The following is a 52,388-nucleotide window of genomic DNA, read 5'->3' as shown; positions in this document are numbered from 1 at the left end:
TCACCAACGACGTCGGCCTCCTCGCCGAGGAATACGACCCCAGAACAGGACGCCAACTCGGCAACTTCCCCCAAGCATTCACCCACATCCACCTGATCCGCACCGCTCTGGCTCTCAGCCGCTGAGCGCGGCGCGGTGGCCCAGACTCCTGGCGCAGGCGCGGAATCCGAGCGATCGGTAAAGCCGGGCGGGCACGGGGTGGGCGTCGTCGCCGCGCGGGCTCACCACCGCCCGCCGCGCACCCGCCCGCCGCGCCGCGTGCAGCGCGGCCAGGCAGACGGCCCGCGCGAGCCCGCGCCGGCGGTGACCCGGCACGGTGCCCGCCGGTTCGATCCGGGCGGCCCGGTTGGCCTCGTCCAGCCAGACCAGGCAGAACGCCGCGGCGCTCCCGTCCGGCGCCTCGGCGACCCAGTCGAGGTCCGGCCGGTACGGCCAGGCCCGGCGCACCGCCTGGTAGCTCTCCACGGTCACCCGGGACGGGTGGAAGGCCGCCCGGTGCGCCGCGACCCGGGCGGCGACGTCACCGTCGCCCACCGCACGCAGGCGGTATCCGGCGGGCGGGATCGGCTCGGGCAGGCCGTGATCCAGGTCCATGACCATGTGCAGGAAGAAGGGCCCCTCGTCCGTACGCCGATAGCCGTGCCGGCCGAGCGCGGGGAACAGGTGCGTCTCCGCGCTGGAGACCGTGACCGTACGGGCCGGGTCCGGCACCCGCGCGGCGAACCAGTCCAGGACCTCGTCGGCCAGGAGGGCGTGCGCGGGATCGGCCAGCAGGCTCAGGTGCCCGGCATCGGCCCATCCCCAGGCCGCGGTCCCGCAGTCCACGTCCCAGAGCATGGCCGCCCACTCGTGTTCCCCGCCCGGGTGCTGGAAGCGTTCCCACGCCAGGTCGCCGACGTGCCAGGTCGCCCCGGGCGTCCACAGCCGCTCGGCGAGATCCTGCATCTCCCGCAGATCCTCCGCTCCGGCGTACGGCCTGCGGTCGAAGGGCACGGTCGTCATGCCGGCCAGTCTCACCCGGCGGGCGTGCCCCCCGCACGCGGTTTTCCGCGCGAGGTCACCCCTCGCAGCCGCAGCTGCGGCGCGGCACCAGACGCGCGGCGGGGGCGGCGGACTCGGGCGCGCCGTCGAGGAGCAGCGCGACCGCCCGCTCGGCCATGGCGTCCAGCGGTTGCTCGGTGACGCTGAGCGTGGGGGCGGTGTAGGCGCTGTCGGGAGTCCCGTCGCAGCTCATGAGGGCGAGCCCGCCCGGAACGGGCAGCCCGGCGGCCGACGCGCCCGCGAGGACGCCCATGGCCTGTTCGTCGGTCGCCGCGACCATGGCGTGCGGCATCGCCCCCTCGGCGATCAGCCGCACGGTCAGCCGCGCCGCCGCCTCCCGTGAATACTCGCAGCGCAGCAGCAGGGGTTCGAGATCGCCGGCGGAGACGGCGCGGTGCCAGGCGTCCCGGCGCTCGGCGACCGGGCCGGCGTCGTGCGGCCCGGCCAGGAAGGCGATGCGCCGGTGCCCGTGGCCCCGCAGGTGCTCGACGGCCGCGCGGACCGCGGCGTCGTTGTCGGCGGACACGAGCGGCACGCGGCCCGGCCCCGGCCGGTGGTGGACGTAGACCGACGGCACGCCCGCCGCCACCGCCAGGGCCGCGACGTCGGCGCCGCCGTCGGCGGAGACCACGACCAGGCCGTCGACCTGCGCCGCGAGGAACCGCTCGGCCAAAAGCCGCTGCCGATCGGGGAGGTAGCCCGCGTTGCCCGTCATCATCAGCGTGTCCCGCCGCTCCAGCGCACGCTCGACGCTGCGCGCGAGGGCGGCGAAGTAGGGGTTGGACGCGTCGGCCAGGACCAGGCCGACGACCCCGGTGGTGCCGGCCCGCAGCGCCCGGGCGATGCGGTTGGGGCGGTAGCCCAGCTCGGCGGCCGCGGCGAGGACCCGCTCCCTCGTGGCCGGGGCCACCGGGCGCGGGCCGTTGTTCATCACGTAGCTGACCACCGCCGTGGACGTGCCGGACCGGCGGGCCACGTCCGCGAGCGTGACGGCCATGGGGGCTCCTTTCCTCCGTACGGCTTGCATCTTCTCATCTAAACGATTAGAACTGCCACGCGAACCCGTTCGCACCCTGTCGGCTCCCCCGCCTCGTCCCCATGCCCGTCCCGTCACTCCCCCGCGAAGAAGGTCCCCGCATGCCTCCGATCCCCCTCCTGATCGACACCGACACCGGGTCCGACGACGCCGTGGCCCTGCTGCTGGCGGCCGCCAGCGGCCTGGGCGACGTGCGGGCCGTCACCACCGTGGCCGGCAACGTCCCGCTGCCGACGGCCACGCGCAACGCGCTGATCTCCCTGGAGGTCGCGGGAGCGACCGGCGTCCCCGTCCACGAAGGGTGCGACCGCCCGTTGCTGAGACCCCTGTCCACCGCGCAGCACGTGCACGGGCAGGACGGCATGGGCGACCTCGGCCTGCCCGGCCCGCGGCGCGGTCCCGAGCCGGGGCACGCGGCCGACGTCCTGATGTCCTACGCCCGGCGGTTCCCCGGCGAGCTGACCCTGGTCACCCTGGGCCCGCTGACCAACCTCGCCGCCGCCCTCCTGCGGGAGCCCGGCCTGCTCGGCCGCTTCCGGCACGTGTACTGCATGGCGGGCGCGGCGGACGCCCACGGCAACGTCACCGCCACCGCCGAGTTCAACGTGTGGGCGGATCCCGAGGCGGCCGGCGTGGTGCTGCGGGCGGCGCGCCCGGAGACGGTCACCTGGGTCGGCTGGGACGTCTCCCGCACGTACGCCGTCATGACGCCGGAGGACCAGCGGCGTCTCGAAGGGCTCGGCACTCCCCTCGCCGCCTTCGCCCATCGGATCAACCGGACGGTCGCCGAATGGGCGAGCGAGGTCACCGGCCTGGCCGGGTACGACCTGCCCGACCCGGTCGCGATGGCCGTGGCGCTGCGGCCCGGCCTGATCGTCGGACAGGAGCGGGCCCACGTGACGGTCGCCCTCGGCGACGAGACGCGGGGTCAGACGATCGTCGACCGCCGCCGGGCGGCCCGTGAGCCCAATCTGACCATGGTGCGCCACGTCGACGAGGCCGGTTTCAAGGACCTGCTGTTCACCACGTGCGCCGGAACGGGCCGGGCCGCATGACGATCACATCGTCCGCCCGGCGGCCGGAGGGGCGCGTCGAGCTGCACTGCCATCTCGACGGCTCGGTCCGCCCCGCGACCGTCGCGGAGCTCGCGAGAGCTCAGGGCATCACGCTGACGCGGCCCGCGCACACGCTCGTGACCGCGCCCGCCCGGTGCGGCAGCCTGGCCCGGTTCCTCACCTTCCTCGACCTTCCGCTGCGCGTCCTCCAGACGCCGGACGCCCTGCGACGCGCGGCGCACGAGCTCGTCGAGGACTGGCACGCGGACGGCGTGCTGTACGGGGAGGCGCGTTTCGCCCCGCAACTGCACGGCCGCCGGGGCCTGACCCTGGACGAGGCGGTGGAGGCGGTCGCCGCCGGGCTGGCCTCCGGCGCGGCGGCCACGGGGGTGCGCACCGGGCTGGTGCTGTGCTGCCTGCGGCATCAGACGCCGGACGAGAGCCTCGCCGTCGCGGAGACCGCGGTGCGCCACCGCGACAAGGTGGCCGGGCTCGACCTGGCGGGCGACGAACGCCTGCATCCGGGCGCGCCGCACCTGCCCGCCTTCGCCGTCGCGCACGCGGCGGGGCTGCCCTGCACCGTCCACGCGGGCGAGGCGGCCGGACCGGAGAGCGTCTGGGAGGCGATCGACGTCCTCGGCGCGCGCCGCATCGGCCACGGCGTGCGGTCCGCCGCCGACCGCGCCCTGCTCGACCGGCTCAGGCGCGAGCGGATCGCGCTGGAGATGTGCCCCACCAGCAACGTCCAGACCGCCGCGGTCGCCCGGCCGGCCGACCACCCGGCCCACGCGCTCCTGGCGGCGGGCCTGAGCGTCACCATCAGCACCGACACGCGCACCACCTCGGCCACGACGCTCCGCCGGGAGTTCGAAGGGCTGCGGGAGACGTTCGGATGGACGGCCGCCGAGGAGGCGGCCTGTCAGGCGCACGCGGCCGCCGCCGCCTTCGCCCGGCCCGCGGCCCCGCCGGACACCCGGCAGGGCACGGGAAGGGCCTGACCGCGGCCCCGGGTGCGGGCTACCCCTGGCCGGCGATGCGGGCGAGCAGCCGGGCGAACTCGGGCGGCGGGGCGACGACCAGCCGGGTCTGCCCGTCGTGGCTGATGAGGTCGGCCTGGATGCGCGTCAGCTTGCCCCGGCGCCACCAGTACACGTGCGGGCTGAGCCCGTCGGCCCGGCCGGCGTGCTCACGGTGCGCGAAGATGCGCAGGCGCTCGATCGCGCGGACCACCCCGATGCCGGCCACCGGATGCACCGCGATCATGCCCCGGTGCGGCAGCACGGCGAGCATCCCGTCCTCGGGCACCTCCATGTACGCCGTCAGGCGGCGCAGGTGGGCCGCCGCGCTGGGCGCGGTCAGCAGTGACACCTCGGTCCCGGCGAGGTCGAGCCGCGACACGGTGGGCCGCTCGTCGGTCAGGGCGTTGCCGATGGCCACGTCGAGCGCCTCGGCCGGCGGGATCGGCCAGCAGAAGGCCTCCTCCGGGCGTACGGGCCGGGCGCCGATGGTCAGCACCTCGATGAGGTCGGCGCTGAGGTGACGGCCGATGATCCGGGAGGGGTCGGGGAAGGCGGGGTCGTCGGCGGCGTGGACCCGGGTGCGCAGCAGCGGCCTGATCGGCGTGAGGTTGCAGGCGTCGAACGGCTCGCCGGACACGGCGTGGGCCAGGTGCTCGGAGACCAGCATCGGCCAGTCCTCGCGGGCACGCCGACCGGCCTCCCGGCGCAGGCCGACGAGGTTCACCACCCGCTCACGCTCGGCCGAGGTCAGCGTCAGCGACGTTCCGTCGGCCGCGAACACGCAGGTGTGGCCCATGGTCTCGGCGACCAGGGCCAGCAGCGAGTCGAGATCGACGTCCTCGACGGCTCTCGGGGCGGGATGGTCCGGCCGCGTCCGGCTGAGCAGTCGCCGCAAGAGTCCCAACGCACCATCCCTTCGCCACCGCCCGGATGCCTCCGGGGCGGGTCTCAGGTTGCCGCGTCCGAGTCGCGGAACATGCCCAGGAGAGAACACGATTCGGCAACAATAGCCACATTCGTCTCCAACCACACACTCAACTGTGGTGTGCCATGGCCCACAGGCAGCCCCGCCAGCACCGGCACACCCAGCGGGGCCAGGCGTTCGGCCAGCATGGGCAGCGGATCGCCGCACTCCACCCACGATCCCAGCACGATGCCCGCCGCGCCGTCGAGACAGCCCGCCTGCAGCAGTTGCGTCACCATGCGGTCGATCCGGTACGGCTCCTCCGTGACGTCCTCCAGCAGCACGACACGGCCCCGCGCGCGCAGCGCGTACGGCGTGCCGCACAGGGCGGCGAGCAGTGCGAGGTTACCGCCGGTGAGCGGGCCCTCGGCCCGGCCGGGCACGATCACCCGGTCACCCCTGATCGGCGCGGGAGTGCCGCCCTCGAACAGCGCCTCCCGCAGGTGGGCGAAGGTGACCGGCTCGGGCCCCTCCGCGCCGCCGATCGCCGCCGTCGCGGGCATCGGCCCGAACAGCGTCGCCAGGCCGAGCCGGTCGGCGAAGGCCCGGTGCAGCGCGGTGATGTCGCTCGACCCGAGCAGGATCTTCGGCCCGGCCGCCGCCATGGCGTCCCAGTCGAGCAGCCCGAGCAGCCGGGTGGTGCCGTAGCCGCCTCTGGCGCAGACGACCGCCGCCACCCCGGGATCGCACCAGGCGTCCCGCAGGTCGGCCGCCCGTGCCGCGTCGGACCCGGCGAGGTAGCCCTCCCGCGCGAGGATCGACGCCCCGTGCACGACCCGCAGCCCGAGCCCGGTCAGGACCTCGGTGCCGCGCTCCAGCCGTACGGGATCCACCGGGCCGGCCGGCGCGACCAGCGCGACCGTGTCACCGGGCCGCAGCCGCCGGGGCAGGCCCGGGACCGTTACCGAGGCGTCACCGCCCGCCCCGCCCGGGAAGCGCTCGCTCACCCTTCAAAGGGTGTCAGACTTAGCGGTATCTATGCGACCTCCGACGCACATCCTCGTGGTCAACGGTGTCAAGGTCCGCCGTCCGGTGTTCGTTGTCGCGGCGCCGCACTCCGGCGCGGACCTGCTGGGCCGTGCGCTCAAGCGCTCGCCCGGCTTCCACGTCACGATGGGCAGGGGCCCGGTGGCCCGGGTCGTCTACGCCTTCGCCAGGAGACCGTCGATCGCCCGCAGCGGCGGCGCGCCGCAGGTGCTGCGCGACGTGCTGGCGGAGGCCTGGCAGGTGGTCCCGGCGGCGTGCGCGGAGTGCACGTCCGCCTGCCGGGAGGCGGGCGGCATCGTCGGCGCGGGGCCGTGCGTAGGGCCGGGCACGCTGTCCCGGTTCGGCGACGCCAGCCCCGATCTGCTCTACAGCGCGCCGGTGCTGCTGCGGGCGTTCCCCGACGCCCGGTTCGTCCAGATCATCCGGGACGGCCGTGACGTCGTCGCCGACATGCTGGCCGACCCCGCCTGCATGACCTGGGTCAAGCCCCACATGCTGAGCGAGGACGCCGAGTTTCCCAACCCGTTCCTCGGCGTGCGCTCGGCCGAGCACCGCGAGCGCTGGGCCGGGATGCCGCCCGCGGGCAAGTGCGCCCTGCGCTGGCGCGGCGCCGTACGGCTCAGCGCGGCCCTGCGCCGCGAACTGCCCGCCGAGCACCTGCTCACCCTGCGGTACGAGGACGTGGTGGCCTCCCCGGGAGAGGCCATCGACGCGGTGTCGTCCTTCCTCGAGGCCAAGGTCTCCACGATCGCGTTGTACGGCACGCGCATCCCCAGGCCGGGGAGCTGGCGCCGGCGGCTGTCGGCCGAGGACGCCGAACTGGTGGAGAAGGTGGCCAGGGATGAGCTCACCCGCCTCGGCTACCGCTGAGGGCCGGCTCAGGACCCGCCCGGCTCCGAACCGGTGAACTGGGTGCGGTACAGCTCGGCGTAGGCGCCGCCCCGCTCCAGCAGCTCCTCGTGCCGCCCGCGTTCGGCGACCCGGCCGTCCTCGACCACCAGGATCGTGTCGGCCTCGCGGATGGTCGACAGCCGGTGGGCGATCACCAGCGACGTCCTGCCCCGCAGGGCGGTCTTCAGCGCCTGCTGCACCGCGGCCTCGGACTCGGAGTCCAGGTGCGCGGTGGCCTCGTCGAGCACCACCACGCGCGGCGCCTTCAGCAGGAGCCGGGCCAGCGCGATGCGCTGCTTCTCCCCTCCCGACAACCGGTAGCCGCGGTCGCCGACGACCGTCTCCAGCTCCTCGGGCAGGTTCTTCACCAGGTCGGCGATCTGGGCCGCGCGCAGCGCCTCCCAGACCTCCTCGTCGGTCGCCTCGGGACGGGCGTAGCGGAGGTTGTTGCCGATCGTGTCGTGGAACAGGTGGGCGTCCTGCATGACGACGCCGACCGTGTCCCTGATGCCGTCGAGGGTGGCGTCGCGGACGTCCACCCCGTTGATGCGGACGGTCCCCTCGTCCACGTCGTACAACCGGGACACGAGCTGGGTGATGGTCGTCTTGCCCGCGCCCGAATGGCCGACGAGCGCCACCAGCTCGCCCGGATGCGCGGTGAAGGACACGCCCTTGAGCACCTCCTGCGAGGGCCCGGTGTCCGGGCGGGCCACCGACTCCAGCGACGCCAGCGACACGTCGGAGGCGGCCGGGTAACGGAAGCGGACGTCGTCGAACTCGATCGTGACCGGCCCCTCGGGAATCGGCCGGGCGTCCGGCTTCTCCGCCACCATGGGCTTGAGGTCGAGCACCTCGAAGACCCGGTCGAAGCTCACCAGCGCGGTCATCACGTCCACGTGCACGTTCGACAGGCTGGTCAGCGGGCCGTACAGGCGCATGAGCAGGGACGACTGGGCGACCAGGGTGCCGAGCGCGAAGGCCCCGGAGATCGCGAGCACGCCGCCGAGGCCGTAGACCAGCGCGGTCGCCAGCGCGGCGACCAGGCCGAGCGCGATGCGGAACACCGCGCCGTACATGGCGACGATCACACCGACGTCGCGGACCCGGCCCGCGCGCTCCGCGAAGTGGGACGCCTCGTCGTCCGGCCTGCCGTACAGCTTGGCGACCATGGCCCCGGCCACGTTGAACCGCTCGGTCATCACCGAGCTCATCTCGGCGTCGAGCTGCATCTGCTCGCGGGTCAGCGCGGACATCCGGCGGCCGACCCACTTGGCCGGGAAGATGAAAATCGGCAGCAGGACCAGCGCGACCAGCGTGACCTGCCACGACAGCACGAGCATGGTGCCGAGCACCATGACCAGGCTGATGACGTTGGACACCACCGACGACAGCGTGCTGGTGAGAGCCCGCTGCGCCCCGATGACGTCGGTGTTCAGCCGGGAGACCAGCGCGCCGGTCTGGGCGCGCATGAAGAACGCGACCGGCATGCGCTGCACGTGGTCGAAGACCTCGGTGCGCAGGTTGTAGATCAGGCCCTCGCCGATGCGGGCGGAGTACCACCGCTGGAGCAGGCCGAGCCCGGCGTCCAGCACCGCGAGCGCCCCGATCGCCACGGCGAGCCACACCACCACGTCGACCCGCTTGGGGGTGATCCCGTAGTCGATGATCGCCTTCATCAGCAGCGGGTTGGCGACCACGATGACCGCGTCGACCACGACCAGCGCCAGGAAACCGGCGATCTGCCTGCGGAACGGCCCGGCGTAGCCGGCGATGCGCCGGACGGTCCCCGGCGCGAGCCGCTCCTTCGTCACGGAGCTGTCACGCCGTAAGGACCGCATCACCTGGAAGCCGTAGCCCCCGTTCATCATCGACATATGCCGTACATCCTCCCAGCCGTGCAGCGGTGGGAGGCCTCCCCCGATTCCCCCGTCAGCTCGAAGCGAACAGCGTCCGTGAATCCCACCCGGACGCCGCTCCGTCCCTTCACGCGAACACTGCCCGTGGACGCGAGGCGGACACCGCCCGTCGGTCCGGAATGGACGTCGCCCATCGGCCCGGAACGGACATCGCCCCTCAGTTCGGGGCGGAGGCGCCCCCGACGAGCGCACGGATGCGCGCGACCTGCTCGGCCCGCTCGGCGGCGGCCTGCTCCTCCAGCGTGCGGCCCGGCGCGGCCTGCAGCAGCCTCTTGGTGGCGGCCGCGGCGGCGCGGTCGGTGGACAGCAGCGCGGCGGCCAGGTCGTCCACGGCCTGGGCCAGCTCGGACACGGGCACCGCGATCTCGGCCAGGCCGAGCCGTACGGCCTCGGCGGCCCCCACGGTACGCGCGGTCAGGCACATCTCCACGGCCCGGGGAACGCCCACGATGTCGGTCAGGGGCTTGGTCCCGGTCAGGTCGGGAACCAGCCCCAGCGCGGGCTCTTTCATGCAGAACTTCACGTCGTCCGCGACGACTCGCAGGTCACACGCGAGCGCGAGCTGGAAGCCCGCCCCGATCGCGTGGCCCTGTACGGCCGCGATCGACACGATCTCCGGCCTGCGCAGCCACAGGAAGCCCTTCTGTGCCTCCGCGATCCGCTGCTCGAACTCGGTGTCGCCGAGCGCGGCGGCGCTCGCGAACGACCCCTGTCCGGGCACTCCCTCCGGCGTGAACATGCGCAGGTCGATCCCGGCTGAGAAGGACGGCCCCTCGCCTCTGACCACGACCACTCTCACCTGCTCCGGAAGGGTCTCCCCGATCCGGGCCAGGGCCGACCAGGTGGCGAACGTCTGCGCGTTGCGCTTGTCCGGCCGGTCCAAAGTGACGGTCGCGATCTCGCCGTCCACCTCGAAACGCAGTCCGACCTCGGCCGGCACGGCCGCCGAGATCATCGACACATCGGAGCCGCCGCCCGTCCCGGGGACGTGCTCCGGATTCCCCCCCATTGCCGCTTCCGCCATGCCCTGCTCCTGCGTCCTGTGCGGAGTGACGTCGCCTCGCACGGCCGGTCCGGTGCGGCGCACCGTCCGTGCCGGCGTCCGCCCTCCTGTTCATCTCGCGGTCGCGCCCGAGCTTACCGAACATCGTTCTGGCGAGTTGGACGCGACCGCTCCTCCTGCAGGAACGAGCGGCTGCGGTCGCGCGTCTTGAGGTGGATCTTTAGCGCTTGGACTTGCCCCGGGTCGCGCCGCCGCGCCCGCGCAGAGTCACCCCGGACTCGCTCAGGATGCGGTGGATGAACCCGTACGACCGGCCGGTGGAAGCAGCCAGCGCGCGGATGCTCTCACCCGCGGAATAGCGCTTCTTGAGATCGGCGGCCAGTTTTTCCCGGTCGGCCCCGGTCACCCGGGTGCCCTTCTTCAGAGTCTCGGCCACGAGTACCTCCTGTAGTGCCAGACTTCCGCAGCGTTACTTCAGCCCATGATCAGTCATTTCGACGGGATCGGCTACCTACTCCGCGGGAAAAGATCCCTACCCGCTCAAATTAAGATCAGGCAAGCGCCACAAGATCGGAAAATTCGTCGCTCCATGCGTCCTCGACTCCGTCTGGCAACAGAATCACCCTATCCGGCTTCAGCGCCTCGACGGCGCCCTCGTCGTGCGTGACCAGCACAATCGCGCCCGTGTAGGAGCCGAGGGCGGCCAGCACCTGATCACGGGAGGCCGGATCGAGGTTGTTGGTGGGCTCGTCGAGCAGCAGCACGTTGGCGCTCGACAGCACCAGCGTCGCGAGGGCGAGACGGGTCTTCTCGCCGCCGGACAGGACCCCCGCGGGCTTGTCCACGTCGTCGCCGGTGAACAGGAACGACCCCAGCACCTTGCGCAGGTCGACGTCGGCCAGGTCGGGTCCGGCCGACCGCATGTTCTCCAGGACCGTGCGCCCGGGATCGAGCGTCTCATGCTCCTGCGCGTAGTAGCCGATCTTGAGCCCGTGGCCGGGCGTGACCTCGCCGGTGTCGGGCTTCTCGATGCCGCCGAGCAGGCGGAGCAGGGTGGTCTTGCCCGCGCCGTTCAGGCCGAGGATGACGATCCGCGAGCCCCGGTCGACCGCCGCGTCTACGTCGGTGAACACCTCCAGCGAGCCGTACGACTTGGACAGGCCGCGGGCCGTCAGCGGGGTCTTCCCGCAGGGCGCCGGGTCGGGGAAGCGGAGCTTGGCGACGCGGTCGGAGCGGCGCTCGCCCTCGACGCCCGACAGCAGCCGCCGGGCGCGCCGCTCCATGTCCTGGGCCGCCTTGGCCTTGGTGGCCTTCGCCCGCATGCGGTCGGCCTGGGACAGCAGGGCGGACGCCTGCCGCTCGGCGTTGGCCCGCTCGCGCTTGCGCCGCTTCTCGTCGGTCTCCCGCTGGGCGAGGTAGGCCTTCCAGCCGACGTTGTAGGTGTCGATCACACAGCGGTTGGCGTCGAGGTGGAGCACACGGTTTACCGTCGCCTCAAGAAGGTTTACGTCGTGGCTGATGATCACCAAGCCGCCCTGGTGCGACCGCAAAAAATCACGAAGCCAGCCGATCGAGTCCGCATCGAGGTGGTTTGTGGGCTCGTCGAGCAGGAGAGTCTCCGCTCCGGAGAAAAGAATGCGGGCCAGTTCCACCCGCCGCCGCTGACCGCCGGACAGGGTCTGCAGCGGCTGGCCGAGTACGCGGTCGGGCAGCCCGAGGCTGGAGGCGATGGAGGCCGCCTCCGACTCCGCCGCGTAGCCGCCGAGGACGTGCAGTCGGTCTTCCAGGCGGCCGTACGCGCGCACCGCCCGGTCGCGTGCGCGCGGGTCGTCGGCGGCCATGCCGGCCTCGGCCTCGCGCAGTTCGCGGAGCACCTCGTCGAGGCCGCGGGCCGACAGGATGCGGTCACGCGCCAGCACGCTCAGGTCGCCGGTGCGGGGGTCCTGCGGCAGGTAGCCGACGCTGCCGGAGATCGTGACCGTGCCCGCGGCGGGCAGGCCCTCTCCCGCCAGGACCTTGGTGAGAGTGGTCTTGCCGGCCCCGTTGCGGCCCACGAGACCGATCTTGTCGCCCGGGTTCACCCGGAACGAGGCGCCCTCGATGAGCAGGCGTGAGCCCGCGCGAAGTTCGATGTCGGTAGCGATGATCATGATGAAGGGGACACTCCCGTAGGTGATGAGGTCAGGATCGGCAGCCGGGAGCGATCAATCGGGAGTGCGCATGGGCTCAAGTGTAATGCCGCCGTCCCCACGGCCGCCTGCGGCGAAACCCGCCTCCCGGCGGGCGCCGCACGCCCCGCCCGCCCGCCGCCCGCGCACCGCCGCCACGGGCACCGCGGGCCACCCCGTCCCGCCGCCGGTCAGGGGTCGACCAGGCGGATCCGTACGGCGCGGAACTGCTCCGGCGTGGTCTCCAGGACCGCCGGCCGGGGGTCGGGAACGGTGAGGAAGGGCCCGGTCTCCAGGGCGAACAGCGGCGCGAGGCGCCGGTCCCGCCTGATCTCGCCGATCGAGCGCCGGTCCCCGCCGAGCACGACGGCCTCCAGCTCCCCGAGCCGCGGCACGAGCACCCGGACGGCCACGTCGGCGGCGGCCCGCAGCGCCTCGGCCGACTGCTTGTCCCTGCGCCGGGCGAAGCGCTGCTGCGACCACCCGCCCGCCGCGCTGCGCCCGTAGACCTGGCGGGAGCCGGCCTTCCCGGCGACGAGGCGGGCCCCGGTGAAGACACCGGCGGCGTACCCGCCGAGCCGGGCCAGCAGCACGCCGACGGTCCGCTCACGGCACACGTGGGCCACCAGCGCCGCCGCGGGCGGGGGAAGACGGAGCCCGTCCTCGTGTCCTTCGCCGGCCGGACCGTCGGGGCGGGGCCGCAGCGGCGGGAACGGCACATGGCACTCCGCGACCGCGCCGTCCGCGGCGTCGAGACGGACCACGTCCGCCAGCACCACGGCCTCGACCGGGCCGTGCCGCTCGGCGAAGCGCGCGATCCACCCCGCGAGCCGCTCGGGGGCGACCGTGGTCCACCTGCCGCCGCCGGCGGCGGGCCGTGCCGTCATGGCCGATCAGCCTACTCGTGCGGTTGTCTGCCGGATCCCCTCCAACTAACGGGGAAATATAGGTGAATTTCCTCCTGCGAACGTCAACGTCCGGGGCCGGGAGTCCCACAATTCAATCGTGTCGCTCCCCTCACCATCGGCGGCGCCGTCCGCCGCGACCCCGCAGCACGTCCCGGCGCCCGGCCCGGCCCCGGCGACCCCGTTCCCCGCGGACACCGCCCCGGACCACGACCCGGCGAGCATCGTGCGGAGGTACACCCCCGCGGCCTCCCCCCTGCCGCACGACCAGCGCGCGTACGCGCCCGGGTTCACCGCCGGGCGTCCCGCCGCCCCGCTCTTCCTCCCGGTGGTCGACCTCGACACCGGCGGCGCGGTGGCCGTCGAGGTGATCGCCGAGGGCGCCTCCCCCGCGGCCCCGGGTGTGGCGGCCACGGTGAACGGGGTGCTGGCCGCCGCCCGCGAGGAGGCCCTGCTGCCGCTGGTCCTGCCGATCCCGGCCGCCGCCGTGGCCGGGGGGTCGGCCGGCCTCGCGCCGCTGCACGAGGCCATGCGGATGTGCGGCCGGCGCCCGCGCGAGGTCATCCTCGCCATCGAGGGCGATCCGGTGCCCGCGGAGCGCACGGCCCTGCTGTCCGGGATCGACGGCCTGCGCGCGGTGGGCTACCTCATCGCGTTCGCCGGGCTCGGCACCGCGGCGCTGCCGCTCGACCTGCTCGCCGACGCCTCGCCGTACGTGGTCGCGCTGTCCGCCGACCTGGTGGCGCGGGGGCCCCGCGACCCCCGGCGCGGAGCGCTCGCGGAGTCGCTGGTCCGCCTGGCGCGCGGCGTCGGCGCGCACGTGCTCGCCCCGGGCGTACGGGACGAGACGCAGCTGGCGGCGGTACGCGGCTGGGGCATCAGGCTCGCCCAGGGCCCTCTGCTCGCGCCGGCCGACTGGCGGCCCTCCCACGGGTACAACCGCGTCCACGTGCCGCTGCCGGTGCCGGAGGCCGCCGCGCCCACGGCCGCGCTGGGTCCCCGGGTGCAGGAGCTCCTGCTTCCCGCGGTGACGTTGCCGGCCGAGTCGACCGCCGAGGAGGTGGTCGCCGTGCTGAGCGCCGAGCCCTCGATCACGAGCGTGATCCTCGTGGACGAGTACCAGCGGCCCCAGGGCAGCATCGACCGCAGCCGGTTCCTGCTGTTCATGGCCGGGGCGTACGGCCACGCGCTGCACGCGAAGAAGCCGGCCGGCCGCCTGGCGGACACCGCGAAGGTCGTGGCGAAGACGACCCCGGTGATCGCGGCCATGCAGGTGGCGGGGCGGGACAACGCCCGCGTGTACGACGACCTCGTGGTGGTCGACGAGGTCGGCAGGTGCATGGGCGTGGTCCGGGTCGGCGACCTGCTGCGGCACGCCGCCGACCTGCGGCCCGCCCGCTGACGCGCGGACCCGGCGGGGGCGTCAGAGCCAGCCCTGGGCCTGGGCCTTCCGCACGGCCTCGATGCGGTTGCGCGCCCCGGTCTTGTGGATCGCCGCAGACAGGTAGTTGCGCACCGTGCCCTCCGACAGGTGCAGCCGTGCGGCGACGTCGCCGATCGTCGAGCCGTCCGCCGCGGCGGACAGCACGTCGCGCTCACGCGGTGACAGCGGGTTCGGCCCGGCGCTGAGCGCGGCGGCGGCCAGCCCGGGGTCGATCACGCGCTCGCCCCGCAGCACCCGCCTGATCGCGGCGGCCAGCTCGCTCGCGGGGCTGTCCTTCACCAGGAAGGCCACCGCCCCCGCCTCCATCGCGCGGCGCAGATAGCCGGGCCTGCCGAAGGTCGTGAGGATCACCACCTTGCATCCGGGGACCCGGCGGCGCAGCTCCTCCGCGGCGGCGATGCCGTCCCTGACGGGCATCTCGATGTCGAGCAGCGCGATGTCCGGCCGGGTCGCCTCGGCGACGGTGATCACCTCGTCCCCGTTCGCCGCCTCTCCGACCACCTCGATGTCGGGCTCCAGGCCGAGCAGGGAGGCGAGCGCTCCCCGCACCATGCTCTGGTCCTCCGCCAGCACGACCCTGATCACTCGGCCAACCTATCCGCGATCATCTCCGCCGTCCGGTCCGGGGACGGCGGAACCTCGACCCGCACCCGGAACCCCCGCTTGCCGGTCTCGGCTTCCAGCTCGCCGCCCGCCGCGCGCACCCGCTCGCCGAGCCCGGTCAGGCCGTTGCCCGGCTCGTACGGCCCGCCGCGGCCGTTGTCGGCGATCTCCAGCACCGCGCCCTCCTCGCCGTACGACAGGTCGATCTCGCAGCGGGTGGCCCCGGAGTGGCGCACGACGTTGGTGGTCGCCTCGCGCACGGCCCAGGCGAACAGGCCGTCGAGGTCCTCGGGCAGCGGGGTGCCGCGGGTGCGCACGGCGAGGGCGACGCCGGCGGCGGCCAGCGCGGACCTGGCGCCGTCGATCTCCTCCGACAGGCGGCGCCGGCGGTATCCGCTGACCGCCTCCCGCACCTGGGCCAGCGCCTGCCGCGCGACCGACTCGATGTCGGCCACCTCGGCGGCCGCCCTCGGCGAACCCTGCTCGCCCAGACGGCGGGCCAGTTCGCTCTTGAGCACGATGAGCGAGAGGCTGTGTCCCAGCAGGTCGTGCAGGTCGCGGGCGATTCGCAGCCGCTCCTCCGCGGCGGCCAGCCTGGCCACCTCGGCCTGCGCCTCCCTGAGCTTGTCGATGAGGACTCGGGTGTTGCGGACGCTCATGAAGAGCACGCCGAGGGTGAGGTCCTGCAGCACGAGCATCCACAGCAGGCCGTCCTCCGCGCCGATCACGGTGCCGTCGGCCACCAGGACCACCGTCATGACCCCGATGCCGAGCAGGGCACGCCGGGGCGGCAAGGCCATCGCGTACACGACCACCAGGTAGACCGGGAGGGTCAGCCAGGTCTGGCTGTGGAAGACCACCGGGAAGACGGCCCCCATCACCGTCGCGAGGCCGAGCAGGAGGATCATCCACCGGGGGCGGTGGTCGAGGTCGCGCGGCCCGAGCACGATCGTCAGGTAGACGGTCACGAAGACCGCGAGCGCGACCATCCGCACGACCGCCCGCGTGCCGCTCACCGTGCCGTCGACCACCTCGGCCACCGGGTAGAAGAGGTAGATCAGGCCCAGCGACATGCCGATGAGACGCCTCGGCCGGGAAGGGCTCTGGTCCGCTCCGCCGAAGGTGAACACTCTGGCCAGCCGGCTCATCCCGATGTCCCTTCCCGGGCCCGATGGATCAGGCGCACGTCGCGGCGCCCTGTCCGATCATGCACGTGCCGCCGCGATCTGTCCGGTCACGCACGCGTCGTGGCCCGCCGGTAGGCGACGAGAGCCAGCGCCACCAGCACCACTCCCCAGGCGAGGATGCCGGCCGCGTGGGCCGGGTCCGGGGCGTCGCCCCCCGCGATCCGCCACCCGATGCTCGCGTAGTCGTACGACGGGGTCACGTGGGCGACGCTCCTCATGGCTGCGGGCATGATGCTCTCGGGGAGCCAGAGCCCGCCGAGCATGGCCAGCCCGAACATGCCGACCATCGCGACGGGCTGCGCGGTGTCGGGCGGCAGCAGGGATCCGATCGTCAGACCGAGCGCCGCGAAGGGGATGGTGCCGGCCCACATCGCCAGGATCAGCGCCGCCCACCGCGCCGGCGGCAGCGACACGTGCTGGGTCAGCACCGCGGCCAGGCCGACCAGCACCAGCGACGGCAGGACCAGCAGCAGCGAGGAGACCAGCTTCGTCAAGATGATCGCCCGGCCGGGCAGCGGGGTGATCTGGAGCTGCCGAAGCCAGCCGCTGTGCCGCTCCTGCGACCAGGGCACGGCCGTCGACATCATGGCGGCGGCCAGCGCGCCGTACGCCGCCATCGAGACCATCAGCATGACGCTGCCCCGCAGCCCGGTCGCCTGGTCGGACTCCGCCCCCCAGAGGTTGGCGTAGAGGAGGTAGAACCCGACGGGGAAGGCGACCACGAACACGACGTAGCGCTTGTTGCGCAGCATCCGGAGCAGTTCGACCTTGATGTAGTGCCGCATCGTCAGGCCTCCTTGGTCAGGGCGAGGAAGGCGTCCTCCAGATCGGCCCCGTGGAGCTGGAGATCGCGGATGTCGAGGGTGGTCTTGCGGTACAGCGCGGCGACGGTGGCGTCGAGGTCGGTCGTGCGCAGCGTGACCCGGGCGCCCTGAAGCTCCACGCCGGTCGCCCCGGGGAGGGCGTCGAGCCCGGTGACCGGCTGTTCGCCCAGCAGGAAACTCACCGCCTGACCGGCGACGCCGGCCTTGATCCCGGCGGCGCTGCCGTCGGCCACGATCCGGCCGCGGGCGATCACGACGACCCGGTCGGCGTTCTCGTCGGCCTCCTCCAGATAGTGGGTGGCGAACAGGATCGTCCGTCCCTTCGCCGCGTACGCCCGCATGTTGTCCCAGAACCTGCGGCGGGACTCGACGTCCATCGCCGCGGTGGGCTCGTCGAGCAGCAGGAGCTTCGGCCCGCCCGCGATGGCCAGCGCGAACCGGACCCGCTGGGTCTGCCCGCCGGACAACCGGTCGGCCCGCCGCCGGGCGATCTCGGTCAGGTCGGCGAGCCGGAGGATCTCCTCAAGCGGCAGCGGGCGGGGGTGGAGCCGCCGGACGAAGTCCACGGTCTCGGCGACGCTCAGCTCGGGGATCAGCGCGCCCTCCTGGAGCATCGCGCCGATCTCCCCGTTGGCGACGGCGGTCCGCGGCGGCTCGCCGAAGACCCGGATCTCGCCGGACGTGGGCCGCAGCAGGCCGAGCAGCATGGTGATCGAGGTGGACTTGCCGGCCCCGTTGGGCCCCAGCAGCGCCACCGTGGCGCCGGCCGGGACCTCCAGGTCGATTCCGTCGACCGCGACCACGTCACCGTATCTCTTGGTGACCTCGGTGAAGGCGATGGCGTTCATGGGCTTCACGGTAGGAATCGGAACCCGTATGCCGTCAGTGCCCTGCCTCCGGCCTTCGCGATGACTTTTGTCATCCGCCCGGCGCCTATCCCGCCGCCCGCCGGCGCGATCGCCTTCCCCCTCCCGCTGCGCAGCGCCCGCCCCTGGCTGCCGGACGGTGTCCATAGCGTGATAACCAGGAAAGGTGCGCCTCAAGGCGACCGTCCGGGATCTCCGCCGGTGTCTCCAGGTGAGTCACATCCTGGTGGTGATCCCGCTCGGGCTCATCGTGGTCATCACGGCTCTCGACCTCGCGCTGCCGCGCAGCGTCCACCTGGGGCCGCTGCTCGTCGTCGCGCCCGCGCTCACCGCGTCGTTCGCCGGTCCGGGATACACGGCGGCGATCGGAGCGCTGGCGCTGGCGGCCGACGTGGTGGGCGGTCTGGGACAGGGCGTCCTCGGACGCCCCGAGCACCACGTCGAGATGCTCGCCCTGTTCGCCGTGTCGGCCGTCGTGGTCGTCTTCCGCGTGGTCCACGAGCGGCATCGGGCCGTGCTCCACCAGGTCCGGTCGGTCTCCGAGGTCGCCCAGCGCGTCCTGCTGCGGCCACTGCCCCGGACGGTCGGCCCCCTGCGCATCGCATCGGTCTACCTGGCCGCGGCCGCGGAGGCGAGGATCGGTGGCGATCTGTACGCGGCCGCCCGGGCCGACGGCGTCACCCGTCTGCTGATCGGAGACGTACGCGGAAAGGGGCTGTCCGCGATCAGCGACGCCGCGGCGTCCCTCTGCGCCTTCCGCGAGGCGTCGCACGGGCCCACGACCCTCCCGGAGCTGATGACGCGGATGGAGAACAGCATCCACCAGAACCTCACCGAGCACGCCGTAACCGACACGGACGCCCAGGAATGCTTCGTCACCGCGGCCGTCGCCGAGATTCCCGACGCCGAGCCGACGGTACGCGTGATCACCTGTGGTCACCCGCCGCCGCTCCTCCTCCACGGGAACCGGGTGCTGACCCTGGAGCCGGATCAGGTCGCTCCCCCGTTGGGACTCGAACTGCTCGCGGCGTCCGAACCTCGGCCGGCGACCTTCCCCTTCGAACCCGGCGACGTCCTCCTGCTCTACACCGACGGCGTCATCGAGGCCCGCGACCGTGCCGGCGCGTTCTTCGACCTCCCCGCACGCCTGGGCGAGCGGGCCGGCGAGGACGTCGGCACCCTCCTCGAACGGCTCTGCGAGCACCTGTTCCAGCACGTGGAGGGCCGGCTGGACGACGACACCGCCGTGATCGCGATCGAACGCCTGCCGGCGCCGGGACCCTGACGTCCGTCGGCGTCCTCCCTCCTCCCCGCGGGACGGAGGACGCGCAGTCGTCAGGCCACGCGGCGCAGGTCCATCTGAAAGTTCTGCCGCCAGGTGGCGCCGCCGTCGAGGGTGTATTCGCCGATCTCGTGCCAGTCCCTGCCCGTGAAGCGCAGGGTGTACCGGACGGTCGGGCCCGCGGTCTGGAGGCTCCACTGGAAGAAGCGGTCGCCGACCACGGGGACGGTGGCGGTGACGTGCCCCTGCGAGAACGCCTCCCAGCGGTACTGCCCGCTCTGGTCGTCGTAGCTGACGACCGCGAGCGCGGTGTCCACGATCCGGCGCGGATCGGCCTTGTCCCGGCCCTGGCCCTCCACCGTGACCACCTGGCCGCCCGCCTTGTAGGCGACCTTCTCGGTCTGGAGGAACTGCTGCCGGCCGGAGGCGGTGTCGACCCACCCCGAACCGGCCCAGCGCCCGACCATGAAGTCGAGCCTGCGGATCGCGTCGAGCTGCGTCGCGGGGACGTCGGCCGACGTCCCCGCGCTCGCCGTGCGCCCGGCCGCGACGGCGGGCGCGGCCGCCGCGAGGCTGAGCGCGCAGATCAACGGCACCAGCAAACGGTGTAATCGCGTCATGACGCGATCTTGACACACGGCTCGCCCACCGCGACAGCGGTCGGCGAACCCGGATTCAGAGGCGGCAGGCGAAGATGGCGGTGACCAGGATGGCCTTGGCGCCGATCTCCCAGAGCTGGTCCATCACCTGCTGGTGGCCCTTGCGGGGGACCATCGCCCGCACGGCGACCCAGCCCTCGCGGTGCAGCGGCGAGACGGTCGGCCCCTCCATGCCCGGGGTGATGGCGATGGCCTCGTCGATGCGCTCGGCCCGGATGTCGTAGTCGATCATGACGAAGTCGCGGGCCACGAGCACGCCCTGCAACCGGCGGATGAGCTGCTGGAACCCGTTCGCCTCCGGGGCGCCGGCCCGCTTGATCAAGATGGCCTCGGAGTGCGCGATCGGCTCCCCGAACACCTCCAGGCCGACGTTGCGCAGCGTCGTGCCGGTCTCCACCACGTCCGCGATCGCGTCCGCGACGCCGAGCCTGATCGCCGTCTCGACCGCGCCGTCGAGCTTGATGACCCGGGCGTCCACGCCCTGGTCGGCGAGGTGCTTGCCGAGCAGCCCGGCGTACGAGGTGGCGATGCGCAGGCCGGACAGGCCGGCGACGCCGGAGTAGGCGCCCGGCGTGGCGGCGAAGCGGAACGTCGACCGGCCGAAGCCGAGCGGCATGACCTCCTCGGCCGGGGCGCCGGAGTCGAAGAGCATGTCGCGCCCGGTGATCCCGGCGTCCAGGGTGCCCTCGCCGACGTACACGGCGATGTCGCGCGGGCGGAGGAAGAACAGCTCGCAGGAGTTGTCGGAGTCGACGACCACGAGCTCCTTGCTGTCCCTGCGCTGGCGGTAGCCCGCCTCCTTCAGCATGGTCTGGGCGGCCTCGGAGAGCGCGCCCTTGTTCGGTACGGCGATGCGCAGCATGGGTGGGAGATCCTTTCAGCCGGAACGAGGTCGATGGACGATCTGTGGCCGCCGCGGCGGCTACAGATGCTTGTAGACCTCGTCCAGCCCGATCCCGCGGGCCAGCATCAGCACCTGGACGTGGTAGAGCAGCTGGGAGATCTCCTCGGCCGCCCGGTCCGCCGACTCGTGCTCGGCCGCCATCCAGCTCTCCGCGGCCTCCTCCACGACCTTCTTGCCGATGGCATGGACGCCGGCGTCCAGGGCGGCCACGGTGCCCGACCCCGCGGGCCGGGTGCGCGCCTTCTCTGCCAGCTCGGCGTACAGCTCTTCGAAGGTCTTCATGGTCTCTCTCGGGTCGTGGGTCTGCGCAACCAGGTTATCCGGCCCCAGGGTAGTCGCGGGGGCGGACCGCCGCGCCCCGCGTCCACCCTGCGAGATCCGTCTCAGCCGAGAATCTTCCTGGCCAGCCTGAGCTGGTCCAGCGCCTGCTGCGACTCCCCGCCCTCGTGCCCGTTGAACGGCCAGACCGTGATGTCCTTGGGCCCGGCGTAGTGGTTGTAGGCCCCGAACACGGTCGAGGCCGGGGTGACGCCGTCGCGCAGGGCGACGGAGAACCGGGCGGGCGTGGCGGCCCGCGCCGCGAAGTGCAGGCCGTCGAAGTAGTCGAGGGTGGCGAAGATCTCCTCGACCCGGGTCCTGTGGATCCCGCAGAACCGGCCCAGCTCCGCGTACGGCTCCTCGTCGGTGATCTCGACGGCGCGCCGGATGTCGCACATGAACGGCACGTTGACGAACGCGTAGGCGAGGTCCGGCACGAGGGCGGCGGCGGCGAGCGCCATGCCGCCGCCCTGGCTGCCGCCGGTCACCACGACGCGCCCGGCGTCCACGAGGGGGTGCGACCTGGCCGCCTCGACCGCGCGCACGACGTCGGTGTAGAGCCGCCGGTAGTAGTAGCCGTCCCGGTCGAACACGCCCTGCGTCAGCTTGCCGGGGATCTGCGCGCCGTTGCCGCCGACCGGGTCCGGGGTGTCGCCGGAGCGCCAGGTGCCGCCCTGCCCGCGGGTGTCCATCACGAACGTCGCGTATCCGGCGGACGGCCACAGCAGCCAGTCGTGCGGCCGGCCCCGGCCGCCGCCGTAGCCGATGAACTCCACCACGCACGGCAGCGGTCCGGACGCCCCCGCGGGAGCGAGGAACCACCCCTTGATCGGATGCCCGCCGAAACCGGCGAACGTCACGTCGGCCACGTCCATCAGCGCGAGGTCCGCCTCGTACGGCTCGAAGACGGGGTTCAGGTCGTGCGCGCGGGCCTCGGCCAGCGTGCGGTCCCAGAAGGCGTCGAAGTCGGCGGGCTCCCGGCGCTCGGGCAGGTACGCGCGCAGCTGGTCGAGAGGCATGTCGACGAACATGGGGGACTCCCGTGGGTGGTGGGCCTGGCTCGTGTTACGCCGCAAGGTTACACAAACGCCTTGTTTCAGACTTCTGACCCGGTTAAGGCCCGTCCGCCGGGATTCAGCTCCAGACCCTCCCTGCCGGTGACCTGCGGAATGACGCTCGGGAGGGCATTACCTCCGCGTTGACAGGATGAAACGCCCTCTTGAAACTAATCCGGTTTAGTGCTGGACTCTGCACGAATTCGAAGCGTGGGAGGTTCGGCCGCGCCGGCGCTGCCTCGCGGTCCGCCTTTCGGGGGGCACGACATGTCAGTCGATCACTTTCCGTAGAGATCGGAGACGTCCATGCGACGAACGACGGCGGCCACCTGCGCCGCCCTGATCGCCGCGCTCGGCGCGGGCTGCGCGACCAGCGGCACGTCGGAGACCAAGCAGGCGGACGCCGGCGCCCCCGCCGCGATCACCTGGTGGTCCACCGGGGGCGACGACGAGAGCGCGGCCTTCCAGAAGGCCGCCGACCTGTATTCGAAGACGCACCCCAACGTGACGATCAAGGTGCAGACGCTCGCCTGGGACGACGCGTACGCCAAGCTGCTCGCGGCCTCGACCAGCCGCAGCGGGCCCGACATCATCTCCGGCGGCATGACCTGGACCATCCAGTTCGGCCTGCGCGGTGGCATGGTGGACCTGCGCAAGTACGGCGTCGAGCAGCTCCGGGCCCAGGCGCAGCCCGCCCAGTGGAAGTCGGCCGTCTCCCCCGACGGCACCATCTACGGCATCCCGCTCGACATGTCCACCGAGGCGCTCTACTACCGCACCGACCTGCTCGACAAGGCCGGCATCAAGGAGCCGCCCAAGACCTGGGAGGAACTGACCGCCGACATCGGGAAACTCAAGAAGTCCGGGGTGAAGACGCCGTTCGGCATCGACTGGGGCAACCTCGACTGGATCGGCTACTTCAACTTCCTCTACCAGGCGGGCGGCACCTTCTACACACCGGACTGCAAACCATCGCTGAACACCCCGCAGGCCGAGCGGGCGCTGTCGTACTGGATCGACCTGCACCGCAGGCACGGCGCGCCGACCGACACGGTGGCGACCCCGGACGCGCTGGGCACGGGCACCGCGATGGTCTACGGCGGCAACTGGAACGCCCTCGGCATCGACACCAGCAAGCCGGAACTGAAGGGCAAGTGGGCGATCGCCCCGCTGCCGGCCGGTCCGGCGGCGCCCACGACCTTCATCGGCGGACGGGCCGTCGGGGTCACCTCCTACAGCGAGCACATCCAGCAGGCGGCGGACTTCGTCAAGTTCCTCTACACCGATGAGGCCGTCGACGCGGTGGCGGCGGAGTCGAAGGCCCGCAACATCGCCTACATCCCGCCCCGCCCGGACAAGGTCGCCGACTCGCCGTTCACGCCGGAGCACTCGGCGGTGTTCGCCGAGATCATCAAGACCGGCGCGGCGGCGCCCGGATGTCCCGGCTGGGACGAGAGCGCGTCCGACGTGGCCAAGCAGTTCCAGGCCGCGATCCTCGGCAAGGCCGACGTGAAGACGGCCCTGGCCGAGGCCGCCAAGGTCATGGAGCGCAACGCCGGATAGCCGGGACGGCCGTGGCTCGCCGGTGACGCCTGACCCCTCACCGGCCGCGGCACCCGTCCCCCATCAAGGCCCGGGCCGGTGACACCTGACCTCTCACCGGCCCGGGTCCGTCCTCGGCTTCCCTTCGACTGGAGACGACATGGCAATTCACGCCGCCGCGCCCCGGCGACGATGGCGCCGCTACGGCACCTCCTATCTGATGCTGCTGCCGTTCCTCGGCCTGTTCGCCGGTTTCCTGGTCTGGCCGCTGGCCAACTCGCTCTACCTCAGCTTCACGAAGTTCGACGGGGTGAACGCCCCGGAGTTCGAGGGGCTGGACAACTTCCGGCATCTGCTGTTCGACGACGACCGGTTCCGGCACGCCCTCGGCAACACGTTCCTCTACGTCGTGGCGTCCATCGGGATCGGCACGCTGCTGTCGCTCGGCCTCGCGCTGGCGTTCAGCGGGTCGAGCTGGCCGCACCGCATCATGCGGACGATCTTCTTCCTGCCCTCGGTGACCTCGTCGATCGCGCTCATGCTGCTCTGGAAGTGGATCTTCGCTCCGGGCGACTTCGGCCTGGCCAACACCGTCGTGACCTGGTTCGGCGGCAGGGCCGTCGAGTGGCTGGCCACCCCCGGGCTCACGATCCCGATCCTCGTGCTCATGTCGGTGTGGGGCGGGATGGGCTACGGGATGGTCCTGTACGTCGCCGGGCTCAACACGATCCCGCAGGAGTACTACGAGGCGGCCCGCATCGACGGCGCCGGCACCTGGCAGCAGTTCCGCCGCGTGACGCTGCCGCTGCTGCGCCCGGTCACCACGTACGTGGTGGTGACCGGCCTCATCGGGGCCTTCCAGGTCTTTGAAGCCGTCTACATCGTGTTCCGGGGCACCAACAACATCGGCGGCGTGCTCGACTCCGGCCTGATGATCGTGCCCTACCTCTACGACCAGGGCTTCACGCACTTCAAACTCGGCTACGCCTCGGCGATCGCGTGGGTGCTCTTCCTGATCATCTTCGCCCTGAGCATGGTCAACCTCCGCATCGGCCGCGCCCTGAAGGAGCTGTGATGGCCGCCGCCCCCACGACCACGCCGATCGCCGCCGGCCCGGCCGCCCCACCGCGGCGGGCGCCCGCCGCCGGGCCGCGCACGACCTGGCGAGGACACCTGCTGCGCCTGCCGTTCTACCTGCTGTCGCTCACCATGATCGCGCCGTTCTACTGGATGCTGATCACGGTGTTCAAACCGGTGACGGAGCTGAACCGGCAACCGCCGTCGTTCGTGCCCGAACACGCGACGCTGAGCAACTTCTACGACCCCGGCTACTCCCCCACCCGGGTGAACCCCGGTCACCTCCAGGGCATCTTCCAGCGGTTCCAAGTGGACTTCGGGTTCGGCCGCTTCATGTTCAACAGCCTGGTGATCACCGTCGCGATCACGGTCGGGTCGCTGCTGATCGCCTCGCTGGCGGCGTACGTGATCACCAAGCACCGGGTGCCGGGGCGGCGGCTGATCTTCGTGCTGATCGTCGCCTCGATGATGGTGCCCTGGCAGACCACCCTGGTGCCGAACTACGTGATCATGCGGAACCTGGGCTGGCTGGACACCTACCAGGGCTACATCATCCCGGCGCTGGCCAAGGCCTTCGTGCTGTTCTTCCTCGTGCAGTTCCTCCACTCGATCCCGGACGAGCTCATCCAGGCCGCCCGGGTCGACGGCGCCGGGGAGTGGCGCATCTGGTGGCGGATCGTGCTGCCGCTGCTGCGCCCGGCCCTCGCCGCGATGTCGATCTTCATCGTGCTCGCCGAATGGAACAACTTCCTCTGGCCGCTGATCATCGTGCAGAGCGACGAGATGGCGAACATCCCGGTCGCGCTCGCCCGCCTCAACTCGTATTTCGCGGGCGCGCAGCACCAGGGGGCGATCATGGCGGGCGGCCTGCTCGCCTCCCTGCCGTCGATCGCCTTCTTCCTCGCCTTCCAGCGCTACTTCACCCGCGGGATCGTGCTGAGCGGCCTGAAGGGCTGACCGGCTCGCGCGCCCGGGGAGGGGCCGTCCGCGCCGAGGGCTTCGGCGACCCTCTCCGGGTGCGTCAACTGGGGGTGGTGGCCCGCGCCCGGGATCACCGTCACGGTGACCCGGGGCAGCGTGTCCACGAGAGCCAGTCCCTCCGGGGCGAGCGGGTCGCGGGAGCCCACGACGACGTGCACGTCTCCCGGGTAACGCGCCAGCGCGGCCCGCAGGCTCGTCCGCCACCCCCGCGCCGCCGCCGCGGTCAGCAGCCGGGCGACGGCGCCGGCGGTGCCGCGGCGCAGATCCGCCACGCTCGATTCGAGGGCGTCCGCGTGCGCCGGATCTCCGGTGAGCCGCCGGGCCAGGGCCCGGGCGGATACCCCGCGCAGGTACGCCTGGGCCACGAGCCGTGGGGTGGGAGCGGGTCGAGGCTGGAGGAAGAACGGCGCGACGAGCGTGAGCCGGTCCACCGCGCCGGGTTGGGCGGCCGCGGCCTCCACGGCGGCCGCCGTCCCGATGGAGTGACCGACCAGGTGACGCGCGCCGGTCCCGGTCACGAGCGCGGCCAGCCAGGCCGCCCAGTCGTCGCGACCTCCCGTGCTCATCCCCAGCCCCGGCAGGTCGGCGGCACGGGCGCGGCCCATCAGTGTGACGACCGGCGCCCAGGTGTCGGCGTTGACCGGCAGTCCCGGCAGCACCACCGCGGGCGCGCCCTGCTCGCCGAGCTCGAACGTCCGCACCCCGCCCACGTCGGTGAACCGCCTGTCACCGTCGGGGGCCTCCCCGAAGCGGTGCGCCGCCAGGTGGTCGGCCCAGCGGCGGATCGTCGTGACGGTGTCCGGCATGGTCAGCGCGTGGCGGGCCGCGACGGCACGCGCCGGGCCGGTGGGATAGCGGTCGGCCGACAGGAACGTCAGCGTCTCCGGATCGGCGTTCGTGAGCCTGCGGGGCAGGCGCTTCACCAGGGGCACCGGAACCCGCAGGCGGGGCGCCCTGACCCGGTAGTGCTCCGCGACGAGCCCGATCAGGCCGGGCAGCGCGGGCGTGTCGTCGTCCAGCAGCCAGTAGGACGCGCGCTCGGTGGTCTCGTCCATCGGCAGCAGGGTCATGAACCGGGCGAGGTGGTCGACCGCGACCACGGGGACGAACGTCCGCGCGTTCCCCGGGACCGCCGCGAGAGCGCCCTGCCAGAGGTCGCGCAGGGTCGACGCGAGCCCGAGGTACTGGCCGGCCTCGCCGGTGACGCTGTCGCCGATCACGCTGGCCGGGTTGACCACCGACCAGGGCACGTCCAGCCGCTCCGCCTCGGACCGGAAGACGGCGTCCGCCTCCACCTTGGACGCCTCGTACGCGCCGAGGGCCCGGTAGGCCTTCCGCCGCTGCTCCTCGCTCCAGGGACGGGGGTCCTGCCCGCCCACGCGATACCCCGAGACGTGGACGAGGCGGCGCAGGCGTGGCAGCCGCGCCGCGAAGGCGACGACCGCGCGGACGCTGTCGACGTTGGCCCGGCGGGCCTCGTCGGCCGGCATGCCGAACCGGTAGGCGCCGGCGCAGTTGTAGACCTCCGTGACGTCGCCGGCCTCCCCGTCGATCAGCGACGGCCCGGCGAAGTCGACCCGGAGGTCGGCCGGGGCCGCCTCGTGCCCGTGCTCGGCCAGCCACTCGGCGAGCCGCCGGTAGGACTCGCGGCTTCGGCAGGCCGCGCTCACCCGGACGCCGGCCCGGCCGAGCGCGAGGACCAGGTGGCGTCCGACGAAACCGGTCGCGCCCAGGACCAGTGCGTGTCTGCCCGCGACGCTCACGACGAGACCTCCGTGCCCTTGTGGACCGGCTCGGGCGTCGGCTCCACGAGCCGGCCGCCGATCCCGGCTCCCGCTTCTTCGATCACACCTATTAGACTAGACCGGTCTACATAGTTCGCGTCAAGAGGTGCCCGGCCGTCGCCGCACGGAGCGTGTGGGAGGAACGTCCCCACATGCCACCGGGCCGCCCGTACGGACGGCCCGGTGGTCGAGAAGAGGTGGTCGAGAAGAGGGGTGGGATCAGCGGCCGGTGAACCGGCGGCCGCGACCGCCTTCGCCCGCGCCGTACCCGGCCTGCCCGCCGGCCCGGCCACGGTGGTGACCGCCGCCCCGGCCGCCACGGGACTCGCCGTGTCCGTCACCGGCCCACGGCGCCCGGGACCGCTCACCCTGGTCGGGCCACCTGCGCCGGCCCTCGCCCTCGCCGGGGCGGTCGCCGGCACGGGGACGGTCGCCGAAACGGCGACGGCCCCGCGGCTTGTCGTCCCGCTGCCTGTCGTCGTGCCCGGGCCGCAGCGGCGCGCGCACGTCGGGCTCCCATACGGCCACGGCCTCGCCGCTCGGCCGCCGGGCCCCGGCGATCTCGTTCAGGACCGGGTCGCCCGGCGCCACCCGGTGCCGCTCGGCGGCGACCCCCGCCTTGCGGGTCATCGACTCGGTGGAGCGACGCTCGCTCGGCAGCACCAGCGTCAGCACCACGCCGCGCTCGCCCGCACGGGCCGTACGGCCGCCCCGGTGCAGGTAGCTCTTGTGGTCGGCGGGCGGGTCCACGTGCAGCACGAGGCTCACGTCGTCGACGTGAATGCCGCGCGCCGCGACGTCGGTGCACACGAGCACCCCGATCTTGCCCTGGCGGAACCCGTCGAGGATGCGGGTGCGCTGGTTCTGCCGCTTGCCGCCGTGCAGGCCGCCCGCGCGGACCCCCGCCCGGGCGAGCTGCTTGACGACCCGGTCGACGCCGTGCTGGGTGCGCACGAACAGGATCGTACGGCCGTCCCGGTTGGCGATCTCGGCCGTCACGTCGGCCTTGTCGTCGCGCTGCACCTGGAGCAGGTGGTGCTCCATCGTGTCGACCGGGGAGGTGGCCGGATCCAGCGAGTGGACCACCGGGTCGGTCAGGAAGCGCTGGACCAGCGTGTCCACGTCGCCGTCGAGCGTCGCGGAGAACAGCAGGCGCTGCCCGTCGGCGGGCGTGCGCGCGAGCAGCGCGCTCACCACGGGGAGGAAGCCGAGGTCGCACATGTGGTCGGCCTCGTCGAGGACCGTGATCTCGACGTCGTCGAGGGCGCACGCGCCCTGCTCGATCAGGTCGGTGAGGCGGCCGGGCGTGGCGACCACGACGTCCACCCCCCGGCGCAGGTCCTCGATCTGGCGGCCCATCGGCATGCCTCCGACGACCGTCCTGGTGCGCAGCGACAGCCCCCGGCCGAGCGGCTCGATGGTGGCGGCGACCTGGAAGGCGAGTTCGCGGGTGGGCACCAGGACGAGGGCGCGGGGCCGCCGGGGCGCCGACTTGTCCCCCGCGATCCTGGCCAGCGTCGGCAGGCCGAAGGCGAGGGTCTTGCCGGAACCGGTCCGGCCGCGTCCGAGGACGTCGAGCCCGGCGAGGATGTCGGGGATGGCCGCCCGCTGGATCGGGAACGGCGTGGTGATGCCCTGCCGGGCGAGCCCTGTCACGAGCGGTCTGGGCAGCCCCAGCGTCCCGAACTCGGCAGGGGTGGTCGTGCCCTCGTCGAGGGCAGAGATGGTCACGAAATCGTGCCTTTCGAAGAAAGACGTGCCGGAACACGCGGGCGCGTCACTTCTGCGAAAGGACGAGCCGGGTCAGGCACGGCAGGCGTGCCGTGCCTACGGGCATCACTGGCCGGAATTACGACGGCCTGCTGCCCGCACGATGCCGTGAGCACACGTCCCGCAGAAGTGGAGACCGCCGGGCGGCGGCTCTCACGGACGCCTTTCACTCACGTCGCACAAGGAAGAGCAAAAAACGATCGTACGGCATTCCCGCATCGCATCGGTCACGCCGGTGCGGGACACGCTCCGCGCGTGGGGGACAAACGCGGCGTCCCGCCGCGTGCGGACGCGGCGGGACGGTGCGGGTTCTCTCTGGCGGGAGGTCGCCGGGATCAGACGTTGAAGCCGAGCATCCTCAGCTGGTCACGGCCCTCTTCGGTGATCTTGTCGGGGCCCCACGGCGGCAGCCAGACCCAGTTGATGACCACGTTGGAGACCAGGTCGGCGAGCGCCGAGTTGGCCTGGTCCTCGATCACGTCGGTCAGCGGGCAGGCGGCGCTGGTCAGCGTCATGTCGATGGTGGCGATCGGGCGCTCGCCCTCGCCGGCCGGGTCGAGGTTGACGCCGTACACGAGGCCGAGGTCCACCACGTTGATCCCCAGTTCGGGGTCCACGACGTCCTTCAGCGCCTCGAGCACGTCGTCGAGGCTGGTCTCCCCGTCGTAGGTGCCGGGGGCGGCCCCGGCCGTCTCGGCGACCGGTCCCGTGGGGGTCTGGGTCGGCTTGCTCACGTCGTCTCCTCACCTCGCGCCGCCCGCGGCGCGGCGCCGTACTTCCCAACGCGGCGGAGGCCGCCGGTCATCCCTGGCTCCTCATGAGCGCGTCCTTGTAGGCCATCCAGGCCAGCAGCGCGCACTTGACGCGGGCGGGGAACTTCGCCACACCGGCGAACGCCACCGCGTCGCCCAGCACGTCCTCATCCGGCTCCACCTGGCCCCTGCCCTGCATGAGCCGGGTGAACTCCTCCACCACCGACAGCGACTCCTCCACGGTGGAGCCCGTGGCGAGCTCGTGCAGCACCGAGGCGGCGGCCTGGCTGATGGAGCAGCCCTGACCGTCGTAGGACACGTCGAGCACCTTGCCGCCGTCGGCCACCTTCACCCGCAGCGTCACCTCGTCGCCGCAGGTCGGGTTGACGTGGTGCACCTCGGCGTCGTAAGGGTCACGGAGGCCGCGCCCCTGGGGATGCTTGTAGTGCTCCAGGATCAGCTCCTGGTACATCGATTCAGCGATCATGGCTCAGCCGAACACCTTCTGCACGTGGTGGAGGCCGCGGACCAGTGCGTCGATCTCGGCCGTCGTGTTGTACAGGTAGAAAGACGCCCGTGTGGTCGCGGGAATTCCGAACCTGAGGTGCAGCGGCCGGGCGCAGTGATGACCTACCCGGACCGCGATCCCGTACACGTCGTCGAGGATCTGCCCCACGTCGTGCGGGTGGATCCCCTCCAGCGTGAACGAGATCGTGCCGCCGCGGGCGATGGGCGTGCGCGGGCCGATGATCCTGAGCCCCGGGACCTCCGGCAGCGCCTCCAGCGCGTACGCGACGAGTTCCTTCTCGTGCGCCTTGATCTGGTCCATGCCGACGGCGGTCAGGTAGTCGGCCGCGGCGCCGAGGCCGATCGCCTCGACGATCGGCGGCGTCCCGGCCTCGAACTTGTGCGGCACCGGCGCGTACGTCGAGCGGTCCATCCAGACCGCCTCGATCATCTCGCCGCCGCCGAGGAACGGCGGCATCGCGTCGAGCAGCTCGCGACGGCCCCACAGCACGCCGATGCCGGACGGCCCGACCATCTTGTGGCCGGTGAACGCGACGAAGTCGACGCCCAGCTCGGTCACGTCCACGGGCTGGTGCGGCACCGACTGCGACGCGTCGAGCATCATCAGCGCGCCGACCTCGCGCGCGCGGGCCAGGATCGGCGAGACCGAGTTGACCGTGCCCAGCACGTTCGACTGGTGCGTGATCGACACGATCTTCGTGCGCTCGTTGACCAGCTCCTCCAGGCCCTCGACGTCGAGGCGGCCCTCGTCGGTCACCGGGAACCAGCGCAGCGTCGCGCCGGTCCGCTGCGCGAGCAGCTGCCACGGCACGATGTTGGAGTGGTGCTCCATCTCCGAGATGACGATCTCGTCGCCGGGGCCGATCCGGAACCGCTCGTCCTCGCCGACGGGGTTGCCGAAGGCGTACGCCACGAGGTTGAGGGCCTCGGAGGCGTTCTTGGTGAAGACGATCTCGTCGCGCGAGGGGGCCTTCACGAACGCGGCGATCTTGTCGCGCGCGGCCTCGTAGGCCTCGGTCGACTCGCTGCCCAGCACGTGCAGCGCCCGGCCGACGTTGCCGTAGTGCCAGGTCAGATGATCGCGCATGGTCTCGATCACCTGGGTCGGCTTCTGGGAGGAGTTGCCGGAGTCGAGGTAGACCAGCGACCTGCCTCCGGGAAGTTCGCGGCCGAGGACCGGGAAGTCCTTCCTGATCCTCTCCACGTCGAAGCCGGGCGCACTCATCAGGCGGACGCCGCCTTCGTGGTGTAGGCCTCGTAGCCCTCGTTCTCCAGCTTGTCGGCCAGCTCAGGGCCGCCCTCCTCCACCACGCGCCCGCCGGCGAAGACGTGGACGAAGTCCGGCTTCACGTAGCGCAGGATGCGGGTGTAGTGGGTGATCAGCAGCACGCCGGTGTCGCCGCTCGCGCGGAACCGGTTGATGCCCTCGGAGACCACGCGCAGGGCGTCGACGTCGAGGCCGGAGTCGGTCTCGTCCAGGACGGCGATCTTGGGCTTGAGCAGTTCGAGCTGGAGGATCTCGTGGCGCTTCTTCTCGCCGCCGGAGAAGCCCTCGTTCGTGTTGCGCTGGGCGAAGGCCGGGTCGATGGACAGCGCGTCCATGCCCGACTTCAGCTCCTTGGCGAAGTCGCGCAGCTTGGGCGCCTCGCCGCGGACCGCGGTGATCGCCGAGCGCAGGAAGTTCGACACGCTGACGCCGGGGACCTCGACCGGGTACTGCATGGCGAGGAAGAGGCCGGCGCGGGCGCGCTCGTCCACCGACATCTCCAGCAGGTCCTCGCCGTCGAGCAGCACGGAGCCGGAGGTGATCGTGTACTTCGGGTGGCCGGCGACGGCGTAGGCCAGCGTCGACTTGCCCGAGCCGTTCGGGCCCATGATGGCGTGCGTCTCGCCGCTGCGGACCGTCAGGTCGACGCCGCGCAGGATCTCCTTGTCGCCCACGGCGACGTGCAGGTCACGGATCTCAAGAGTGGACACGGGTATTTACTCCTTCGAGAGCGAGACGTACACGTCGTCGCCTTCGATCTTGACACGGTAGACGTTGACGGGCCTGGTCGCGGGCGGCCCGGTGGGCTTGCCGCTGCGCAGGTCGAAACAGGAGCCGTGGAGCCAGCATTCCAGGGTGTGGTCGTAGACCTCGCCCTCGCTGAGCCGCACCTCGGCGTGGGAGCACACGTCGTGCAGGGCGAAGACCTCGCCGCCGGTCCTGACCAGGGCGACGGGCGTCTCACCGACCTCCAGGCCGATGACGCCGCCGTCGGGGATGTCCCCGACCTGGCAGACCTTCTCCCAGTGGGCGATCTCGGAGCTCATCGGGCCAGCTCCGCCTCGACCGCGGACAGGACCCGCTCGCGGATCTCCGGCACCTCGATCTTCTCCAGCAGCTGGGCGAAGAAGCCGTGGATGACCAGGCGGCGCGCCTCGTCGAACGGGATGCCGCGGGCCTGCAGGTAGAAGATGTGCTCGTCGTCGAGACGGCCGGAGGCGGACGCGTGGCCCGCTCCCGCGACCTCGCCGGTGAGGATCTCCAGGTTCGGCACCGAGTCGGCGCGGGCGCCGTCGGTGAGGATGAGGTTCCGGTTCAGCTCGTAGGTGTCGGTGCCCTCGGCCTCGGCCCGGATGATCACGTCCCCGATCCAGACCGCGTGCGCGTCGTCGCCCTGCAGCGCGCCCTTGTAGGTCACGTTGCTGCGGCAGTTCGGCACGCTGTGGTCCACCAGGAGGCGGTGCTCCAGGTGCTGGCCGGCGTCCACGAAGTACAGCCCGGTGAGATCGGCGTCGCCGCCGGGGGCGGTGTACGACACCGAGGGCGACAGCCGTACGAGGTCGCCGCCGAGGGTGACCACGAACGAGCGGAACGTCGCGTCCTTGCCGAGCCGCGCGTGGTGGTGGGAGACGTGCACGGCGTCGTCGTCCCAGTCCTGCAGGCTGACGACCTTGAGCGTCGCGCCCTCGGCCACGTCGAACTCGACGTTGTCGGCGTAGACGGCGCTGCCGCGGTGGTCGAGGACCAGCACGGCCTCGGCCATCGGCTCCACCGACACGAGGATGTGCCCGTACGCGGCGGCGCCCGCCCCGGACCCCCGCAGGGTGATCAGGGTGGGCCGGGAGGCGGCCGTCATCTTCGGCACCGTGACGACGGTGGCCTTCTCGAACGACGAGTACGCCTGCGCGCTGACCCGGTCGGCCGGCGTGTAGGCCTTGCCGAGCCGGGCGTCGTCGCGGCCGACGGTCTCGACGCGCACCTCGGGCGCGGCCTCGACGTCCACCACGACGCCGCCGGTGAGGGCGGCCGTGCCGTTGTGCAGGCCCTTGAGCCGCGACAGCGGCGTGAACCGCCACTCCTCCTCGCGGCCCGTCGGCACCGGGAAGTCCGCCACGTCGTACGACGCCTTCTCGTGCAGCGTCGACAGCGGTTTGGTCTCCAGGCCCATCAGCCGACCGCTCCTTCCATCTGCAGCTCGATCAGGCGGTTGAGCTCCAGGGCGTACTCCATGGGCAGCTCGCGGGCGATCGGCTCGACGAAGCCGCGCACGATCATGGCCATCGCCTCGTCCTCGCCGAGGCCGCGGCTCATCAGGTAGAACAGCTGGTCCTCCGACACCTTGGAGACCGTGGCCTCGTGGCCCATGGACACGTCGTCCTCACGGACGTCCACGTACGGGTAGGTGTCGGACCGGCTGATCTGGTCGACGAGCAGCGCGTCGCACTTGACTGTCGAGGCCGAGCCGGCCGCGCCCTCGTCGATCTGCACCAGGCCGCGGTAGGACGTGCGGCCGCCGCCGCGCGCCACGGACTTGGAGATGATCGTGGAGGACGTCTTGGGCGCGAGGTGCACCATCTTGGCGCCCGCGTCCTGGTGCTGGCCCTCGCCCGCGAAGGCGACCGACAGCGTCTCGCCCTTGGCGTGCTCGCCCATCAGGTAGACGGCGGGGTACTTCATCGTGACCTTGGAGCCGATGTTGCCGTCGATCCACTCCATGGTCGCGCCCTCGTACGCCACGGCGCGCTTGGTGACCAGGTTGTAGACGTTGTTCGACCAGTTCTGGATCGTCGTGTAGCGGCAGCGGGCGCCCTTCTTCACGATGATCTCGACGACCGCCGAGTGGAGCGAGTCGGACGAGTAGATCGGCGCGGTGCAGCCCTCGACGTAGTGGACGTAGGAGTTCTCGTCCACGATGATCAGGGTCCGCTCGAACTGGCCCATGTTCTCGGTGTTGATCCGGAAGTAGGCCTGCAGCGGGATCTCGACGTGCACGTTCGGCGGCACGTAGATGAACGATCCGCCCGACCACACGGCCGTGTTGAGCGCGGCGAACTTGTTGTCGCCCACCGGGATCACCGAGCCGAAGTACTCCTTGAAGAGCTCCTCGTGCTCGCGCAGCCCGGTGTCGGTGTCGACGAAGATGACGCCCTTCTCCTCGAGGTCCTCACGAATCTTGTGATAGACGACCTCGGACTCGTACTGGGCGGCGACGCCGGCGATGAGGCGCTGCTTCTCCGCCTCCGGGATGCCGAGCTTGTCGTAGGTGTTCTTGATGTCGGCGGGCAGCTCGTCCCAGGACGCGGCCTGCTTCTCCGTCGAACGGACGAAGTACTTGATGTTGTCGAAGTCGATGCCCGTGAGGTCGGAGCCCCAGGTCGGCAGCGGCTTCTTCCCGAACAGCCGAAGGCCCTTGAGGCGCAGGTCGAGCATCCACTCCGGCTCGTTCTTGAGCGCGGAGATGTCGCGGACGACCTCTTCGGACAGCCCACGCCGGGCCGTGGCCCCAGCCACGTCCGCGTCGGCCCAGCCGAACTTGTAATTCCCGAGGCCTTCCAGCTCCGGGCGGTCGGTGACAGTCACCTTCCGGACTCCTTGCTCGTCGATGTGCTCGATAGGTCGGTACGCGCGTGCCGTGCGGCGAGCGCGTGTGAACTCACATGGGTGGTGCAGACCCCGTCGCCGTTGGCGATCGTGGCCAGCCGCTGCACCGGGGTGCCCAGCAGCCGGGCGAACGCCTCGGTCTCCGCCTCGCACAGCTGCGGGAACTGCGCCGCGACGTGCGCGACCGGGCAGTGGTGCTGGCACAACTGCTCGCCGCCCTTGCCCGTCGCCGTCGCCGACGCCGCGTAGCCCTCCGTGGACAGAGCCTCGGCCAGCACGCGGACCCGCTGCTCGGCCGGGACCTCGCGCATGAGCGCCTCGAGCCGGCCGACCAGCCCGGACACCTGCGCCCGCGCGAACTCCGACACCGCTTCACCGCCCAGACGCTCGGCCAGGAAGCGCAGCGCGCTGCCGGCCAGGTCGTCGTAGGCGTGGACGAAGGCGCTGCGGCCCGCGTCGGTGATCGCGAACATCTTCGCGGGCCTGCCCCGTCCCCGCTGGCCGCGCGGGCGGGCCGTACGAGGCTCTATCATGCCCTCGGCCAGCAGCGCGTCGAGGTGACGGCGGACCGCGGCCGGAGTAAGGCCGAGCCGCTCGCCGAGCGCCGCGGCGGTCACCGGACCGTGCTCCAGGATGAGCCGCGCCACCCTGGCCCGGGTCCCCCGCTCGGCACCGAGGTCCTTGTTCACGACGTCCCTGTTCACGACGTCCCTGTGCGGGATGTCTCTGTGCGCAGGGGTCGCCGCAACCGGCCGTGTCACCACGGCCTTCTCGGCGTTCTGCTTCCCCTGCACGTATTTCACAACATCAGTGTGCCGTAATTCCTTCCCGGCCGACAAACCCAAGCCGGGGTCCACGGGAATGCAATTTCTCACGCAGGTAAGGCTTACCTAACCTGCGACGACGAGGCTTTTCCCCATCCTTTACCCCCGAGGGCTGGAATGACGGCACTCGCCGACGAGAGCGCGCTTCCCGCTCCCTAGACTCGATGCCGTCGACGACTGACCAGGACGACCCGTATCCGGCCGGCTCTGGCGGTCGGTCCGTGAGGGGAGGCCGGTGCGGTGCCGGGGGTGGACAGCACGCTTGACAGCGCGCGTGGCGGCGCGGACGGCGGCGCTCCCGCGGTCGAGATCGACGGGCTGGTCAAGCGGTACGGGAGCACCACGGCCGTCGACGGGCTCACCCTCACCTGCGCCCGGGGCGCCGTCACGGCGATCCTCGGGCCCAACGGCGCCGGCAAGACCTCCACGATCGAGATCTGCGAGGGCTTCCGCCGGCCGGACGGCGGGACCGTCCGCGTGCTCGGCCTGGACCCGGCCGACCCCGCTCTCAGGCCGCGCCTGGGGATCATGCCGCAGACGGGAGGGGTGCCTCCCGCCGCCCGCGCGGGCGAGTGGCTGCGGGTGGTCTCCCGGTTCTACGCCCACCCGCTCGACCCGGACGCCCTGCTCGGCCTGCTCGGTCTGGCCGGGCACGCGCGCACGCCGTACCGGCGGCTGTCGGGCGGGCAGCAGCAGCGCCTGTCGCTCGCGGCGGCGGTGATCGGACGGCCCGAACTGGTCTTCCTGGACGAGCCGACCGCCGGGCTCGACCCGCAGGCGCGCCACGCCTGCTGGGACCTCGTCACGGCCCTGCGCGCCGCCGGGGTGTCGGTGGTGCTGACGACCCATCAGATGGACGAGGCGGAGAAGCTCTCCGACCACGTCGTGGTCATCGACCACGGCCGGGTGGTGGCCGAGGGCACGCCCGAGTCGCTGACCGGCGCCGAGCGCCAGCTCAGGTTCCGCGCGCGGCCGGGGCTCGACCTGGAGGAACTGCTGGCGGCGCTGCCGCCGGGCAGCGCGGCCAAGGAGTCGCCCGCGGGGCACTACATCATCGAGGGGCAGGTCGGCCCCCAGCTGCTCGCGACCGTCACCGCCTGGTGCGCCACCGAGGGCGTCACCACCGAGGACCTGCGCATCGAGCGGCGCACCCTGGAGGACGTCTTCCTCGAACTGACCGGCAGGGAGCTGCGGTGACCACGATCGCCACACTGGACCTCACGCCGCGGCCGGGGGCCGCGCCGCTGCACCGGATGGTCCTCGCCCAGGCGGGCGCGGAGATCCGGGCCACGCTGCGCAACGGCGAGCAGCTCCTGCTCACGCTGATCATCCCGATCCTGCTGCTCGTCGGTTTCTCCACGGCCCCGCTGGTGGACGTCGGCGCCGGTCCGCGCGTCGACTTCGTCGCCCCCGGCATCCTCGCGCTGGCGGTCATGTCGACCGCGTTCACCGGGCAGGCGATCGCGACCGGTTTCGAGCGGCGGTACGGCGTGCTCAAGCGCCTGGGCGCGACCCCGTTGTCGCGGGCCGGGCTGCTGCTGGCCAAGACCGCCGCCGTCGTCGCCGTGGAGGCGCTGCAGGTCGTGGTGATCGTCGTGGTGGCGCTGACGCTCGGCTGGTCGCCGCACGGCGATCCGCTGTGGGCCGTGCCGCTCCTGCTGCTTGGCACGGCGGCCTTCAGCGGCCTCGGCCTGCTCATGGCCGGGACGCTCCGGGCGGAGGCCACGCTGGCCGGGGCCAACCTCGTCTACCTGGTGCTGCTCGGGCTCGGCGGCGTGCTGTTCCCGCTGGACCGGTTCCCCGCGGGCGTCCGGCACGTGCTCGAACTGCTGCCGATCAGCGCGCTCACCTCCGGCCTGCGGACCGTCCTGAGCGCCGGCGGCGGCTTCCCCGGCGGCGCGCTGCTCGTGCTGCTGTGCTGGACGGTGGGCGCGCTCGCCCTGGCCGCCCGCACGTTCCGCTGGGAATGACCCCGGGGGCCTACCGGCGGCCTGACGGCCCCTGCATATGATTGCGGGCGTTGTCCGTGATCAATGCCAGTCTGGGGTCGCCGGCATGACCGCTGAATCCCTTCCGGGGGCCGAGCCGTACCGCATGAGGCCGTCGCCGGGCAGGGCGCTGCGGGCCGCGTCCGACGCGATACCGCCGCCGGGCCTGGTGCTGCTGGCCGTCCTGTCGGTCCAGGTGGGCGCCGGGCTGGCCAAGAACCTGTTCACCCAGCTTCCCCCCACGGCCGTGGTGTTCCTGCGCATCGCCACCGGCGCGGTCATGCTGCTGGCCGTCGTCCGGCCCCGGGTGCGCGGGCTGTCGCGGCGCGACCTCGCCGTCGGCGCCGCCTTCGGGCTCAGCCTCGGCCTGATGAACCTGTCGTTCTACGAGGCGCTCGCCCGGCTGCCGATCGGGATCGCGGTGTCCATCGAGTTCGTCGGGCCGCTCACCCTGGCCGTGGTGTCCTCCCGGCGCAGGCTCGACCTGTTGTGGGTGGCGCTGGCCGCCGCCGGCGTGGTCCTGCTCGCCCCCTGGGGCGACGCGGGGACCGCGAGCTGGGCGGGGATCGGATTCGCCGCGCTCGCGGGGACGTTCTGGGCCGCCTACATCGTGTTCTCCCAGGCCACCGGCGCCCGTTTCCCCGGCGCCAGCGGACTGTCGCTCGCCATGATCGTGGCGACGGTCGTCATCGCGCCCATCGGCGTCACCGCGGGCGGGACCGACCTGCTGCGGCCCGAGATCCTGCTCGTCGGAGCCGGGGTCGGCCTGCTCTCCTCGGTCATCCCCTACTCGCTGGAGCTCGAGGCGCTGCGCCGGATGCCCAAGCGGGTCTTCGGGATCCTGATGAGCCTGGAGCCCGCCGTCGCCGCCCTCGTCGGCCTGTTCGTCCTGGGCGAGGTGCTTCAGGTTCGCGAGTGGGCGGCGATCGGCTGCGTGGTCGTCGCCTCCATCGGCGCCACCCGCCGGGACGACGGCTGACCCGGTCCGCCCGGGCCGCCGCTCACTGCGCGGGCGGGCCGCCCGACCAGATCGCCCGTACGTGCCGCAGGTGGTGGTTCATCAGGCTCTCGGCCGCCGCGGCGTCGCCGCGTACGAGGGCGTCGAGGAGGTCGAGGTGCTCGCGCGCCGAGGCCGCGAGCAGCCGCGCGTCGGGCCGGCCGCGCAACCCGTAGAGCCGGGCCCGGGCGCGCAGGTCCCTGACCGTCTCGACCAGCCGCACGTTGCCCGACAGGGCCAGCAGCGCGAGGTGGAACCGCTGGTCGGCGGCCACGTAGGCGAGCAGATCGCCCCGTGCCGCGGCCGAGACGATCTCCTCGGCGATCGGGCGCAGTTCCCCGGCCTCCACGACCGCGGATCGCCCGGCGAGCCGGGCCACCGTGGGCACCTCGAGCAGCCGCCTGATCTCGATGATCTCGTCGAGGTCGCGCTCGGACACCTCCGCGACCCGGAAGCCCTTGTTGCGCAGCGCCTCGAACAGGCCCTCCTTGGCGAGGTCGAGCATGGCCTCCCGCACCGGTGTGGCGGAGACCCCGAACCTCGCCGCCAGCGCGGGGGCCGAGTACACGACGCCGGGCCGCATCTCCCCGGCCACCACCGCGTCGCGCAGCGCCTGCGCCACCCGCTCGCGCAGGTTCTTCTGCCGCGTTCTCCCGTCCGGTGCGCGGAGGTCGTCGCTCGTGCGTCCCGCCGGTCCGTCCCACGCCCCGCCCATCGACCGGCCACCGCCCTCCTCGGTCCCGTACCGCCGATCGTACCGGCCCAGCCGCGGCGATGATCACCGCGGGCGGCGGGGTCCGGAGAAGGGACCACCCACAGGGCCACCTACGATTGATGCCGTGAATCCCACGACCGACCGGATCCGCGGCAGGCTGCTCGCCTTCTACCGCTCGTTCATGTTCCCGACGAACGAGTCGATGCGGCGGTGGGCGCTGGCGGCGATCGTGGTCAACGTCGGCATCACCGTCACCGGCGCCGCCGTGCGCGTCACCGGCTCCGGACTCGGCTGCCCGACCTGGCCGCGCTGCACGCCCGACAGCTTCGTCCCGGCCAGGATCGACACGCACGCGCCCCTCAACATGGCGATCGAGTTCGGCAACCGGCTGCTGGCGTTCCTCGTGCTCGCGGTCGCGGTGCCGTGTGTGATCGCCGCCTGGAAGCTGTCGCGGGGCGAGCGCGGCCCGGTCCTGCTGCGGCTCGCGCTGGTGCAGCCGGCCGGCGTCGTCGTCCAGGCCCTGTGGGGCGGGCTCGTGGTCCACACGATGCTCAACCCGGTGACCGTCAGCGTCCACTTCCTGCTGTCCGTCGGCATGATCGCCGCCGCCGTCGTGCTGTTCGCGCGGGCGGGCGAGGGCGACGCCCCGGCGGAGGGGCTGGTCCGCAAGGAGATCCGCACACTGGGGTACGTGCTGGCCGCGGCCGCCTTCGCGCTGCTGCTCGCCGGGGTGGTGGTGACCGGCACCGGGCCCCACTCGGGCGACGACGCGGCCTCCCGCTTCGGCTTCGACATCCAGAGCGTGGTGCGGCTGCACACCGACATCGCCTACGTCGTCGTCGGGCTGACGTTCGCCCTGCTGCTGGCCCTGCGCGTCACCGACTCCCCCGGCCCGGCCCGGCGCGCCGCGCTCGTGCTGCTCGCGGTGGAGCTCTCCCAGGGCGTGGTCGGCTACGTGCAGTACTTCCTCGCCGTTCCCGCGGCACTGGTGCTCCTGCACGTGCTGGGGGCGACACTGGTGTGGGTCTGCGCGCTGCGCGTCGTGTTCCTGATGCGAACCCGGGGTCCCGCGCCCGTCCCGGCCTACGGGCGGCCGGAGCTCCACCACGCGGGGGTCTGACCCCGGTGAGCGTCTTACGCCCCTGGACCTGGTCCCGTACGGCCCTGCGCCGCGGCTTCCAGGGGCTGGTCGCCCTGAGCGTGCTGCCGCTCGCGCCGATGACCTGGGCCTGGCTGACGAGCGCCGGCCACCGGGTGACCGCCGAGCCGGGCACGCGCTGGACCGCCGAGGTGCCAACGATGCCGGCCGCGCTCGTCCTGGGCGCGGGCGTGCGGGACGGGCAGCCCAGCGCGATGCTGCGCGCCCGGCTCGACATCGCGGCCGAGCTGTACCGCACGGGCAGGGTGCGGGCCCTGCTGCTGTCCGGCGACAACAGCCGCAGGGACTACGACGAGCCCTCGGTCATGCGCGACTACCTGGTCTCCGGCGGCGTGCCCGCGGACAGGATCGTCCTCGACTACGCCGGGTTCGACACCTGGGACTCCTGCGTACGGGCCAAGGAGATCTTCGGCGCGTCCCGTCTCGTCGTCGTGACCCAGGTGTTCCACCTCCCCCGGGCCGTGGCGCTGTGCCGTACGGCCGGGCTGGACGCGTTCGGGGTCGGCGACGACTCGAGCCGCGACTGGCCGGCGGAGACGGTGGCCTACGCCCTCAGGGAGCTCCCGGCCGCGGCCAAGGGGCTGGCCGACGGCCTGGTGCTGCGCTCCTCGCCGCGGTTCCTCGGCCGGCGCGAGACCGCGCTCGACCACGCCCTGGCCCGCTGACTCCCGCCTCCCGACGGCGCTTCGTGACGGGCCGCCGGGACGCGCGCGGCGAAACTTTCATCGCGTTGCGGCCCGTGAACTGGGCGGACAGCGCATGCCGGAGCGGCTCCGCTGGTCCGGCGCGATTCGGCGCGTTAGGGTCCGGGCCATGTGGGAGCGCTCCCACCATCCCCAGGGAGGTGAGGCCACACCCACAGTGGCTATCGCACCGCGGGTACGAGAGGCGGATCCTCCTCCGCCCACCCATCGCGCAACGCCCGGGGAGCCGCCGCGACGGCCTCCCCGGGCGTCATCCCCGGCACCCGGCGCGGGCGCAGAGCCCCCTGCACCCGGCGCGGGCGCAGAGCCCCCGGCACCCGGCGCGGGCGCGAAGCCCCCGGCTGAGTGCCGGGCGGATCAGGCGGCGCCCGTCCGCCCGGCGTCGCGGGAAGCGGTCAGCCGCAGGTGATGTCGCTGATCGACGGGGAGGCCGAGCCGCTGCCGAGGAACCCGGCCGTGGCCGAGGCTCCGGGGGCCAGCGTCTTGTTCCACTCCGGCGCGTGGATCATCATGAACGGCCCGCTCTGCATGGACGTGCCGTTCCACGCCTGCGTGAGCGTCGTGCCCAGCGGCATCGCCCACTGGACGTACCAGTCGTTGAGCGGACTCGTCCCGGTGTTCTTGATCGTGACCTCGCCCTGGAAGCCGCCCTGCCAGGTGTTGGTCAGCTTCACCGTGGCCGTGCACGCCGGGTTCCCCGGCGGCGTCGGGGAGGGCGAGGGGGTCGGCGACGGGTCGTTCGTGGCGGGCGTGGGGCTCGGCGACGGGCTCGGCGAGGGGCTGGGCGAGGCGCCGTCGCGGAGGAAGTTCACGTCCGAGCAGCCGTAGAAGGTCTCCTGGCTGTCGGACCGGTACCAGACCGCGTAGATGATGTGCCGGCCGCTCTTGTCGGGCAGCTTGCCGGAGAAGCGGTAGGCGCCGTTGCTGACCGCGGGTTCGGGGTCGACCGTGAGGAACGGCTGCTCCTCCATGTCCGCCCACGTCAGCGGCTTGGCCGGGTTCCAGCCGTCCTTGGTGACGTAGAGCTTGAAGCCGCCGGGGTGCGGCACCCACGCCCCGTAGACGAAGTTGTAGGTGCTGTTCGCCTTCAGCGTGGTGGTCGGCCAGTCGGTTCTCGGCGCGTCGTAGGCGGCGTACTTGCTGAAACCGCCGCTGCACAGCTGTCCGTCGGGGATGAAGCCCCGGGTGCGGCCGCCCCCGTCGGAGCGGAGCACGCCGTACCAGTCGTAGAGGGGCTGGGTGCCGCCGGCCGCCACGGCGTCCTTGCAGGCGGGGTTGTTGGGGATGATCTGGCCCCCGGTGAGGCCGTCGGTGTAACACGCGTACGTGCGGCTCGCCGGGGCCTGCAGGGCGCCGTGCGCCTCGGCCGCGGTCTGCGTCAGGACCGCGACGACGCCGGCGAGCACGGCCGCCACCGCGGCGAGCACGGCGAGTTTGCGCCCGGATCTCAGGGACAGCGATCTCAAACGCGGGGATTGCACTGAAGTTCTCCTCATGATGGGCGGGCACGCCTTCCGGGGAAGGTCGCGCCGTCAGGGGCTGTCGTACGAGAAGAACGCATGCGGCATCGCCGCACGCCCTCCTGGAGCCCACCCATCAAGTGGCCACCGCGCACAGTGATTGAAGCACGCGCGGGCCGCCCGGGCCAAGAGCCGGACAGGCCGTACGGCCCGGGCGCCCGTTCAGGCGCCGGGTGCGCCCGTCCGGCTCCGCCGGGGGGCGCCGTCGGCGTCCCGGGCCACCTCGGCGCGGATCGCCGCTCCGTCGGCGTCGAGCACGGGCGGCGCGGCGTGCTCGCGGCGGGTGGTCTCGGTCTCGCCGTCCGGGCCGGGGGTGAAGAAGCGCAGCGGCGGGCCGGGCAGTCGCAGCCGGCCGAGGGTGGCGTGCTCGACGTCGACGAGCAGCCCCTGTGACAGGGTCTGCTCCCACGTGTAGACCTCGTCGATCGTGCGCACCTTGCCGGCCGGGATGCCCGCCGCGGCCAGCCGGGCCAGCAGTTCCTCGGCGGGATGCTCCGCGAAGGCGTCCTCGATCAGCTCGATCACCCGCCGCCGGTTGCCCACGCGGTCGCCGTTGGTCGCCATTCCCGGCGCCTCGGGGTCCAGGCCGAACTCGCCGCAGAGCCGGCGCCACAGCGACTCGCTGCCGCACGACAGCTGCACCGACCCGTCCTTGCAGCGGAACAGCCCGTACGGCGCGATCGACGGGTGGTGGTTGCCCTGCGGCCGCCCGACCTGGCCGGCGACCGTCCACGCCGTCCCCTGGAAGGCGTGCACGCCGACGATCGCCGCGAGCAGCGAGGTGCGCACCACCTGGCCGCGTCCGGTGCGTTCCCTCTCGAACAGCGCGGCCAGCACGCCGTAGGCGCCGTACATGCCGGCCAGCAGGTCGCCGATCGGGACGCCGACGCGCTGCGGGTCGTCCGGCCCCGGCCCGGTCAGGGACATCAGCCCGGCCTCGCCCTGGGCGATCTGGTCGTAGCCCGCCCGGCCGCCCTCCGGTCCGTCGTGCCCGAAGCCGCTGATCGACAGCGTGATCAGCCGGGGGTTCAGCTCGGCCAGGACGTCGGTGCCGAACCCGAGCCGGGTCAGCGTGCCGGGCCGGAAGTTCTCCAGCAGCACGTCGGCGCGGCGCAGCAGGTCCGTGAGCACCTCCCGGTCGGCGTCGTCCTTGAGGTCGAGGGCGATCGACTCCTTGTTGCGGTTGGCCGACAGGAAGTAGGTCGACTCGCGGTCGCCGGTCTCGGGCTGCACGAAAGGCGGCCCCCAGCCGCGGGTGTCGTCCCCGCCACCGGGGTTCTCCACCTTGATGACGCGGGCGCCGAGGTCGCCCAGCATCATCGCGGCGTGCGGCCCGGCGAGGGCGCGGGTCAGGTCGACGACGAGCACTCCGTCGAGCGGTCCGGACACGGTGACTCCGATCCTTGCGTCAGCCGGGGCCGCCTTCGTCCCCGGGCGAGCTGGGTGGGGCAGCGGGCGTGGGACGTCCGCACGCCCCGGCACCGACCGGCGCGTGCGGCCTCTCCACGACGACGTCAGCCTACGGCGGCGGACGCCGACGCGGAGTCGGGGCGGCCGGACGCGGAGCCGGGGCGGCGCGGACGCTCGCGCCACCCGGCCCGCCGGCGGGGTCAGCCGAGGGCTTTGTGGACGATCTCGGCGCAGGTGGCGACGTCGAGCGCCAGGCCCTGGTGGTCACCGGGGAAGACGAGCGGTTCGACGCCGAGCCGCTCGGCGAGCACCCTGGCGGACGCGGCGGGAACGCCGCCGCCCGAGGCCTGCCCGACGCCCACGGCGATCGGCGCGGGGCCGGAGCGCAGCGCGGCGACGTCGGGCTCGAAGCGCAGCACGGGCAGCAGCACGTGGGCGAGGAAGTAGCCGAGGTTGCCCTGGATGCGGCCCATCATCTCCAGCGCCTCGGGCGGCATCTGGGCGAAATCGGGCATCGCGGGCGGCGTGCCGCCTTCTCCTTGGACGGTGGAGACGAACTTCTGCATCGCCGGGCCCACGCCCTGGTCGCGGTAGGTGTCGTACACGTCCTGGAACCTTGCCCGCCAGTGTTCGCGGCCGGGCAGCAGCTCGGGGATCGGCGGCTCGTGCACGACCAGGGCACGCACCCGTCCGGGGTGGCGGGCCGCCAGGTCCAGGGCGGTGAGCGCGCCGCCGCTGTTGCCCAGCACGTTGGCCGGCTCGTCGCCCAGGGCGGCCAGCAGGAGGTAGGCGTCCTCGCCGAAGACCGCGACGTCCTGGTCGGCGGGCGGTCCCGTGAGAGGGCTGCGGGACAGGCCGCGCTGGTCGTAGGTGACGACGGTGTAGCGGTCGGCCAGGCTCGCGGCGAGCCCGGCCAGCGCCCCGGCGTCGGCGGGTGCGCCGGGAATCATCAGCAGCAGCGGTCCGGTCCCCCGGACCTCGTAGTGCAGGCGTGCCCCGGGCACCTGGAGCGTCCTGATCTCGACGTCGTTCATCGGTGTTTCCGTTCTTGTCGCGCGGGGGTCAGAGGGGCGGCCGGTAGTCAGGTCGAGCGTGTCCGCCTCTGTTGAACGGCCTCGTGGCCGAACAAGAAGCAAGCTTGTCTTTTGCAAGCAGACTTTGTCAATCGAAGCATGAAGTAGGATCTGCAGCATGACCGTTCGTGAGTACGGGCAGTTCTGCGGGCTGGCCCGCGCGATGGAGATGGTCGGGGAACGCTGGACCCTGCTGATCGTCCGCAACCTGCTCTCCGGACCCCAGCGCTACACCGACCTGCGCAAGGGCCTGTCCGCCATCCCGACCAACATCCTGTCTGCCCGCCTCAAACAACTCGAAGAGGCGGGACTGGTCGTGCGCCGCGCGTTGCCGCATCCCGAACGCGCCGTCGTGTACGAGCTCACCGGATACGGACGCGAACTCGAACCGGCGCTGGTCGCGCTGGGCCGCTGGGGCGCCCGGACGATGACCACGCCCCGCCCCGGCGAAGCCATCACCCCGGAGTCGGTGGCCATGGCCTTCCGCACCACCTTCCGGCCGGAAGCGGCCCGCGGCACGACCGTCGGCTACGAGGTCCGGATGGGCGACTTCACCCTCCGCCTGCAGGTCACCGACGGCGCCCTGACGGTCGGCGTCGGCCCGCACCCGGCTCCGGACCTCGTCGTCGAGAGGCGCGGCGACCAGGGTGTGCACGCGTTGATGACCGGTGCCAAGACTCCCGCGCAGGCACTGGCCGACGGCAGCGTGGGGGTGGAGGGCGACCCCGCGCTCCTCCACCGGTTCGTCGAGATGTTCCGCTTCTGACCCTCCCGCGCGCAGCGGGAGAACGGGCCACGCCGGGACCTGCGCCGCGCGGGGTACGCAGGATGGTGTGGTGCGATTGGCGACATTGCGGGCTGAAGGAGCCGACCGATGACAATCGTGGGAACCCGCCGGGACGGCGGCCCGGTCCGGGCCGGACGCCTCGGCACGGTGCGCGACCCGGTCGCCTGCGACGACGTCCGCGGGCGCGGCGCATGACCCGGCTGGGCGCCCGCGCGCTGATCGACGCCACGGTCGACCCCGGCACCTTCCGCTCCTGGGACGAGCCGATCGACCGCACCGGATACGACGCCGGCTACCGCGCCGCGCTGGAGCGGGCGGAGACGAAGGCCGGTACCGACGAGGCCGTGCTCACCGGCCGGGCGCTGATCCGCGGGCACGCGGCCGCGCTCGTCGTCAGCGAGTTCGGCTTCCTCGGCGGCTCCATCGGAGTGGCCACGGCGGAGCGCGTCGTCGCCGCCGTACGGCGGGCGACCCGCGAACGGCTGCCGCTGATCGCCGCGCCGGCCTCGGGCGGCACCCGCATGCAGGAGGGCACGCCGGCGTTCGTCCGTATGATCGAAATCAGCCGGGCGGTGGTGGCGCACAAGACCGCCGGCCTGCCCTACCTCGTCTACCTGCGCCATCCCACGACCGGCGGCGTGTTCGCCTCCTGGGGGTCGCTCGGGCACGTCGCGGTCGCCGAGCCCGGCGCGCTCATCGGCTTCCTCGGCCCGCTCGTCTACCAGACCCTGCGCGGGGAGCCGTTCCCCGAGGGCGTCCAGGTGGCCGAGAACCTCGTCGCCAAGGGAATCCTCGACGCCGTCGTCCCCACGGGGGAGCTGGCCGGCGTGGCCGCCCGCGCGCTCGCCCTTCTCTCCGGGGCACGGCGTCCCGCCGCGCCGGCGCCGCCGCGAGAGACGCCGGCGCGGACGAGCGCGGCGGACGCCGGAGGCGACGCCTGGTCCTCGATCATCCTCACCCGCCGGCCCGACCGGCCCGGCGTACGGGAGCTGCTGCGTCACGCCGCCGACGACGTCCTGCCGCTGCACGGCACCCAATCCGGGGAGACCGACGACGCGCTCCTGCTGGCGCTCACCTCGTTCTCCGGCACTCCCTGCGTGCTCGTCGGGCAGGATCGGCGCACCCAGTCCCAGCACCGTCCCCTGGGCCCGGCCGCGCTGCGCGGCGCCCGGCGCGGCATGCGCCTCGCCCAGGAGCTGCGCCTGCCGCTGATCTGCGTCATCGACACCCCCGGGGCGGACCTGTCCGCCGCCGCCGAGGAGGGCGCCCTGGCCGGGGAGATCGCCCGCTGCCTGGCCGAGATGGTGGAGCTCACCGTCCCCACCGTCTCGGTGCTGCTGGGCGAGGGCAGCGGCGGTGGCGCGCTGGCCCTGCTGCCGTCCCGCCGGGTGATCGCGGCCGGCAACGCGTGGTTGTCCCCTCTGCCGCCGGAGGGCGCCAGCGCGATCCTGCACGGCGGCCCCGGGCTCGCGCCCCAGGTCGCCCGCCGGCAGCGGGTGCGCGCGGCCGACCTGCTCGCCGAGGGCGTCGTGCACGCCGTCGTGCCGGAGCCGGTGCCCGCCCATGTCGACCCGGCCGGGTTCGCCCGTCGCGTCGCCGACGAGTGCCTGCGTCAGATCGAGAGCCAGCGCCACGCCACGGAGTGAGAGACCTCCGGGGACGCCGCCGTCAGTTCCCCCACTCCGGGCCCTGCGGCCCGTTCTGCGGAGGCGCCTGCGGGCGCCGCCCGTGGCCGGGGGGCGGCGGGCCCTGCAAGGGGCCGTGGCCCGGCTCACCCGGGCGCTGCCGATACCAGGGCGGCACGGCGGGGCCGCCGCCCGGCCATTGGCCGGGTGGCGGGGCGCCCGGAGCGTACCCCGGCGGCGGCACCCCTCGTGCGGCGCTCGCCTGGTGGCGCTCCGGCAGCGGGAACGACAGCCGGGTGTACGCCATCAGGTCCGCGAGCGACCGCTGCTGGGCGCGGAAGGTCTGCTCGTCCACCCCGCCCCGGGCAGCGCGGGCGTGCAGCAGCCCGAGCTCGGTCGAGGCGATCTGGTAGTCGATCATGGCCCGCGCCCCGGCTCTGCCGCCGTGGGCCTTGGCCCACGCCCTGGCCTGCCGCCGGCGGCGCAGGGACGACAGCATGAAGATGTCGGCCTGGTTGATCAGCCCGTTGCGTTCGTACGGCGGCAGGTAGTGCTGGATCAGCCCGACGATCCGCCGCCTGTCCCGGAAGATCACGACGAGCTCGACGATGAGCAGCATCATCAGCAGCAGGTAGGCGATGGCGAGCCCGCCGAGGCCGCCGAAGGAGGCGAAGCCGTTCCAGAGGCCGTGCAACAGCATCGCGCCGATCCACCCGACGACGATCACGACGACCCCCACCGCGCCCCCGCGCTGGGCGGCGTACGCGACCGCGATCCCGATCAGGGAGGTGAACAGCGGATGGGCGAACGGCGACAGCACGGCCCGCAGCACGAGTGTGGCGGCCAGCCCCTGCGCCCCGTTCTCCTCCAGCGCGGCGAGGTAGTAGCTGACGTTCTCCGACATGGCGAAGCCGAGCCCGACCATGCTGGCGTAGATGATCCCGTCGGTGGGTCCGTCCAGCTCCTGCCGCCGGAACCACAGCAGCCCGAGCAGGACCAGCCCCTTGGCCGTCTCCTCCACCGGCGGGGCGCCGAACGTGGCGACCAGATTGCGGGCGTTGGTCATGTCCCCGAGCTGGTGGGCCACATAGACGAGGTTGAGCGAGTTGAGCACGCCGGCGAGCAGGACGGCGATGCCGGCGCCCCAGGCGAACGCGAATATCAGGTTGGTGCGGGGCTCCGGTTCCATCCGGTCGAGGGCGAGCACGCCCGCGAGCAGCAGCGGCACGGGAGCCACGGCGAGCCCGAGCGCGATGAAGAACTGGACCGGCTCGCCGTTGATGATGTCGAAGGAGAACGACACCAGGGCGCAGATCCCGGCGACGACCAGACCCACGATGAGGCCGATGGACGGACGCTCCCTGAGAACGGCGCGGGGGTCGAGGCCTGCCACTGTGCGACTGTAACCGACCGGGCCCGCCGTGGTCCTCCTCCGGCCCCAAAAGATCCCGTGGATTGCGTCCGCCGATCGTCTGGCGCGCCGGGCCGGTCGTCCGGAACACGGGCCGATTACCGGCACAATGGGCGATCATGGATGTCGCACCACGTGACGGGCTCGGACGACGCGGTTTTCTCCGCGTCGCGTGCGCCGCGGCCGTCGGCTCGGTCGCCGGCTCGGTCGCCGCGTGCGCGCCCGGGTCCCGGGACGCCTCCGCTCCCGCCTCCCCGTCGCCCTCCGCCACCCCAACGCCGTCGCCCGCAAGGCCGGCGCCGGAACGGCTGCTGCCCGGCGATCCGGACTGGCGGGTGCGCGGGCGCGGGCCCGACGAGGCGATCGAGGGCTACGGCGACCGGGCGAGCGTGCTGCCCGGGGAGTCGTTCGGGCTGCACGTCTCCACCACCGATGGCCGCTACCGGGTCACGGCGTACCGGATGGGCTGGTACGGCGGCACGCTCGCCCGCCGGGTGTGGCGCTCGGGGTGGATGAGGGGCCGCGACCAGGGGCGCGGACGGCTCACCGGCGACACCCGCACCGTACGCGCGGGGTGGCGGCGATCCCTCACCGTGTCCACGGAAGGCTGGCCGGAGGGGGCCTACCTGCTGCGCCTCGACACCGAGCGCGGCCACCAGCGGTACGTGCCGCTGGTCGTGCGCTCGGCCTCCGGGTCCGGGCGCACGGTGCTGGTCCACGCCACCCCCACCTGGCAGGCGTACAACCGGTGGGGCGGCTACAGCCTCTATTACGGCGAGGACGGCCGCTACGAGAGCCGCTCGCTCGCGGTCAGCTTCGACCGCCCCTACGACCGCACCGGGATGGAGAAGTTCCTCATCCACGAGCGGCCGGTGGTGGCGCTGGCCGAACGGCTCGGCCTTCCCCTGGCGTACACGACGGGCGGCGACCTGGAGGCCGGCGACGACGTGCTCGCCGGCGCGTCGGCGGTGATCTTCCTCGGGCACGACGAGTACTGGACGCCCGGGATGCGCCGCACCGTGACCGAGGCCCGCGACGCGGGCGCCAACCTCGCCTTCCTGGGCGCCAACACCTGCTACCGCCGCGTCCGGCTGGAGGAGGACGGCAGGACGGTGGTCTGCTACAAGACCGCGGTGGACCGCGACCCGCTGGTCCGCACGCGCCCGTCGCTGGCGACGACCGACTTCCGGGCGGCGCCGAAGGCCGACCCCGAGTCGTCCCTCATCGGGGTCTACTACGACGGGTATCCCGTGGACGCGCCGTTCGTGGTGCACGAGCCCCGCCACTGGATCTTCGAGGGCACCGGCGTGCGCCGCGGCGACGCGTTCCCGCACCTGGTGGGCGTGGAGTACGACCGGGTGAACACGGACGTGCCGACCCCCAGGCCGCTGCAGATCCTCGCCCACTCGCCGGTGACCTGCGTGGGCCGGCCCAGCTTCGCCGACGCCGCCTACTACACGGCGCCGAGCGGGGCCGGGGTGTTCGCCACGGGGACCATGCGGTGGGCCGAGACGCTCATGGCGCGCACTCGCGACCTGCCGCGAGCGCATGGGATCGACGCGCGTACGCGCGCCTTCGTCACCACCGCGACGACCAACCTGCTGAAGGGCTTCGCGGAGGGGCCGGCGGCCGAGCGCAGGCCCGCCCCCGACGACAACGTACGGAGGACCTACCGCCGCTGACCACCCGCGGCGGTTCAGACGAGCAGGGAGTCGATCGCGACGGCGAGGAACAGCAGCGCCAGGTAGATGTTCGACCAGTGGAAGAAGCGCATCGGGCGCAGGTCGACGCCGGTCTTGCCGGCGTTCACCCGCCCGAGCAGGCGGTGGACCTCCACGAGGCACACCACGCCGAGCACGAGCGCGGCGGCGGGGTAGAGCAGGGAGGTGCCGGCGACCGGCCACAGCAGCAGCGAGCACAGCACGGTGGCCCAGGTGTAGGCGACCACCTGCTGGACGACCCGGCGCTCGGTGGCGACCACCGGGAGCATGGGCACCTCGGCCGCCGCGTAGTCCTCGCGGTAGCGCATGGCGAGCGTCCAGGTGTGCGGCGGCGTCCAGAAGAACACGACGCCGAACAGCACGACCGGGGCCCACGACAGCCCGCCGGTGATGCCGGCCCAGCCGATCAGCACCGGCATGCAGCCGGCGATGCCGCCCCACACGATGTTCTGCGACGTGCGCCGCTTGAGCACCAGCGAATACACGAAGACGTAGAACAGGATCGCGCCCAGCGACAGCGCCGCGGCCAGGCCGTTGACCGTGAGGGCGAGCCCGAGCGTGGAAAGAGTGCCGAGAATCACACCGAAGACCAGCGCGCCCATCGGCGACACGTCGTGTTTGGCGAGGGGACGCCTGCGGGTGCGCCGCATCGTCCGGTCGATGTCCCGGTCGATGTAGCAGTTCAGGACGTTCGCGCTGCCCGCCGACAGGGTGCCGAACACCATGGTGGCGGTGGCGGTCCACAGATCGGGCAGACCATGCGCCGCGAGGAACATGACCGGCAGCGTCGTGATCAGCAGCAGCTCGATGATCCGGGGCTTGGTGAGCGCCACGTAGGCCTTCACGAGCGCCCCTGTGGAGCGGGGGGCCGTGGCCGTCGCGGCGGTCCCGAGGGGGGCCACCGTCTGCTTGTTCGTCAAGACCGTCAAGGCGCTTCCAACACGTGCGGGGTCAACGCGTAACCTCTGATTAGGGCGGATCTCCGGGCAGCCTGTCTCCGGGCAGCAGCCGGCACTTGGTCAATCA

50 protein-coding genes are annotated in these 52,388 nt (G+C 72.7%); 17 read left to right on the top strand and 33 right to left on the bottom strand.

Going from position 1 to position 52,388, the window contains the following annotated elements:
* Positions 1 to 125 (top strand): glycoside hydrolase family 15 protein (locus AAH991_RS28405; RefSeq protein ID WP_346228980.1); only part of this gene is annotated, 125 nt, incomplete at its 5' end.
* Here AAH991_RS28405 and AAH991_RS28400 read toward each other — a convergent pair.
* A complete protein-coding gene (locus AAH991_RS28400) occupies positions 115 to 1,002 on the bottom strand; it encodes a GNAT family N-acetyltransferase (RefSeq protein ID WP_346228968.1) in 888 nt (295 codons plus the stop codon). The two genes, AAH991_RS28405 and AAH991_RS28400, sit on opposite strands and share 11 nt — an antisense overlap.
* A gap of 55 nt (positions 1,003 to 1,057) precedes the next feature.
* Positions 1,058 to 2,038: a LacI family DNA-binding transcriptional regulator gene (locus AAH991_RS28395; protein ID WP_346228967.1), complete on the bottom strand. Its 981-nt coding sequence runs from the start codon at positions 2,036 to 2,038 to the stop codon at positions 1,058 to 1,060.
* A 140-nt stretch (positions 2,039 to 2,178) separates the two neighbouring features.
* Between AAH991_RS28395 and AAH991_RS28390 the strand changes: the two genes are divergently transcribed.
* Together AAH991_RS28390 and add are read left to right on the top strand one after the other, a co-directional pair.
* Positions 2,179 to 3,132, top strand: coding sequence for a nucleoside hydrolase (locus AAH991_RS28390; RefSeq protein WP_346228966.1), 954 nt, complete (start codon positions 2,179 to 2,181; stop codon positions 3,130 to 3,132).
* Positions 3,129 to 4,130: an adenosine deaminase gene (gene add, locus AAH991_RS28385; RefSeq protein WP_346228965.1), complete on the top strand. Its 1,002-nt coding sequence runs from the start codon at positions 3,129 to 3,131 to the stop codon at positions 4,128 to 4,130. Before AAH991_RS28390 ends, add begins: the two co-directional genes overlap by 4 nt.
* 19 nt (positions 4,131 to 4,149) lie before the next feature.
* On the opposite strand, the gene AAH991_RS28380 is transcribed toward add, so the two are convergent.
* Both AAH991_RS28380 and AAH991_RS28375 read right to left on the bottom strand, forming a co-directional pair.
* Complete coding sequence (locus AAH991_RS28380) at positions 4,150 to 5,055, bottom strand: hypothetical protein (protein WP_346228964.1); 906 nt, start codon at positions 5,053 to 5,055, stop codon at positions 4,150 to 4,152.
* A 44-nt stretch (positions 5,056 to 5,099) separates the two neighbouring features.
* Positions 5,100 to 6,062 carry a S66 peptidase family protein gene (locus AAH991_RS28375; RefSeq protein ID WP_346228963.1) on the bottom strand — a complete coding sequence of 321 codons (963 nt, stop codon included), beginning with the start codon at positions 6,060 to 6,062 and terminating at the stop codon, positions 5,100 to 5,102.
* 31 nt (positions 6,063 to 6,093) lie between these two features.
* Here AAH991_RS28375 and AAH991_RS28370 point away from each other — a divergent pair, with 31 nt between their 5' ends.
* Complete coding sequence (locus AAH991_RS28370; RefSeq protein ID WP_346228962.1) at positions 6,094 to 6,972, top strand: sulfotransferase family protein; 879 nt, start codon at positions 6,094 to 6,096, stop codon at positions 6,970 to 6,972.
* A gap of 8 nt (positions 6,973 to 6,980) precedes the next feature.
* Here AAH991_RS28370 and AAH991_RS28365 read toward each other — a convergent pair whose 3' ends face one another.
* The 5 genes from AAH991_RS28365 to AAH991_RS28345 all read right to left on the bottom strand — a co-directional run bounded on the left by AAH991_RS28365 (position 6,981) and on the right by AAH991_RS28345 (position 12,967).
* Positions 6,981 to 8,867 carry an ABC transporter ATP-binding protein gene (locus AAH991_RS28365; protein ID WP_346228961.1) on the bottom strand — a complete coding sequence of 629 codons (1,887 nt, stop codon included), beginning with the start codon at positions 8,865 to 8,867 and terminating at the stop codon, positions 6,981 to 6,983.
* A 199-nt stretch (positions 8,868 to 9,066) separates the two neighbouring features.
* Positions 9,067 to 9,864, bottom strand: coding sequence for an enoyl-CoA hydratase/isomerase family protein (locus tag AAH991_RS28360; RefSeq protein WP_346228979.1), 798 nt, complete (start codon positions 9,862 to 9,864; stop codon positions 9,067 to 9,069).
* Positions 9,865 to 10,132: 268 nt separating this feature from the next.
* Positions 10,133 to 10,348, bottom strand: a complete 216-nt coding sequence (locus tag AAH991_RS28355; RefSeq protein WP_030507271.1) for a helix-turn-helix domain-containing protein — start codon at positions 10,346 to 10,348, stop codon at positions 10,133 to 10,135.
* Between the two features lie 115 nt (positions 10,349 to 10,463).
* The gene (locus AAH991_RS28350) at positions 10,464 to 12,062 is read right to left on the bottom strand and encodes an ABC-F family ATP-binding cassette domain-containing protein (RefSeq protein ID WP_346228960.1); all 1,599 of its coding nucleotides are present in this window, start codon (positions 12,060 to 12,062) and stop codon (positions 10,464 to 10,466) included.
* Positions 12,063 to 12,271: 209 nt separating this feature from the next.
* On the bottom strand, positions 12,272 to 12,967 hold the full coding sequence (locus AAH991_RS28345; RefSeq protein ID WP_346228959.1) for an acVLRF1 family peptidyl-tRNA hydrolase: 696 nt from the start codon (positions 12,965 to 12,967) through the stop codon (positions 12,272 to 12,274).
* A 118-nt stretch (positions 12,968 to 13,085) separates the two neighbouring features.
* On the opposite strand from AAH991_RS28345, the gene AAH991_RS28340 reads away from it, so the two are divergent.
* A complete protein-coding gene (locus AAH991_RS28340; RefSeq protein WP_346228958.1) occupies positions 13,086 to 14,387 on the top strand; it encodes an EAL domain-containing protein in 1,302 nt (433 codons plus the stop codon).
* A 21-nt stretch (positions 14,388 to 14,408) separates the two neighbouring features.
* Here the strand turns inward: AAH991_RS28340 and AAH991_RS28335 are convergent, their stop codons facing one another.
* The 4 genes from AAH991_RS28335 to AAH991_RS28320 all read right to left on the bottom strand — a co-directional run bounded on the left by AAH991_RS28335 (position 14,409) and on the right by AAH991_RS28320 (position 17,891).
* Positions 14,409 to 15,014 (bottom strand): response regulator transcription factor, encoded by a 606-nt coding sequence (locus AAH991_RS28335; protein ID WP_346228957.1) that lies wholly within the window; start codon positions 15,012 to 15,014, stop codon positions 14,409 to 14,411.
* Positions 15,011 to 16,180, bottom strand: a complete 1,170-nt coding sequence (locus AAH991_RS28330) for a sensor histidine kinase (protein ID WP_346228956.1) — start codon at positions 16,178 to 16,180, stop codon at positions 15,011 to 15,013. Before AAH991_RS28330 ends, AAH991_RS28335 begins: the two co-directional genes overlap by 4 nt.
* 86 nt (positions 16,181 to 16,266) lie before the next feature.
* The gene (locus AAH991_RS28325; RefSeq protein ID WP_346228955.1) at positions 16,267 to 17,004 is read right to left on the bottom strand and encodes an ABC transporter permease; all 738 of its coding nucleotides are present in this window, start codon (positions 17,002 to 17,004) and stop codon (positions 16,267 to 16,269) included.
* A 2-nt stretch (positions 17,005 to 17,006) separates the two neighbouring features.
* Positions 17,007 to 17,891, bottom strand: coding sequence for an ABC transporter ATP-binding protein (locus tag AAH991_RS28320; RefSeq protein WP_346228954.1), 885 nt, complete (start codon positions 17,889 to 17,891; stop codon positions 17,007 to 17,009).
* A 229-nt stretch (positions 17,892 to 18,120) separates the two neighbouring features.
* On the opposite strand from AAH991_RS28320, the gene AAH991_RS28315 reads away from it, so the two are divergent.
* Positions 18,121 to 19,194, top strand: a complete 1,074-nt coding sequence (locus AAH991_RS28315) for a PP2C family protein-serine/threonine phosphatase (RefSeq protein ID WP_346228953.1) — start codon at positions 18,121 to 18,123, stop codon at positions 19,192 to 19,194.
* Positions 19,195 to 19,244: 50 nt separating this feature from the next.
* On the opposite strand, the gene AAH991_RS28310 is transcribed toward AAH991_RS28315, so the two are convergent.
* The 4 genes from AAH991_RS28310 to AAH991_RS28295 all read right to left on the bottom strand — a co-directional run bounded on the left by AAH991_RS28310 (position 19,245) and on the right by AAH991_RS28295 (position 22,103).
* The gene (locus AAH991_RS28310; protein ID WP_346228952.1) at positions 19,245 to 19,811 is read right to left on the bottom strand and encodes a hypothetical protein; all 567 of its coding nucleotides are present in this window, start codon (positions 19,809 to 19,811) and stop codon (positions 19,245 to 19,247) included.
* 55 nt (positions 19,812 to 19,866) lie between these two features.
* Positions 19,867 to 20,712 carry an ATP phosphoribosyltransferase gene (gene hisG, locus AAH991_RS28305; RefSeq protein ID WP_346228951.1) on the bottom strand — a complete coding sequence of 282 codons (846 nt, stop codon included), beginning with the start codon at positions 20,710 to 20,712 and terminating at the stop codon, positions 19,867 to 19,869.
* 60 nt (positions 20,713 to 20,772) lie between these two features.
* Complete coding sequence (locus tag AAH991_RS28300) at positions 20,773 to 21,036, bottom strand: phosphoribosyl-ATP diphosphatase (RefSeq protein WP_030507281.1); 264 nt, start codon at positions 21,034 to 21,036, stop codon at positions 20,773 to 20,775.
* A gap of 101 nt (positions 21,037 to 21,137) precedes the next feature.
* Positions 21,138 to 22,103, bottom strand: coding sequence for an acetylxylan esterase (locus tag AAH991_RS28295; protein WP_346228950.1), 966 nt, complete (start codon positions 22,101 to 22,103; stop codon positions 21,138 to 21,140).
* A 330-nt stretch (positions 22,104 to 22,433) separates the two neighbouring features.
* Here AAH991_RS28295 and AAH991_RS28290 point away from each other — a divergent pair, with 330 nt between their 5' ends.
* From AAH991_RS28290 to AAH991_RS28280, 3 genes are all read left to right on the top strand, one after another.
* The gene (locus AAH991_RS28290; RefSeq protein ID WP_346228949.1) at positions 22,434 to 23,690 is read left to right on the top strand and encodes an extracellular solute-binding protein; all 1,257 of its coding nucleotides are present in this window, start codon (positions 22,434 to 22,436) and stop codon (positions 23,688 to 23,690) included.
* 139 nt (positions 23,691 to 23,829) lie between these two features.
* Positions 23,830 to 24,744, top strand: a complete 915-nt coding sequence (locus tag AAH991_RS28285; protein ID WP_346228948.1) for a carbohydrate ABC transporter permease — start codon at positions 23,830 to 23,832, stop codon at positions 24,742 to 24,744.
* Entirely contained in the window at positions 24,744 to 25,703 is a 960-nt protein-coding gene (locus AAH991_RS28280) for a carbohydrate ABC transporter permease (RefSeq protein ID WP_346228947.1), read from the top strand. Before AAH991_RS28285 ends, AAH991_RS28280 begins: the two co-directional genes overlap by 1 nt.
* Here the strand turns inward: AAH991_RS28280 and AAH991_RS28275 are convergent.
* The 10 genes from AAH991_RS28275 to AAH991_RS28230 form a co-directional block, all read right to left on the bottom strand.
* Entirely contained in the window at positions 25,661 to 27,490 is a 1,830-nt protein-coding gene (locus tag AAH991_RS28275; protein WP_346228946.1) for an alpha/beta fold hydrolase, read from the bottom strand. The genes AAH991_RS28280 and AAH991_RS28275 overlap by 43 nt on opposite strands.
* A 240-nt stretch (positions 27,491 to 27,730) precedes the next feature.
* The gene (locus AAH991_RS28270; RefSeq protein WP_346228945.1) at positions 27,731 to 29,242 is read right to left on the bottom strand and encodes a DEAD/DEAH box helicase; all 1,512 of its coding nucleotides are present in this window, start codon (positions 29,240 to 29,242) and stop codon (positions 27,731 to 27,733) included.
* Between the two features lie 374 nt (positions 29,243 to 29,616).
* On the bottom strand, positions 29,617 to 30,015 hold the full coding sequence (locus tag AAH991_RS28265; protein ID WP_428834042.1) for a metal-sulfur cluster assembly factor: 399 nt from the start codon (positions 30,013 to 30,015) through the stop codon (positions 29,617 to 29,619).
* Positions 30,016 to 30,082: 67 nt separating this feature from the next.
* On the bottom strand, positions 30,083 to 30,520 hold the full coding sequence (gene sufU / locus AAH991_RS28260; RefSeq protein WP_169985945.1) for a Fe-S cluster assembly sulfur transfer protein SufU: 438 nt from the start codon (positions 30,518 to 30,520) through the stop codon (positions 30,083 to 30,085).
* A gap of 3 nt (positions 30,521 to 30,523) precedes the next feature.
* Positions 30,524 to 31,786 (bottom strand): cysteine desulfurase, encoded by a 1,263-nt coding sequence (locus AAH991_RS28255; protein WP_346228944.1) that lies wholly within the window; start codon positions 31,784 to 31,786, stop codon positions 30,524 to 30,526.
* Positions 31,786 to 32,538: a Fe-S cluster assembly ATPase SufC gene (sufC, locus tag AAH991_RS28250; RefSeq protein ID WP_346228943.1), complete on the bottom strand. Its 753-nt coding sequence runs from the start codon at positions 32,536 to 32,538 to the stop codon at positions 31,786 to 31,788. The genes AAH991_RS28255 and sufC overlap by 1 nt, the downstream gene beginning before the upstream one ends.
* A gap of 6 nt (positions 32,539 to 32,544) precedes the next feature.
* Positions 32,545 to 32,874 (bottom strand): non-heme iron oxygenase ferredoxin subunit, encoded by a 330-nt coding sequence (locus AAH991_RS28245; RefSeq protein WP_346228942.1) that lies wholly within the window; start codon positions 32,872 to 32,874, stop codon positions 32,545 to 32,547.
* On the bottom strand, positions 32,871 to 33,995 hold the full coding sequence (sufD, locus tag AAH991_RS28240; protein WP_346228941.1) for a Fe-S cluster assembly protein SufD: 1,125 nt from the start codon (positions 33,993 to 33,995) through the stop codon (positions 32,871 to 32,873). The genes AAH991_RS28245 and sufD overlap by 4 nt, the downstream gene beginning before the upstream one ends.
* On the bottom strand, positions 33,995 to 35,407 hold the full coding sequence (sufB, locus tag AAH991_RS28235) for a Fe-S cluster assembly protein SufB (protein WP_428834041.1): 1,413 nt from the start codon (positions 35,405 to 35,407) through the stop codon (positions 33,995 to 33,997). The genes sufD and sufB overlap by 1 nt, the downstream gene beginning before the upstream one ends.
* Positions 35,404 to 36,150, bottom strand: coding sequence for a helix-turn-helix transcriptional regulator (locus tag AAH991_RS28230; protein ID WP_346228976.1), 747 nt, complete (start codon positions 36,148 to 36,150; stop codon positions 35,404 to 35,406). The genes sufB and AAH991_RS28230 overlap by 4 nt, the downstream gene beginning before the upstream one ends.
* 351 nt (positions 36,151 to 36,501) lie before the next feature.
* On the opposite strand from AAH991_RS28230, the gene AAH991_RS28225 reads away from it, so the two are divergent.
* From AAH991_RS28225 to AAH991_RS28215, 3 genes are all read left to right on the top strand, one after another.
* Positions 36,502 to 37,449, top strand: coding sequence for an ABC transporter ATP-binding protein (locus AAH991_RS28225; RefSeq protein WP_346228940.1), 948 nt, complete (start codon positions 36,502 to 36,504; stop codon positions 37,447 to 37,449).
* Between the two features lie 56 nt (positions 37,450 to 37,505).
* Complete coding sequence (locus tag AAH991_RS28220; protein ID WP_346228975.1) at positions 37,506 to 38,222, top strand: ABC transporter permease; 717 nt, start codon at positions 37,506 to 37,508, stop codon at positions 38,220 to 38,222.
* A gap of 85 nt (positions 38,223 to 38,307) precedes the next feature.
* A complete protein-coding gene (locus tag AAH991_RS28215; RefSeq protein WP_346228939.1) occupies positions 38,308 to 39,219 on the top strand; it encodes an EamA family transporter in 912 nt (303 codons plus the stop codon).
* 22 nt (positions 39,220 to 39,241) lie between these two features.
* Here the strand turns inward: AAH991_RS28215 and AAH991_RS28210 are convergent, their stop codons facing one another.
* Positions 39,242 to 39,952, bottom strand: a complete 711-nt coding sequence (locus AAH991_RS28210; protein ID WP_346228938.1) for a GntR family transcriptional regulator — start codon at positions 39,950 to 39,952, stop codon at positions 39,242 to 39,244.
* A gap of 124 nt (positions 39,953 to 40,076) precedes the next feature.
* Here AAH991_RS28210 and AAH991_RS28205 point away from each other — a divergent pair, with 124 nt between their 5' ends.
* Complete coding sequence (locus AAH991_RS28205) at positions 40,077 to 41,072, top strand: COX15/CtaA family protein (RefSeq protein ID WP_346228937.1); 996 nt, start codon at positions 40,077 to 40,079, stop codon at positions 41,070 to 41,072.
* A gap of 5 nt (positions 41,073 to 41,077) precedes the next feature.
* Complete coding sequence (locus AAH991_RS28200; protein WP_346228936.1) at positions 41,078 to 41,776, top strand: SanA/YdcF family protein; 699 nt, start codon at positions 41,078 to 41,080, stop codon at positions 41,774 to 41,776.
* A 434-nt stretch (positions 41,777 to 42,210) separates the two neighbouring features.
* On the opposite strand, the gene AAH991_RS28195 is transcribed toward AAH991_RS28200, so the two are convergent.
* From AAH991_RS28195 to AAH991_RS28185, 3 genes are all read right to left on the bottom strand, one after another.
* On the bottom strand, positions 42,211 to 43,281 hold the full coding sequence (locus AAH991_RS28195) for a lytic polysaccharide monooxygenase auxiliary activity family 9 protein (protein ID WP_346228935.1): 1,071 nt from the start codon (positions 43,279 to 43,281) through the stop codon (positions 42,211 to 42,213).
* A gap of 216 nt (positions 43,282 to 43,497) precedes the next feature.
* Entirely contained in the window at positions 43,498 to 44,724 is a 1,227-nt protein-coding gene (locus tag AAH991_RS28190; protein ID WP_346228934.1) for a CaiB/BaiF CoA transferase family protein, read from the bottom strand.
* 221 nt (positions 44,725 to 44,945) lie between these two features.
* Positions 44,946 to 45,779 carry an alpha/beta hydrolase gene (locus tag AAH991_RS28185; protein WP_346228933.1) on the bottom strand — a complete coding sequence of 278 codons (834 nt, stop codon included), beginning with the start codon at positions 45,777 to 45,779 and terminating at the stop codon, positions 44,946 to 44,948.
* Positions 45,780 to 45,936: 157 nt separating this feature from the next.
* On the opposite strand from AAH991_RS28185, the gene AAH991_RS28180 reads away from it, so the two are divergent.
* Both AAH991_RS28180 and AAH991_RS28175 read left to right on the top strand, forming a co-directional pair.
* Positions 45,937 to 46,584 carry a winged helix-turn-helix transcriptional regulator gene (locus AAH991_RS28180; RefSeq protein ID WP_346228932.1) on the top strand — a complete coding sequence of 216 codons (648 nt, stop codon included), beginning with the start codon at positions 45,937 to 45,939 and terminating at the stop codon, positions 46,582 to 46,584.
* A 212-nt stretch (positions 46,585 to 46,796) separates the two neighbouring features.
* Positions 46,797 to 48,251 carry a carboxyl transferase domain-containing protein gene (locus AAH991_RS28175; RefSeq protein ID WP_346228931.1) on the top strand — a complete coding sequence of 485 codons (1,455 nt, stop codon included), beginning with the start codon at positions 46,797 to 46,799 and terminating at the stop codon, positions 48,249 to 48,251.
* A 22-nt stretch (positions 48,252 to 48,273) separates the two neighbouring features.
* Here AAH991_RS28175 and AAH991_RS28170 read toward each other — a convergent pair whose 3' ends face one another.
* Positions 48,274 to 49,623 carry a PrsW family intramembrane metalloprotease gene (locus tag AAH991_RS28170; RefSeq protein ID WP_346228930.1) on the bottom strand — a complete coding sequence of 450 codons (1,350 nt, stop codon included), beginning with the start codon at positions 49,621 to 49,623 and terminating at the stop codon, positions 48,274 to 48,276.
* 137 nt (positions 49,624 to 49,760) lie between these two features.
* On the opposite strand from AAH991_RS28170, the gene AAH991_RS28165 reads away from it, so the two are divergent.
* The gene (locus AAH991_RS28165; protein WP_346228929.1) at positions 49,761 to 51,323 is read left to right on the top strand and encodes a N,N-dimethylformamidase beta subunit family domain-containing protein; all 1,563 of its coding nucleotides are present in this window, start codon (positions 49,761 to 49,763) and stop codon (positions 51,321 to 51,323) included.
* Positions 51,324 to 51,337: 14 nt separating this feature from the next.
* Here the strand turns inward: AAH991_RS28165 and AAH991_RS28160 are convergent, their stop codons facing one another.
* Positions 51,338 to 52,291, bottom strand: coding sequence for a heme o synthase (locus AAH991_RS28160; protein ID WP_428834040.1), 954 nt, complete (start codon positions 52,289 to 52,291; stop codon positions 51,338 to 51,340).
* Between the last annotated feature and the right edge of the window lie 97 nt (positions 52,292 to 52,388).

The organism is Microbispora sp. ZYX-F-249 (assembly GCF_039649665.1).
GTDB classification, from domain to species: domain Bacteria; phylum Actinomycetota; class Actinomycetes; order Streptosporangiales; family Streptosporangiaceae; genus Microbispora; species Microbispora maris.
The sequence above is the reverse complement of the archived record's forward strand: the minus strand, read 5'-3'. Positions and strand labels throughout refer to the sequence as shown.

Bases quoted from the DNA above. Each gene is read 5' to 3' on its own strand.
- AAH991_RS28325 (WP_346228955.1), bottom strand. From the start codon at position 17,004: ATGCGGCACTACATCAAGGTCGAACTGCTCCGGATGCTGCGCAACAAG.
- add (WP_346228965.1), top strand. From the start codon at position 3,129: ATGACGATCACATCGTCCGCCCGGCGGCCGGAGGGGCGCGTCGAGCTG.
- AAH991_RS28175 (WP_346228931.1), top strand. From the start codon at position 46,797: ATGACCCGGCTGGGCGCCCGCGCGCTGATCGACGCCACGGTCGACCCC.
- AAH991_RS28215 (WP_346228939.1), top strand. From the start codon at position 38,308: ATGACCGCTGAATCCCTTCCGGGGGCCGAGCCGTACCGCATGAGGCCG.
- AAH991_RS28280 (WP_346228947.1), top strand. From the start codon at position 24,744: ATGGCCGCCGCCCCCACGACCACGCCGATCGCCGCCGGCCCGGCCGCC.
- AAH991_RS28290 (WP_346228949.1), top strand. From the start codon at position 22,434: ATGCGACGAACGACGGCGGCCACCTGCGCCGCCCTGATCGCCGCGCTC.
- AAH991_RS28300 (WP_030507281.1), bottom strand. From the start codon at position 21,036: ATGAAGACCTTCGAAGAGCTGTACGCCGAGCTGGCAGAGAAGGCGCGC.
- AAH991_RS28360 (WP_346228979.1), bottom strand. From the start codon at position 9,864: ATGATCTCGGCGGCCGTGCCGGCCGAGGTCGGACTGCGTTTCGAGGTG.
- sufD (WP_346228941.1), bottom strand. From the start codon at position 33,995: ATGGGCCTGGAGACCAAACCGCTGTCGACGCTGCACGAGAAGGCGTCG.
- AAH991_RS28185 (WP_346228933.1), bottom strand. From the start codon at position 45,779: ATGAACGACGTCGAGATCAGGACGCTCCAGGTGCCCGGGGCACGCCTG.
- AAH991_RS28295 (WP_346228950.1), bottom strand. From the start codon at position 22,103: ATGTTCGTCGACATGCCTCTCGACCAGCTGCGCGCGTACCTGCCCGAG.
- AAH991_RS28180 (WP_346228932.1), top strand. From the start codon at position 45,937: ATGACCGTTCGTGAGTACGGGCAGTTCTGCGGGCTGGCCCGCGCGATG.
- AAH991_RS28370 (WP_346228962.1), top strand. From the start codon at position 6,094: ATGCGACCTCCGACGCACATCCTCGTGGTCAACGGTGTCAAGGTCCGC.
- AAH991_RS28220 (WP_346228975.1), top strand. From the start codon at position 37,506: ATGGTCCTCGCCCAGGCGGGCGCGGAGATCCGGGCCACGCTGCGCAAC.
- AAH991_RS28350 (WP_346228960.1), bottom strand. From the start codon at position 12,062: ATGATCATCGCTACCGACATCGAACTTCGCGCGGGCTCACGCCTGCTC.
- sufU (WP_169985945.1), bottom strand. From the start codon at position 30,520: ATGATCGCTGAATCGATGTACCAGGAGCTGATCCTGGAGCACTACAAG.
- AAH991_RS28320 (WP_346228954.1), bottom strand. From the start codon at position 17,891: ATGAACGCCATCGCCTTCACCGAGGTCACCAAGAGATACGGTGACGTG.
- AAH991_RS28395 (WP_346228967.1), bottom strand. From the start codon at position 2,038: ATGGCCGTCACGCTCGCGGACGTGGCCCGCCGGTCCGGCACGTCCACG.
- AAH991_RS28330 (WP_346228956.1), bottom strand. From the start codon at position 16,180: ATGAGCCGGCTGGCCAGAGTGTTCACCTTCGGCGGAGCGGACCAGAGC.
- AAH991_RS28165 (WP_346228929.1), top strand. From the start codon at position 49,761: ATGGATGTCGCACCACGTGACGGGCTCGGACGACGCGGTTTTCTCCGC.
- AAH991_RS28285 (WP_346228948.1), top strand. From the start codon at position 23,830: ATGGCAATTCACGCCGCCGCGCCCCGGCGACGATGGCGCCGCTACGGC.
- AAH991_RS28365 (WP_346228961.1), bottom strand. From the start codon at position 8,867: ATGTCGATGATGAACGGGGGCTACGGCTTCCAGGTGATGCGGTCCTTA.
- AAH991_RS28255 (WP_346228944.1), bottom strand. From the start codon at position 31,786: ATGAGTGCGCCCGGCTTCGACGTGGAGAGGATCAGGAAGGACTTCCCG.
- AAH991_RS28345 (WP_346228959.1), bottom strand. From the start codon at position 12,967: ATGACGGCACGGCCCGCCGCCGGCGGCGGCAGGTGGACCACGGTCGCC.
- AAH991_RS28210 (WP_346228938.1), bottom strand. From the start codon at position 39,952: ATGGGCGGGGCGTGGGACGGACCGGCGGGACGCACGAGCGACGACCTC.
- AAH991_RS28310 (WP_346228952.1), bottom strand. From the start codon at position 19,811: ATGACGCGATTACACCGTTTGCTGGTGCCGTTGATCTGCGCGCTCAGC.
- AAH991_RS28245 (WP_346228942.1), bottom strand. From the start codon at position 32,874: ATGAGCTCCGAGATCGCCCACTGGGAGAAGGTCTGCCAGGTCGGGGAC.
- hisG (WP_346228951.1), bottom strand. From the start codon at position 20,712: ATGCTGCGCATCGCCGTACCGAACAAGGGCGCGCTCTCCGAGGCCGCC.
- AAH991_RS28400 (WP_346228968.1), bottom strand. From the start codon at position 1,002: ATGACGACCGTGCCCTTCGACCGCAGGCCGTACGCCGGAGCGGAGGAT.
- AAH991_RS28390 (WP_346228966.1), top strand. From the start codon at position 2,179: ATGCCTCCGATCCCCCTCCTGATCGACACCGACACCGGGTCCGACGAC.